The organism is Kitasatospora sp. MAP12-44 (assembly GCF_029892095.1).
Lineage (GTDB): Bacteria > Actinomycetota > Actinomycetes > Streptomycetales > Streptomycetaceae > Kitasatospora.
The window spans coordinates 2,460,087-2,517,327 of record NZ_JARZAE010000004.1 but is presented as its reverse complement, the minus strand read 5'-3'; the positions used below and the strand labels follow the sequence as shown (position 1 = coordinate 2,517,327).

Sequence of the window (57,241 nt, the reverse complement as noted above, 5' to 3'; positions counted from 1 at the left end):
CTGGCTGCCCGAGACGGCGCCGCCGAAGACGTAGACGAAGAGCACCGTGAAGATGATCGGCACCAGCACCGCGTCCAGCATCGACTCCGGGTCGGCCTTGATCCGCATCAGGTTGCGCCGGGTCAGCGCGCCGACGTGGCGCAGGTAGCCGGCCGGTCCGATCCGGCCGTCCGACATCAGGTAAGTAGCGCTGCTCATGCCTGCGGCTCCTTCGGTGCGCTGCTGCTCGTGCCGGTGATGGTGAGGAAGACCTCGTCCAGGCTGGGCACCAAGGTGTCGATGCCCGCGACGCCGAACCCGCGGGTGCCCAGCACCCCGATGACGGCGGTCAGTTGCTCCTCGCCGGTGATCGGCACCGCGAGCAGTCCGGCATCGGGCGAGACGCTCGCCCCGGTGATCCCCGACTCGGTCAAGCAGCGGGCCATCTCCGGGAGTTCGAGCGGGTCCACCGGACGAACCTGCAAAGTCTGGCCGCCCACCTGGGACTTGAGTCCGGCCACCGATCCGGCGGCTATCACCCGGCCCTTGTCGATCACGGTCAGGTCGTCGGCCAACTGCTCGGCCTCCTCCATGTACTGGGTGGTGAGCAGCACGGTCGAGCCCTCCGCGACCATCCGCTTCACCTCGTCCCAGACCTCGTTGCGGGTGCGCGGGTCCAGGCCGGTGGTCGGCTCGTCCAGGTAGAGCACCTTGGGGCGGCCGATCATGCTGGCCGCCAGGTCGAGTCGCCGGCGCATCCCGCCCGAGTAGGTCTTGGCCTCGCGCTTGGCGGCCGCGGTGAGCGAGAAGCGCTCCAGCAGCTCGGTGGCGCGAGCCTTGGCGTCCTTGCGGGAGAGATCGAGCAGCCGGCCGATCAGGTAGAGGTTCTCGTAGCCGGAGAGCAGCTCGTCGACCGAGGCGTACTGCCCGGTCAGGCCGATCGTGCGGCGCAGCTGGTTCGGCTGGCGCAGTACGTCGAAGCCGCCGACCACGGCGCTTCCGGCGTCCGGCCTGACGAGCGTGGAGAGCACCCGGATCAGCGTGGTCTTTCCGGCGCCGTTGGGCCCGAGCACGCCGCGCACGGTGCCCTGCTCGACCACGAGGTCGACGCCGTCCAGCGCCTTGGTCTCCCCGAAGTGCTTGACGATGCCGCGGGCCTCGACGGCGTGGTCGGAGTCCCGACGGACTTCCCTGGTGTGCCCCCGGTCGTTCGGGGCGGTGACGGTCTGTGTCATGCCCCCAGGCTGTCCGCCCCGGCTGTCAGCCCGCTGTCAGGGCTCTGTCGCCCCTGACAGCGGGCTGTCATCGCACTACTGTCATCGCACTACTGGCCGGGATATCAGTGGAAGCTGTGCTCCGCCGCGGGGAAGGTGCCGCTGGAGACGTCGGCGGCGAACGCGCGGGCCGCGGTGCCGAGGACCGACCGCAGGTCGGCGTACTGCTTGACGAACTTCGGGACGTGCCCGGACGTCATGCCGGCCATGTCCGTCCAGACCAGCACCTGCGCGTCGCAGTCGGGTCCTGCCCCGATGCCCACGGTCGGGATCGCCATCAACTCGGTGACCTGGGCGGCGAGTTCGGCGGGGACGGCCTCGAGTACCACGGCGAAGGCGCCGGCCTGCTGGACGGCCTTGGCGTCGCGCACCAGCTTGTGCGCCGCCTCGTCGCCGCGCCCCTGCACGGGATAGCCGCCCAGCGCGTGCACCGACTGCGGGGTCAGCCCGATGTGCGCCATCACCGGCACTCCGGCCTCCACCAGCAGCTCGATGACGTGGGCGCTGCGCTCGCCGCCCTCCAGCTTGACGGCGCCGGCCCCCGCCTCCTTCATCAGGCGGGCCGCGTTGCGCATCGCCTGGGCGGGGGGACTCCTGGTAGGAGCCGAACGGCATGTCGGCGACGATCAGGGCGCGCTTGGTACCGCGCACCACGGCCGCCGAGAGCATCGTCATCTCGTCCATCGTGACCGGCACGGTCGTCTCGTAGCCCAGGTGGCAGTTGCCCGCCGAGTCGCCGACCAGCAGCACCGGGATGCCGGCCTCGTCGAAGACCCCGGCGGTGAGCGCGTCGTAGGCAGTGAGCATCGACCAGCGCTCGCCGCGCTGCTTGGCGGCGGCCAGGTCCCGGACGGTGACGCGGCGGTTGGTGACCCCGCCGTACAGAGAGGTGCCTGCCGAGCCGGACTGCGGCGTCTGGCCTGCTGACGGCGTCTGGCCGGACGGCGGCGTCTGGCTCGCCGGCGGCGTTTGGGCAGGCGAAAGCGGAGAAGCGTTCATGGAACAGGCTCCTGAAGGGTTGTCGTCTCGTGGCGCCGTGCGGCGTCCCCGGATTCCCTCCATGCTTGCACGACCGACCTGCGGTGCAAAAGACCCCGGAGCGTGGCTCAATGGTTATCCGATACGGATCCGTCTCGTATCGAATACCCGCTACGCTGATGAAGAGCTTTACGAGACGCAGGCGTCTCGAAGCACGCCGACCACCTTCGTCCGGACGGGGACACACCGATGACCGCCGCAACAGCCACCGCGCCACCCCCATCACGGGTGCCGGAGGCCATCCACCGCCGCCGCTGGGCGATCCTGGGGACGCTGCTCCTCGCCCTGCTGGTGGTCGTGCTCGACAACTCGATCCTGAACGTCGCGATGAAGACCATCGCGACCCCGGCTCCGGTGGGCCTGGGCGCCACCCAGAGCAACCTCGAGTGGGCGATCAACTCCTACACCCTGGTCTTCGCGGGCCTGCTCTTCACCTCAGGCCTGCTCGGTGACCGGTTCGGCCGCAAGAAGGCGCTGCTCGCGGGCATGCTGGTGTTCGGCGTCGGCTCGCTGCTCTCCGCGATGGCGAGCAGCCCCGGCGAGCTGATCGGCTTCCGCGCGGTGATGGGCCTGGGCGGCGCCTTCGTGATGCCGGCCACGCTCGCCATCATCATGAACGTCTTCGAGCGGCACGAGCAGCCCAAGGCGATCGGCATATGGGCCGGCGCCGTGGGCCTGGCCATCGCGATCGGTCCGATCACCGGTGGCCTGCTGATCGAGCACTTCTGGTGGGGCTCGGTCTTCCTGATCAACGTGCCGATCGTCGCGGTCGCGCTGGTCCTGATGTTCCTGCTGGTCCCGGACTCCAAGGACCCCAACCCCGGCAAGCTGGACCCGATCGGCGTACTGCTCTCGATCATCGGCCTGGTGGCGCTGATCTACGGGATCATCAAGGGCGGCGAGCTGGCCGACTTCACCGCCGCCGGTGCGGTCGTCCCGGTGGTCATCGGCCTGCTCGCGCTGACCGCGTTCGTGCTCTACGAGAAGCGGGTCAGCCACCCGGCGCTGGACGTCACCTGGTTCCGCAACAGGGTGTTCTCCACCTCGGTGACCGTGGTCGGCCTGGTCTTCTTCGCGCTGATGGGCGTCTCGTTCTTCGGCGTCTTCTACACCCAGAGCGTGCGCGGCTACAGCCCGCTGGCCGCGGGTGCGCTGATGCTGCCGCTGGCCGTCGCCCAGCTGCTCTTCGCGCCCCGCGCCCGGCTGGTGGTGGACCGCCTCGGGGTCCGCGCCACCTGCGCCGGGGGCATGGCGCTGATCGCGATCGCCTTCCTCGGCTACCTGCTGCTGGGCACCACCACCCCGATCTGGGTGCTTGAGGTGATCGGCTTCATCATGGGCGCCGGCATGGCGCACGTGATGCCGCCGGTGACCGTCTCCATCATGGGCTCGCTGCCGCGCGAGAAGGCCGGTGCGGGCTCCGCGCTGAACAACACCTTCCGCCAGGTCGGCGGCTCGCTCGGGGTCGCGGTGCTCGGCGCGGTGCTCTCGACCGTCTACCGCAACGGCATCTCCGACCACCTGAGCACGCTGCCGGCGGGCCTGCGGGAGACGGCCGGTGAGTCGATCGAGGCCACCCTCGGCGTGGCGGGCGGGCTCGGCCCGCAGGGCCAGGCGCTGGTGCACCCGGCGTACGACTCCTTCATCCACGCCATGCACGTGGTGGCCGGGCTGTCCGCCGGGGTGACGCTGGTCGGCGCCCTGCTCGCCTGGTTCTTCCTGCCGGGCAAGGTGGCCGGCAGCCCCGCCGGTCCGCCCGCCGGGGTGGACGCAGCGCGTGCCGCCGAGCCCGTCCCGCAGGCCAAGGCCTGAGTGCTCGGATGGAGAATGGGCGCATGGACACCGATCGTCAGGCCCCTCCCGCCGCCCCCGTCGCGGCTCCGCCCTGCACGGCGGCGCCGCGGCGGGGGCGTCCGCGTTCGGAGGCTGCCGAGCAGGCCATCTTCGACGCGGTCGAGCGGCTGATGATGGACGGCACCGGGCTGGCGGACCTCACCATCGAGGGCATCGCGCAGGCCGCGGGCGTCGGCAAGGCGACCATCTACCGGCGCTGGCCCAACAAGGAGGCCCTGCTGGTCGACGCCGTGGTCCGGCTGGAGGACCCTGAGCCGGTGCTGAGCGGGCGCAGCGCCCGCGAGGACCTGATCGAGGTGCTGGAGTACATGCGGCGCCGGGGCCTGGCCAAGCGCTCGCACTGGGTGCTGATGCTGGTCTTCAACCAGCTGAACTCGCTGCCCGAGCTGAAGAAGGTCTACTACGAACGGGTGATCCGGCGCCGTCGCCAGGCGATCCGCGCCGTGACCCGGCGCGGCGTCGAGTCGGGTGAGTTCCGCGCCGATCTCGACCTGGACCTGCTGGCCGAGCTGCTGGTCGGGGGAATGCTGACACGCACCGTGCTGTGGGAGGACTCCCCGCTGGACGACCCCGGGCTCTCCGCCACCATGGTGGACGCGCTGCTGGCCGGCCTGGCCGGCCCGGCCCACGTTCCCGCCCCCGCTGCGGCTGGTGAAGCGGTGACGGGATCGGCACAATCGCGCCGGAACCCGGTCTGACCGGGCGCGCGTCTGTCCCGTCATAGGCTGGGCCGAGAATCGGATCAATTGCGCCGAAACATGGCACGGCCCGGACAGCACGCGAGCACCAAGGGGTCACAGAATGACGCAGCCGGGCGAGGCATGGGCGCAGACCGACGGCATCGAGGCGGCCGCTGAACCGGTCGCTGAGCCGGTCGCCGGGCCGGTCGCCGCGGCTGCGGCGTCCCGGTGGAGCTGGGGACCGGACCGCAGGGGCCGTTCCTGCTGGCGCCGCGGCCGGCTGCTCGCCGGCGCGGCCGTGCTGCTCGCCCTGCTGCTGGCCGGCCACGCGCAGCTGCCGAACTCGGTCGGCAACCTCGGCAGCCTGCTGGAGACCTTCCTGCCCTGGTTCGGCCTGCTGGTGCCGGTGCTGCTCGCGCTGGCGCTCTGGCGCCGCTCGGCGACCGCGCTGGTGGCGCTGCTGCTGCCGGTGGTGGTCTGGACGAACCTGTTCGGCGGCCTGCTGAGCGACAAGAGCACCGGCAAGGGCGACTTCACCGTGCTCACCCACAACGTCGAGGCGGGCAACACCGACCCGGGCGGCACGGTGAAGCTGGTGATCGGCTCCGGCGCGCAGATCGTCGCACTGGAGGAGCTGGCCGGTGACGCGCTGTCCACCTACGAGTCGGGCCTGGCCGCCGCGTACCCCTACCACGTGGTGGAGGGCACGGTCGGACTCTGGTCCAAGTACCCGATCGGCGGCACCCGGGTGGTGGACATCAAGATCGGCTGGACCAGGGCCTTCCGCGCCCAGGTCAGCACCCCGCAGGGGCCGCTGGCCGTGTACGTCGCGCACATGCCGTCCGTACGGGTGAAGTTCGACGCGGGCTTCACCGCCGACCAGCGGGACGTCAGCGCGCAGGCGCTCGGTGACGCGATCCAGGACGAGCCGCTGAAGAAGGTGCTGCTGCTCGGCGACATGAACGGGACCATGAACGACCGCAGCCTGGCCCCGCTCACCTCGCAGCTGCGCTCGGCCCAGGGCACCGCGGGCGCCGGGTTCGGCTTCAGCTGGCCGTCCTCGTTCCCGATGGCGCGGATCGACCAGATCATGAGCCGCGGGCTGGCCCCCACCGACTCCTGGGTGCTGCCGGCGGACGGCAGCGACCACCGGGCGATCGCTGCCGACTTCCGCTACTAGGACCGACCGCTCGTCGGCTACCCGCGCCGCCAGCCGTTGGTGATGGGCAGCCGGCGGTCGCGCCCGAAGCCCTTCTTGGAGATCTTCGGGCCCGGCGGGTACTGCCGGCGCTTGTACTCGGCGGTGTCCACCAGGCGCACCACCCGGTCCACCACCGCCGCCTCGAAGCCCAGCGCCACGATGGCGTCGCGGCCCTGGTCGCCCTCGATGTAGGCGTCCAGGATCGAGTCCAGCAGGTCGTAGTCGGGCAGCGAGTCGCTGTCCACCTGGTCCGGGCGCAGCTCGGCGCTCGGCGGCTTGAGGATGGTGTTCTCCGGGATCGGCGGCGTCTCGCCGCGCTCGGCGGCCACCTGGTTGCGCCACTTCGCGAGCTGGAAGATCAGTGACTTGTAGACGTCCTTGATCGGCCCGTAGGCGCCCACCGAGTCGCCGTACAGCGTCGAGTAGCCGACCGCCAGCTCGCTCTTGTTGCCGGGCGCCAGGACGATGTGGCCCTCCTGGTTGGAGATCGCCATCAGCAGCGTGCCGCGCAGCCGGGACTGCAGGTTCTCCTCGGCCAGGCCGGTCAGCCCGAGCGCGCCCATGTAGGCGTCGAACATCGGGGCGATCGGGACGGTGCGGAAGTTCAGCCCGGTGCGGCGGGCCAGCTCGGCGGCGTCGTCGCGGGAGTGCTGCGAGGAGTACTGGCTGGGCATCGACACGCAGTGCACGTTCTCGGCGCCGATCGCGTCCACCGCGATCGCGGCCACCAGTGCGGAGTCGATGCCGCCCGAGAGGCCGATCAGCACCGACTTGAAGCCGTTCTTGCGCACGTACGCGCGAGTGCCGGCCACCAGTGCGGCGTAGATCTCCGCCTCGTCGTCGATCCGTGGCGCGATGGCGGCGGACTCGGGGTGCTGGGGCTGCTCGCGCACCTCGCCGCCCAGTTCGGTGCGGACCAGGTGCAGGCCGTCGCTGAGCAGCAGTCCGTCGGTGTCGTCCGAGTCGGCGGCCGGCAGCTCCAGGTCCAGGACGAGCAGGCTCTCCTCGAACTGCGGAGCGCGCGCCAGCACCTGGCCCGCCGCGTCGACCACCAGCGAGTCGCCGTCGAAGACCAACTCGTCCTGCGCGCCGACCATGTTGAGGTAGGCGAGCGTGCAGCCGGCCTCGGCGGCCCGGCGCTGGACCAGGTCGAGCCGCTCGTCGTCCTTGTTGCGCTCGTACGGTGATCCGTTGATCACCAGCAGCAGCCCGGCACCGGCCTCCCGGGCGGCGGTGACCCGGCCGCCGTCCTGCCAGATGTCCTCGCAGATCGCCAGCGCGACGTCCACGCCGTGCAGGCGCAGCACCGGGAGCTGGTCGCCGGGGACGAAGTAGCGGTACTCGTCGAAGACGCCGTAGTTGGGCAGGTGGTGCTTGGCGAAGCGGGTGGCCACCTGGCCGCGGTGCAGTACGGCCGCGCAGTTCTGCGGCGAGCCGGCCGGGCGGCCGAGCTTGGGGGAGTCCCGGTCGGAGCGCCCCAGGTAGCCGACCAGCACCGGCAGCTCGCCGAGGCCCTCGGCGGCCAACTCGGCGGCCAGCGCCACCAGGGCGGCCCGCGAGCCTTCCACGAACGACTGGCGCAGGGCGAGGTCCTCGACCGGGTACCCGGTCAGGGCCATCTCGGGAAAGGCGACCAACTGCGCGCCGCGCTCGGCGGCGCGCCTGGTCCAGCGCACCACTTCCTCGCTGTTGCGCGCGATGTCGCCGACGGAGGGGTCGAACTGGCTCAGGGCGAGGCGGAGACTGGGCATGTCGTCAGTGTAATCGTCGTTCTGACGCTATGGGGGGTCGGGTGCCGGTCGGCTACCGGTCGGCTGCCTCCCGCGCCACCTGTTCACCCGCCCTGGGTGCCCCGGAGGGCGTCCGATCCGCGATGATGGGGCCAATAGTGCATACGCCCGAGCAGAGCGCCCCGGCGCGGCCCCAGGCGTAACACGAACGTAAAGAGCAGAGGTGAGACTGTCCCCATGGGCAAGCAGCAGGAGTTCGTGCTTCGTACGCTCGAAGAGCGTGACATCCGGTTCGTCCGGCTGTGGTTCACCGATGTGCTCGGCTTCCTCAAGTCGGTGGCGGTCGCCCCGGCCGAGTTGGAGCAGGCCTTCGAGGAGGGGATCGGCTTCGACGGCTCGGCGATCGAGGGTTTCGCCCGGGTCTACGAGTCCGACATGATCGCCAAGCCGGACCCGACCACCTTCCAGATACTGCCCTGGCGCTCGGAAACGCCCGGCACGGCCCGGATGTTCTGCGACATCATGATGCCGGACGGCTCGCCGTCGTACGCGGACCCGCGCTTCGTCCTCAAGCGCACCCTGGAGAAGGCCTCCGCCCTCGGGTTCACCTTCTACACCCACCCCGAGATCGAGTTCTTCCTGCTCAAGAACCTCCCGCACGACGGCACCCCGCCGGTGCCGGCCGACCAGTCCGGCTACTTCGACCACACCCCGCGCGGGGTGGGCCACGACTTCCGGCGCCAGGCGATCACCATGCTGGAGTCGATGGGCATCTCGGTCGAGTTCTCGCACCACGAGGGCGCCCCCGGCCAGCAGGAGATCGACCTCCGCTACGCCGACGCGCTCTCCACCGCCGACAACATCATGACCTTCCGGCTGGTCATGAAGGAGGTCGCGCTGGAGCAGGGCGTGCACGCCAGCTTCATGCCCAAGCCCTTCTCCGAGCACCCCGGTTCGGGTATGCACACCCACCTCTCGCTCTTCGAGGGCGACCGCAACGCCTTCCACGAGACCGGCGCCGAGTACCAGCTCTCCAAGGTCGGCCGCTCCTTCATCGCCGGCCTGCTGCGGCACGCCGCCGAGACCGCCGCCGTCACCAACCAGTGGGTCAACTCCTACAAGCGGATCTGGGGTGGCTCGCAGCGCACGGCCGGCGCCGGCGGCGAGGCCCCCTCGTACATCTGCTGGGGCCACAACAACCGCTCGGCCCTGATCCGGGTCCCGATGTACAAGCCCGGCAAGCAGGGCTCCACCCGCATCGAGGTCCGCTCCCTGGACACCGGCTGCAACCCCTACCTCGCCTACGCCGTCACCCTCGCCGCCGGCCTCAAGGGCATCGAGGAGGGCTACGAACTCCCGCCGGGCGCCGACGACGACGTCTGGGCCCTCTCCGACGCCGAACGCCGCGCGATGGGCATCCAGCCCATGCCGCAGAACCTCGGCGAGGCCATCGACCTGATGCAGCGCAGCGAACTCGTCGCCGAAACCCTCGGCGAGCACGTCTTCGACTTCTTCCTGCGCAACAAGCGCCAGGAGTGGGAGGAGTACCGCTCCGAGGTCACCCCCTTCGAACTCCGCAAGAACCTCCAGGTGCTGTAAGGCTCTGTTCGATGGACGGCCCCGGGCCGGCGACTCCATGTCGCCGGCCCGGGGCCGTCTCAGTCCGCCTCTGCCGGGTGAGTAGCTCGGCGGCCCGCGATGTACTCGTCGATGTCCTTGATGAACAGGCCGAGCAGGTCGCCCTCCCGGACGTTCTTCCCGGTGTGGCCGTAGTCCCGGCGAATCGCCAGCAGGGCCTTCTCGAGGACGAAGAGGCCCTCGTCCGGTGGGGTGGTGGTGAGGCTCCGCCTGAACCGGGACCAGCTGATCAGCACGTCGTCCGAGGCCGAGGTGATCAGATCGGGCGTCAGGTCGCGGAACAGGGCCTCGGCGGCGGCGGCCCGCTGGGTGTCCGTCGGACTGTGCAGAACGCCGAAGATGCCGGCGACGAGCCGTGCGTAGATGGGGATTTTGCTGGCCCGGAGCTCGGCTTCGAGGGTCTTGCGGCGCTCGAAGTAGCGCCCGATGACCAGGGTGGCGACGGAGACGATGACGGTCGACATGGCGGTCACCGCGGCGGCGGCCACCGTGGGGTCGACGGCGTGGAATAGCTGATGGCCGACGTCTCTTATCAGGAATACCGCCGCCGCCACGACGCCGAGCAGCAGCGTGGCCAGGACCGCGAGGGCGCCGGCGCCCCTCAGGAAGACTCGCATAGCGGGACTGTGGCAGAAGACCGTGCCGAGGGGAACAGGTGATCAGCCGGAGGTGACTGGCGATGATTGAGGACCCGACCGTCGGCGAACCCGGGGTGGTGACCAAGAGCAGTCCCCGATCGGTGGCCGACACCGTCGCCCGGCTCATCGAGTTGGTCGCAGCGAAGGGGATGAAGGTCTTCGCATCCCCGAGCTCGCCACCCGGCTGAGCGGGATCGACGATCTCACCGACGCCCTGGTGGCAGTCGACCCCTGAGGGTCGCCGACGACTCTTCCAGCCCCTCGGGCGAGTGTCGTTGCAGAAGTCGGCTTGGCCGACTTCCGGGGGGCTGGGAGTCTGGGGGGTTCCTGATGGATCGTCCACCTGGGGGTGGGCGGGCGGTGTGGCGAGGTGGTCGTACGGGGCTGAAGCGTCAACTTGTCGGGGCGAGTCCGCTGTTGACGATTCGAGCCCAAGGGGTAAGGCGCGATCCGGGCGTCTGGTGGTCTGTCACGGGGGGCGGCCGGTGGTTTCTGGGACCTGGCGCAGGTAGGCGGCGCCGCAGGAGTGGCAGAAGGGTTGGGCGGCCGGGGAGCCCCAGGTGTCCGGGGACTGGGATGCGGCGTCGGGAGCGATCTCGCGGCCGCACATGGCCCGGCTGCTGTAGTCCCTGACCATGTGCCAGTGCAGGACTCTGCCCTGTGGGTCTCCGGCCTCGTGTTCGGCGCGCATTTCGTACACGTCCATGAGTGTGATGCTCCGCGTGGCGCAGTGGATGGGCCACTCGGGTTAGCCCAGACGGCTGGCCCTCGGCTGGGGTTGGGCGGTCTGGGTGAATTTATAGGGCCGGGGGAGGCGCTGGCCCGCGTGCTGATCGTACGTATCTGATTCCACGCTCATGATCTGAGGTGATGTTCACTCAGTGTTGTAAAGGAGTAGCCGTGGGTCAGATCATGAGGGCGCCTGCTGGATTCTGCGAGGTGGGCCGATGAGAGGTATGCGCCGCTGGATCGTCCCGCTTGTCGCGCTCTGTGTTTCGAGCGGCGGCCTGGTGGCGGCCGCGCTGCCGGCCGGTGCCGAGGCGGGACCGTCGTCCGTCGAGGTGTCGGCTCCCGCGAGTCCGGCGCCCGTCCTGGCGGCGGGAGCGAGTGCGCCCGCTGCTTCCGAGCCCGCCGCGTCGCCGTCGGCGTCGGCCTCCGAGTCCGCCTCCGAGTCCGCCTCCGAGTCCGCCTCCGAGTCCGCGTCAGCGTCGCCGTCTGCGTCGGCCGCCGCTGCCATGCCCGTGGCGTCTTCGATGCCCTCGGCTTCCGCGTCGGCGTCGGTGTCGGCTTCCGCGTCGGCGTCGGTGTCGGCTTCCGCGTCGGCGTCGGTGTCGGCTTCCGCGTCGGCGTCGGCTTCGGCTTCGGCGTCGGTGGTTCCAGTCCCGGTTCCGGTGCCGGAGGAGGGGGTCAAGGGGGTCGAGGACATCTGCCACCTGCAGATCCGCAAGACCGCCGACCGGGACTCCTACCTCCCCGGGCAGAAGGTCACCTACACGATCACCCTCACCAATGACGGCAATGTGCCGATCCTGGGGGAGGTCGTCACGGATCACCTGGGTGGGGATCTCGCCGGCGCCGCGTACGACAACGACGCGACGGCCGGTAGCGGCGAGCTCTCCTTCCACTCGCCCGACCTGACCTGGGTGGGCGACCTGTACCCGGGTGACCGCGTCACCATCGTCTACAGCCTCACCGCCGCCAGCTCCGACGACAGCCCGACGCGACTGTACGACGCGGTGACCGCTCCGTACAGCAACTGCCTCACGGGCAAGGAGCACGGCTGCCACGTCGACCTCTGCACGCCGCCCCCGCCCCCGCCGTGCACTCCGACGCCCCCGCCCCCGCCGTGCACCCCGACCACCACTCCCACCACGAGCCCGACCACGGGCCCGACCACCACTCCCACCACCACCCCGACTACGGGCCCGACCACCGCGCCGAGCTACCCGAGTAGCCCGCCCGGCCACCACCGGCCCCCCGGTCACCATCACCACCGCCCGCCCGGGGAGCTCGCGAACACCGGTGCGAGCGTCGGTCCCGGCCTGATCGTCTTCGCGCTGGCGCTGCTGCTCGGCGGTAGCGGGATGCTCGTCCTGTCCCGCCGCTCCCGCAGACACTGACCTCTCGACGGCTGCGGGGCCTGACCATCCGGTCGGGCCCCGCAGCCGTTGCATCGCCCGTTCGGGTGAGGGGAAAGAGGTTGACGAACACGTACGCTACGAACCGCCGAATCGCCCAGGAGGGAGCTCTCATGACCGCCGCGGGCAGTCGTATCAGCAGGCCGGAGGTCCGGCTGGTCCGCCGCGGCTTCACGGACCCCGAGGCGGCCGTCGGTCTGCTCTCGGCCCCCGCCCTGACCGGGCTGGCCGACGACCCGGTGCTGCTCGACGCGCTCGGGGCGAGCGCCGACCCCGATCTCGCCCTGCTCGGCCTGGCCCGCCTGCTGGAGGCGCTGGAGGAGTCCGAGCGGCACACCCTGCGCGACACCCTGACCACCTCCAAGCCGTTGCGCGACCGGTTGCTGAGCGTGCTCGGCGCCTCCGCCGCACTCGGCGACCACCTGGCCCACCACCCGCGCGACTGGCACACCCTGGTCACCTTCGAGGTGTGCGACATGCACCCGGGCACCGTCGAGTTCCAGCACGAGCTGGCCGAGCGGGTGAGCGGCACGACGGAGGAGCCGGCCGACGCGCTGCGGGCCGCCTACCGCCGCTGCCTGCTGACCATCGCCGCCCGCGACCTGACCGCCACCACCGACCTCGCCAAGGCCTCCGCCGAGCTGGCCGACCTGGCCGCCGCCACCCTGCAGACCGCGCTGGCGATCGCCTCCGAGCAGGACACGGAGGCGGCCGAGGCCTGCCGGCTGGCGGTGATCGCGATGGGCAAGTGCGGCGGCCGCGAGCTCAACTACGTCTCCGACGTGGACGTCATCTTCGTCGCCGAGGCCCGCGAGGGCGTCGAGGAGCACCACGCGCTGCAGGCCGCCACCCGGCTCGCCGCGCGGATGATGCGGCTCTGCTCGGACACCACCAAGGAGGGCACGATCTGGCCGGTCGACGCCAACCTGCGCCCCGAGGGCCGCAACGGGCCGCTGGTCCGCACGCTGGCCAGCCACCTGGCGTACTACCAGCGCTGGGCCAAGACCTGGGAGTTCCAGGCGCTGCTCAAGGCCCGCCCGGTGGCGGGGGACGCGGCGCTGGGGGCGGCGTACGTCGAGGCGCTGGCGCCGATGGTCTGGCAGGCGGCCGAGCGGGAGAACTTCGTCGCGGACGTGCAGCGGATGCGCCGCCGGGTGATCGAGGCGATCCCGGCCACCGAGCTGGACCGCCAGCTCAAGCTCGGTCCGGGCGGCCTGCGGGACGTGGAGTTCTCCGTCCAGCTGCTCCAGCTGGTGCACGGCCGCACCGACCCGGCGCTGCACAGCCCCAACACGCTGGACGCGCTGGCGGCGCTGTCGGCCGGCGGCTACGTGGGCCGGGCCGACGCCGCCTCGCTGGACTCCGCCTACCGCTTCCTGCGCTCGCTGGAGCACCGGATCCAGCTCTTCCGGCTGCGCCGCACCCACCTGATGCCCACCGACCCGGCCGACCTGCGCCGACTGGCCCGCTCGATGTCCGCGATGATCAACGACGACACCCGGGCCGACCCGGTGGCCGCGCTGGAACGGGAGTGGAAGCGGCACGCCCTCGAGGTGCGCCGGCTGCACGAGAAGCTGTTCTACCGCCCGCTGCTGGACGCGGTGGCCGGGCTCTCGGCGGGGGAGGCGGTGACGCCGGGGACGGCGGCGATGAACCCGGCGGCGGCCAAGGCCCGGCTGGAGGCGCTCGGCTTCGCCGACCCGTCCGCGGCGCTGCGCCATCTGGGGGCGCTGGCCGCCGGGGTCAGCCGCAAGGCCGCCATCCAGCGCACGCTGCTGCCCGTACTGCTGGCCTGGTTCGCCGACTCCGCCGACCCGGACGCCGGGCTGCTGGGGTTCCGGCAGGTCTCCGACGCGCTCGGCCGCACCCCGTGGTACCTGCGGCTGCTGCGCGACGAGAGCGCCGCCGCCGAGCAGCTGGCCCGGATCCTGTCGGCCGGCCGGCTCGCCCCCGACCTGCTGCTGCGCGCTCCCGAGGCGGTCGCCATGCTCGGCGATCCGCAGGGCCTGGAGCCACGCGGGCGGGCGGCGCTCGAGCAGGAGATCCTGTCGGCGGTCGGGCGGGCGCCGAGCGCGGGGGCGGCGGTCGCGGCGGCCCGTTCGGTGCGGCGCCGCGAGCTGTTCCGGACGGCGGCGGCCGATGTGCTCGGCCGCTTCGGCGAGGAGCCGGGCGTCGCGCTGGAGGGCGCGGCCGGCGCGCTCACCGCGCTGAACGCGGCCACCCTGCAAGGCGCGCTGACCGCCTGCACGGCCGGCTGGGAGCAGGCGCACGGCGAGCCGCTGCCGACCCGGATCGCGGTGATCGCGATGGGGCGGTTCGGCGGCCACGAGCTGGGCTACGGCTCGGACGCGGACGTGCTCTTCGTCCACGAACCGCTCCCGGATGCCCAGCACGACGCGGCCGTCGCCGCCCGGGCGGTCTGCAACGAACTGCGCACCCTGCTCGCCGCGCCGTCCACCGAGCCGCCGCTGCTGGTCGACGCGGACCTGCGTCCGGAGGGGCGCCAGGGGCCGCTGGTGCGCACGCTGGGCTCGTACGAGGCGTACTACGGGCGCTGGTCGCACGTGTGGGAGAGCCAGGCGCTGCTGCGGGCCGAGGCGATCGCGGGCGACGCCGAGCTGGGGGACCGGTTCCGCGCGGTGATCGACCCGCTGCGCTACCCGGAGCAGGGGGTGCCGGAGCGGGACCTGATGGAGATCCGGCGGATCAAGGCGCGGATCGAGAGCGAGCGGCTGCCGCGCGGGGCCGATCCGACCACGCACACCAAGATCGGCCGCGGCGGCCTGGCCGACGTCGAGTGGACGGTGCAGCTGCTGCAGCTCCAGCACGGCCACGAGCTGCCGGGCCTGCGCACCACCCGGACCAGGCGGGCGCTGCTGGCGGCGCACGACGCCGGGCTGCTGGCGGTGGAGGACGCCGAGGTGCTGGACGCCGCCTGGGTGCTGGCCTCGCGGGTGCGCAGCGCGGTGATGCTGGTGCGCGGGCGGCCCGGCGACAGCTTCCCGGGGGAGGCGCGCGAGCTCGCCGGGGTGGCCCGCTACCTCGGGTACGGGGAGGGTCGCAGCGGCGAGCTCGTCGACGACTACCGGCGCATCACCCGCCGGGCGCGCAGCGTGGTGGAGCGGCTCTTCTACGGCTGAGCCCAGGCCGGCCGCGTTAGCGGCTGCCGGCGCCGATCGGGCTCGGGCGCTGCTCGGGCAGCGCGCGGCCGGTGTCCTGCCAGGAGGCCGGGATCTGCGGGAACTGGTAGGCCCAGCGGTGGTAGAACACCCGCGTGCACAGGAAGCCGATGCCCAGGCAGAGCGCGCCGCCGACGGCGTCCATCCAGAAGTGGTTGGCGGTCGAGATGATCACCAGCAGGGTGGCCGCCGGATAGACCAGGCCCAGGGCCCGGACCCAGGTCCGCTCGGCCAGGAAGAAGATCGTCAGGCCGCACCAGAGCGACCAGCCGATGTGCATCGAGGGCATCGCCGCGAACTGGTTGGAGACGCTGGCTCCGGCGCCCGAGGCCAGCGAGCCCCAGGTGTGGTGCACCTCGACGGTGTCCACGAAGTGGCCGGCGGTCATCAGCCGGGGTGGGGCCAGCGGGTAGAAGTAGAAGCCGACCAGCGCGATGCCGGTGGTGATGAAGAGCACCGTGCGGCTGGCCGCGTAGCGGCCGGGATGACGGCGGTAGAGCCAGACCAGGACGCCGATGGTCATGATGAAGTGCAGCGTCGCGTAGTAGTAGTTCATCCCCACGATCAGCCAGGTGATCGAGTTGACCCCGTGGTTGATCGAGCGCTCGACGTTGATGCCCAGGGACTGCTCGATGTGCCAGACCCAGGAGGCGTGCTGCTGCGCGATCGCCGCCTGCTCGGGCACCGCGTTGCGTACCAGCGAGTACAGCCAGTAGCTGATGCCGATCAGGGCGAGCTCGAAGAGCAGTCGGGGGCGTACCGGGCCTCTGCGCTGGGCGCCGATCCTGGTGCGAAGCGCGGTGGCACCCCGCAGGCCGGTGCTCCCGGTGGCTCCGTCGGCAACCTCGTCCATCGGGCGGGATGCTGCGACGGAACCGCCTGCGGATGCCTTGGCCGCGCGCTCGGCGCCTGGCTCATGGATCTCGGTCGGTTCCCCCATGGACGAGAAGTCTGCCAGACGTTCTGTGGCCGTCCGATCATCCTCTGGTCGTGGATTCGTCACCGGCTGTCCTCCCACAGTGCTAGAGGCCTGCCCCCAGACGGTGCGGGGGAGGAGGCACGGGGCGCGCGAGTGCGGCGCGTCGGAGAGACACACATGCGTTCCATTGTTACTCGTTCGCAATCTCCGCTGCGCGGCGGGGCCGCTGTAACGCCCTGCAAGCCTTTCGACATCTTGCTGAAACAAATTTCAGCCGCTAGCGTCCACGCCACTCGACGACGACGCCCCCAAGGGAGCCCGCTGTGGCCGCTGTTCAGCTTCGCCGTGCCCGGAGCACGACCACCCGAACGAGACCACGCCGAGCCGGGGTCTTACTCGCGGTCGCCTTGACCGCCGCCTCGCTCGGCTCGGCGCCGCTCGCCACCGCCGCCGCGGCCCCCGCACCGCCCTCCGACCAGCACCTGGCCGCCGCGGCCGACCGGCACGACCTGACCCGCGAGCAGTACTACTTCGTGCTGCCGGACCGCTTCGCCAACGGCGATCCCGGCAACGACACCGGCGGCATCACCGGCAGTCGGATGGTCAACGGCCTCGACCCCACCGACAAGGGCTTCTACCACGGTGGCGACCTGCAGGGCGTGATCGACAAGCTCGGCTACATCCAGAACCTCGGCACCACGGCGATCTGGCTGGCCCCGATCTTCAAGAACAAACCCGTCCAGGGCACCGGCGACGCCGCCTCGGCCGGCTACCACGGCTACTGGATCACCGACTTCACCCAGGTCGACCCGCACTTCGGCACCAACGCGCAGCTCAAGGAGCTGATAGCGAAGGCGCACGCCCGGGGGATCAAGGTCTTCTTCGACGTCATCACCAACCACACCGCCGACGTCATCGACTACGCCGAGCCCAGCCACGCCTACCGGACGACCGGCGCCTATCCGACGCTGGACCAGAACGGCGCGCCGGTCGACGAGACGGCGCTGGCCGACGCGGACGCGGCCACAGGGTCTACGGCGTACCCGAAGCTGACGGCGAACTCGTTTCCCTACACGCCCGTGGTCACCGACCCGAACGCCAAGTCACCGGCCTGGCTGAACGACCCGGCGCTCTACCACAACCGCGGCGACTCGACCTTCGCCGGCGAGTCCGCCACCGAGGGCGACTTCGCCGGCCTGGACGACCTGGACACCCAGAACCCCAAGGTGGTCCAGGGTTTCGAGAAGATCTACCAGGACTGGGTCAAGCAGACCGGGGTCGACGGCTTCCGGATCGACACCGTCAAGAACGTGAACATGGCCTTCTGGCAGCAGTGGGCACCGGCCCTGAAGGCGTACGCCGCCAAGCAGGGTGACAAGAACTTCTTCATGTTCGGCGAGGTCTACGACGCCGACCCCGCCGTCACCTCGCCCTACGTCACCAAGGGCAGGCTGCAGGCCACCCTGGACTTCCCGTTCCAGGACGCCGCCCGCCGCTATGTCTCGCAGGGCGGCTCGGCCAAGGCGCTGTCCGCCCTCTACGCGCAGGACTACCGCTACACCACGGCCGACACCAACGCCTACGAGCTGCCCACCTTCACCGGCAACCACGACATGGGCCGGATCGGCTCCTTCCTGCAGGCCGACAACCCCGGCGCGGACCCGGCCACGCTGCTCGCCAAGGACCAGCTCTCCAACCAGCTGCAGTTCCTCACTCGCGGCCAGCCGGTCGTCTACTACGGCGACGAGCAGGGCTTCACCGGTCCGGGCGGCGACAAGGACGCCCGGCAGGACATGTTCGCCTCGCAGGTCGCCTCCTACAACAGCGACGCGGTGATCGGCGGCACTCCCGGCTCGGCCGACCGCTACGGGCAGAGCGGCCCGCTCTACCAGGGCATCGCGAGCCTGGCCGCGCTGCGCAAGGCCAATCCGGCGCTGGCCGACGGCGCGCAGATCGAGCGCTACGCCGCCGACGGGCCGGGCGTCTACGCGTTCTCCCGGATCGACGCCAAGGAGAAGGTCGAGTACCTGGTCGCGGTCAACAACGCGACCACCGCGCAGACCGTCACGTTGGACACCTACTCCGCCGCGATGGGCTTCGACCAGCTCTACCCCGCCGCCGGTGGACGGCTGACCAGCGGCGCCGACCGCAAGGTGACGGTCACCGTCCCGCCGCTCTCCTCGGTGGTCTACCGCGCGGCGGGCAGGCTCGCCGCGTCCGCCGCCGCGCCGTCGATCAGCCTGAGCGCGCCGGCGGACGGCACCACCGGCACGGTCACGGTGGGCGCGAACGTCGGCGGGTCCGACTTCCACCGCGTCACCTTCGCCGCGCAGCTCGGCAACGGACCCTGGCAGACGCTGGGCGGCTCGGACACCGGCGCGGACAAGGTGACGCAGGACCTGAGCGCCGCCGCCCCGGGCACGGTGGTGCGCTACAAGGCCGTGGTCCAGGACTCCAGTGGCCACCTGCGCTCGACCACCGCGAGCTTCACCACCGGCACCCCGGCCCCGCAGCCCCCGCCGACCGCCACCGCGCACCCGTACGCCGTGGTGCACTACCAGCGCAAGGACGGCGACTACGACGGCTGGAACCTCTACGCCTGGGGCGACCTCGCCGACGGCGAGGGCACCAGCTGGCCCGCCGGGCACCCGTTCACCGGCCGCGACGCGTACGGCGCCTTCGCCTACGTCAAGCTGAACAGCGCCGCCTCGGACGTCGGCTTCATCGTGGAGAACAACGGCACCAAGGACGTCGCCGCCGACCGGCACATCGATGTCGGCGCGACCGGCGAGGTCTGGCTCAAGCAGGGCGACCCGACCGTCTACCAGCAGAACCCCGGGCCCAGCTCGACCGCGCCGGCCGGGACGGCGGTGATCCACTACCACCGGGCGGACGGCGACTACGACGGCTGGGGCCTGCACGACTGGACCGGCGCCGCCACCCCCACCGACTGGACCCACCCGTTGCAGCCGGCCCGCAAGGACGCCTTCGGGGAGGTCTTCGACGTCCCGCTCGCGCCCGGCGCGACCAGCCTCAGCTACATCCTGCACAACGGCGACACCAAGGATCAGCCGGCCGACCAGTCCCTCGATCTGGCCACCTACGGCAACGAGGTGTGGGTGCTCGGCGGCCAGCCGGGGTATCTGCTGCCGCAGGTCGCGAGCACCGGCTCGCAGCTCGACCTCTCGACGGCCAAGGCGCAGTGGATCGACGCCACCACGGTGGCGGTGCCGGCCGGCTACGGCGCGGGTGACGCGGCGCTGAACGGCGGTACCAGCGCGCAGCTGATCTACGATCCGGCCGGCGGGATCACCGTCGACAAGGGCGTGCTCAGCAAGCCGGGCTACTGGCTGCGGCTCAACCCGGTGGCCGGCGGCCTGACGGCGGACCAGCGCGCGAAGTACCCGAACCTGGCGGGCTATCGCGCCTTCAGCGTGGACCCGCGCGACACCGGCCGGGTGGCCACGGCGCTGCGCGGCCAGCTGCTCTTCACCGAGCACCTGCCCAGCGGCGCGGCGCTGGCCGCCACCGGGGTGCAGGTGCCGGGTGTGCTGGACGCGCTGTACGCGGGCGGGGCCGCCAAGGCCGCGCTCGGTCCGGTGTACAGCGACTGTAAGGTCACGCTCTCATTGTGGGCACCGACCGCCGCCGAGGTCTCCGTCCAGCTCTTCGACGCCGCCACGGGCGGGACGCCGAAGACCGTGCCGCTGCGCCGCGACGACGTGACCGGCGTCTGGTCGTTGACCGGTGACCGCAAGCAGCTGAACGGGAGGTACTACCTCTACCAGGTCAAGGTCTGGGCACCGAGCGTTCAGCAGCTGGTCACCAACCTGGTGACCGACCCCTACTCGGTCGCGCTCTCCGCCGACTCCCGGCGCAGCCTGGTCGCCGACCTGGCCGACCGCTCCACCAAGCCGGCCGGTTGGGACCAGAGCCGCAGCCCGCAGCCGATCCCGGTCGGCAAGCAGCAGATCCAGGAGCTGCACGTGCGCGACTTCTCGGCGGCGGACAGCACGGTGCCGACCGCCGAGCGCGGCACCTACCTGGCCTTCACCCAGTCCCAGTCGGCGGGGATGCAGCACCTGCGCGCACTGGCCAAGGCGGGCGTCACCACCATCCACCTGCTGCCGACCTTCGACATCGCCAGCATCCCGCCCACCGCCGACCAGAAGCTGCCGCCTTGCGACCTGGCCGCGCTGGCCGCCGACAGCGACCGGCAGCAGGCCTGCGTGGCGGCGGTGCAGGCTGACGACGCCTACAACTGGGGCTACGACCCGCTGCACTACACCGTGCCGCAGGGCTCGTACGCGACCGACCAAGGGGGCACCTCCCGCCCGAAGGGTGGGGGAGGGACGGCGCGCACGGTGCAGTTCCGGCAGATGGTGCAGGCGATCCACCAGGCCGGGCTGCGGGTGGTGCTCGACGTGGTCTACAACCACACCGCGGCGGCCGGGCAGGACGACCACTCGGTGCTGGACCGGATCGTCCCCGGCTACTACCAGCGGCTGAGCGACAACGGCGCGGTCACCACCGACAGTTGCTGCGCGGACACCGCGCCCGAGCACGCGATGATGGACAAGCTGGTCGTGGACTCGGTGCTGACGTGGGCCCGGCAGTACAAGGTGGACGGCTTCCGGTTCGACCTGATGGGCCTGGACCCGAAGGCCACCATGCTCGATGTGCAGTCCGCGCTGCGGACGTTGACGCCGCAGCGGGACGGCGTCGACGGCGCCTCGCTCTTCCTCTACGGCGAGGGCTGGAACTTCGGCGTGGTGGCGAACAACGCCCGCTTCGTGCAGGCCACCCAGCCGAACATGGCCGGCACCGGCATCGCCACCTTCGACGACCGGCTGCGCGACGCCGCCCGCGGCGGCACCTTCATGCTCTCCTCCGCCCAGCAGCAGGGCTTCGCCTCGGGCCTGTTCACCGACCCCAACGGCTCGGCCGCGAACGGGACCCCCGACCAGCAGAAGGCCGCGCTGCTGCACCAGATGGACCAGATCAAGGTGGGCCTGACCGGCGACCTGGCGGGCTACTCGTTCACCGACAGCACCGGAAAGACCGTCACCGGCGCGGGAGTCGACTACGGCGGCTCGCCCACCGGCTATGCGGATGAACCCGGTGACGCCGTCAACTACCTTGACGCGCACGACAACACCGACCTGTTCGACGCGCTCGCCTACAAGCTGCCGGTCACCACCTCGCCGGACGACCGGGCCCGGATGCAGGCGCTCGGACTCTCGCTCACCGCGCTCACCGAGGGCCCGGGCTTCGCCCAGGCGGGCAGCGACCTGCTCCGCTCCAAGTCGCTGGACAGCAACTCCTTCAACTCCGGCGACTGGTTCAACGCGATCCACTGGAGCTGCGCGGACGGCAACGGCTGGGGTCACGGCCTGCCAATGGCGGCCGACAACCAGTCGATGTGGCCGGTGGCCAGGACCCTGCTGGCGGACCCGCGACTGACCATGGGGTGCGGGCAGATCGACGCGGCGAGCGCCCAGTACCAGGCGTTCCTGATGATCAAGCACTCCTCGCCGCTGTTCGCGCTCTCCACGGCGGCGCAGGTGCAGCAGCGGTTGTCCTACCCGCTCTCGGGTACGCCCGGGGAGATCCCCGGGGTGATCACCCTGCACCTGGACGGGACCGGGCTGCCCGGCGCGGAGAAGGGTCTCACGGTGGTCTTCAATGCCACGCCGTCGCAGCAGACGCAGACCCTCACCGCGCTGCGCGGCAGCTCCCAGGCGCTGCACCCGGCGCAGGCGGGCGGCGGCGACCCGGTGGTGAAGCGGTCCGCCTTCGACCCGGCCTCCGGCACCTTCACCGTGCCGGCCCGGACGGTGGCGGTGTTCGTCCAGCACTGACCGGCCACGGCGGCCTGCTGCCCCCCCCCGGCAGCAGGCCGCCGTGCCCTGCTCACTGGGCCGGTTGCTGGGCGCGCGGGACGGCGGCGGCCAGGCGTTCGCCGGCCTCGGCGACCGACTGCGGGATCTGGAAGCCCAGCAGCGGGCTCTGCACGATCTGCTGGGCGGTGGCGAGGCTGATCGCGGGCGCCGCCCTGGTGGTCACCCGGGGGGTTCACCTTGGCGAAGGCGCTGACGGTCCCGTTGAAGGCGTCGATCCGGATCTCCTCGCCGCTCGGGCGTACCAGCTCGACGAAGGAGGAGCTGAACCCCGCGCCGTCCGGGTGCGTGACGGCCGTCAACTCCCGGCTGCCGTCCGCCAGGAGGCTCTCGGTGCAGCTGTCCGGGCCGGGGTTGTCGGGGTCGGAGCGCCAGAACGCGCAGCTGGTGACGTCGCTCGCGGCCGCCGCGTGCTGCACGCTCAGCTGGATGGTGGAGGCGCCGTGGCCGTCGTCGTAGTCGACCGAGAGGTCCACGCTGGTCTTGGGGGTGTCGTGGACGCTGCGGTGGTCGTCGTAGTTGTCGAGCGCGGCGCCGGGGGGCAGGTGGTCGACCAGCACCTTGAGCGCGCCGGCTTCGGTGAACGGCACCAGCGGGTCGGCGTTCACCGAGGTGGCGGGCGCGTTGGACACCGGCGGGGCTGACGCGGAGACCGAGTCGCCGCTGGACCTGTTCAGGCCGAGCAGCACGCCGGTGGTGGCGAGCGCGCCCACGGCGAGGGCGGCGCCGGCCGCCTGCAGCCTGCGCCGCAGCCGGCGGCGGCCGAGCCAGGTGCCGGTGGCCACCATCACGGCCACCGGCGGGGTCAGGTCCTGGACGCTCTCTTCGAGCAGTCTGCTGAGGTCGTGCTCCATCGTGCGGTCCCTGGGGGTCGTTGGGGCTCAGGACTGGAAGAGCAGTGCGCGGTCCTCGCCGAGGATCTCCCGAAGTCGGCTCAGCGAGCGGGAGTTGAGGCTCTTGACCGCGCTCGGCGTGGTGTCCAGCGCCTCGGCGACCGCCTCGATCGTGTAGTCCTCCAGGAAGCGCAGCACCACGGCGGCCCGGTTGCGGGGCGGTAGTTGGCGCAGCGCGGCCAGCAGGGTGAGCCGCAGGTCGCTCTCGGTGCCGCCGTCCGCCGCGTCCGCCGGGCCGTCGAAGACCTCGGCCACCGCGACCTCGCCGGAGCGCCGCAGCCGGCGGTGCGAGAGGTAGCAGCGCAGCAGGACCTTGCGGGCGTAGGCGTCCAGGCCCGGTTCGGCGCGACCGCGCTGGATCCGGCCCCAGACGGGGTAGAGCTTGGAGAAGGTGGTCTGCACCAGATCCTGCGCCTGGTGCCAGTCGCCGCACATCAGATACGCGACCTGGAAGAGTCGCCGCGCCCTGGTGGCCGCGAACTCATCGAAGCCGAGGACCTCGTGCATGGGGATCTCCTGGTGGGCGGTGGCGTGGCGTCACCGGTATCAGACGCCGCGAGCGCCGTGGTGGTCTCGCGCCGGTCGCTGCCAAACCGTTGCCATCGGGAGTCTTGACGCGATCTTGAGGCAGGCCTAGGTTCAGCGCTGAAAGTTTCCTGCAAGTTTCAGAAATCTTGCAGAAGGCGTCACTTGCCGTATCCGGCTGCCCCACCCAGCCATCCAGGAGACAACGTGGTCACCTCAGTTCTGCCGCGCCGAGGCCGCCGGGCCCGTCGCGTCGCCAGCGCACTCACCGCCTCGACCGCCCTCGCGTTCTCGCTGGTCTCCGGTGTCGCCGCCGCGCCCACCGCGCAGGCCGCCCCGCCCGGCACCAAGGATGTCACCGCCACCCTCTTCGAGTGGAAGTTCGACTCGGTCGCCCAGGCCTGCACCGACACGCTCGGCCCCAAGGGCTACGGCTATGTCGAGGTCTCCCCGGCCGAGGAGCACATCCAGGGCAGCCAGTGGTGGACCTCCTACCAGCCCGTCAGCTACCAGATCGCCGGCCGGCTCGGCGACCGCACCTCCTTCCAGCACATGGTCAGCACCTGCCACGCGGCCGGCGTGAAGGTGATCGCCGACGCCGTCATCAACCACATGACGGCCGGCTCCGGCACGGGCACCGGCGGGACGGTGTACAGCAAGTACAACTACCCGGGCCTCTACCAGGACCAGGACTTCCACACCTGCCGCCAGCCGATCACCGACTACCAGGACCGCACCAATGTCCAGGACTGCGAACTGGTCAACCTCGCGGACCTGGACACCGGCAGCGCGTACGTGCAGCAGACCATCGCCAACTACCTCGACGACCTGGCGAGCCTGGGCGTCGACGGCTTCCGGATCGACGCGGCCAAGCACATCGCCGCCACCGAACTGGCCGCCATCAAGGCCAGGATGACCAACCCCAACGCCTACTGGGTGCAGGAGGTGATCTACGGCGCCGGCGAGCCGATCCAGCCGTCCGAGTACACCGGCACCGGCGACGTGGACGAGTTCCGGGTCGGCACCGACCTCAAGCGGATCTTCACCACCGACAAGCTCGCCGACCTGAGCACCTGGGGTGCCTCCTGGGGCTACCTGCCGAGCAGCCAGGCACGCTCCTTCGTCGACAACTGGGACACCGAGCGCAACGGCTCCACGCTCAACTACACCTACGGCAGCACCTACACGCTCGCCAACGTCTTCCTGCTGGCCGAGACCTACGGCTCGCCCAACATCTACTCGGGCTACTCCTTCACCAGCACCGACGACGGCCCGCCCAACGGCGGCACGGTCAACGCCTGCTACCAGGACGGCTGGAACTGCACGCACGCCTGGCCGCAGATCGCCAACATGGTGGGCTTCCGCAACGCGGTGGCGGGCACCGCGGTGACCGACTGGTGGTCCAACGGCAACAACGCGATCGCCTTCGGGCGCGGCGACAAGGGCTATGTCGCGCTCAACCACGAGACGGGCCCGGTCACCCAGACCTTCCAGACCTCGCTGCCGGCCGGCAGCTACTGCGACGTCGAGCACGGTGACCCGGCCGGTGGCGGCTGCACCGGACCGAGCTACACGGTGGCCTCCGACGGCACCTTCACCGCGACGGTCGGCGCGGGGGACGCGATCGCGCTCTACGTCGGTGCGCCGGGCGGCGGTTCGCTCTCCACCGGCGCGTCGTTCGCGGTGAACGCGACCACCGTGCCCGGCCAGAACATCTACGTGTCGGGCGACAACGCGGCCCTCGGCGCCTGGAACACCAGCCAGGCAGTGGCGCTCTCCTCGACGTCGTACCCGGTGTGGAAGCTGGACGTGCCGCTGCCGGCCGGAACGTCCTTCCAGTACAAGTACCTCCGCAAGGACGCCAGCGGCGCGGTGACCTGGGAGTCCGGTGCCAACCGCACCGCCACCGTGCCGGCCGGCGGCGAGGTGTCGCTCAACGACACCTGGCGGCCGTAGCGTTCAGCCCCGCCCGACGTACGGCATCGTGGTGGCCAGCACCGTGACGGACTGGATGTTGGCCTCCAGCGGGAGTTCGGCCATGTGGCGTACCGTCCGGGCGACATCGGCGACGTCCATGGTCGGCTCCGGGGTGATCCGGCCGTCGGCCTGCCGCACGCCCGTGCTCATCGCGGCGGTCATGTCGGTGGCGGCGTTGCCGATGTCGATCTGGCCGCAGGCGATCCGGTACGGGCGGCCGTCCAGCGAGAGCGACTTGGTCAGGCCGCTGACGGCGTGCTTGGTGGCGGTGTAGGCGATGCTCTGCGGGCGCGGCACGTGGGCGGAGATCGAGCCGTTGTTGATGATCCGGCCGCCCTGCGGGCGCTGGCCCTTCATCTGGCGGAAGGCGGCCTGCGCGCAGAGGAAGGCGCCGGTGAGGTTGAGGTCGACCACCGCCCGCCAGTCCTGGTAGCTCAGGTCCTCCAGCGGGACGGGCGCTCCGAAGGTGCCGGCGTTGTTGAAGAGCAGGTCGATCCGGCCGTAGCGTTCGGCGACCTCGGCGAACAGGGCGTCCACGGCGGCCGGGTCGGTGACGTCGGTCGGGATCACGGCGGCTGCGGTGCCGATGCGGGCGGCCGTCTCGTGCAGCGGTTCGGCGCGGCGGCCGGCCAGGGCCAACTGCCAGCCACCGGCGGCGAGTTCGATTGCCACGGCGCGACCGACGCCGGTGCCGGCCCCGGTGACGACGGCGATCTGCTGCGGCATGTGGTGCTCCTCGTGGTGCGGCGGTCCCCTGATGATCCCCGACCGGGGGGCCCGCGTCATTGGTAGGAGCGCCCCAAAGAGCGGCGGCGTGCGGCGCGGGGGACTGGAGGGTGCCACCGGGGTCTCGGCCGGGAATTCTGTCTAAATTTCTGAAACTAAGTCGCGATTCGCGCTACAGTGCCGGAGAGGAGGAAGCCATCGTGGACGTCCGCAACGACCAGCCCCAGGGTCTGATCACCCCAGGCCAGCGCGCCGAGTACATGCGCCAGGGCAACGCCTCCGCCGTGCTGCGCGCGGTCCTCGCCTATGGTCCGGTCTCCCGCGCCGAGATCGCCCGGCACACCGGCCTCTCCGCGCCCAGCGTCACCAAGCTCACCAGCACGCTGATCGACGTCGGCCTGCTCGGCCAGCTCGCCCCGATGGAGCCCACCCAGGGCCGCCCCCGGGTGCCGCTGCGCGTCGACCCCGACCGTACGGTCGCGCTCGGCCTGCACATCGGCGTGCTGCGCAGCACCTTCGGCCTGGTCGGCCTGGACGGCCGGGTGCTCGCCGAGCGCGAGCTCGCGCACGCCGAGCTGGCCGACACCTCCCCGCAGGCGATCGCTGACCAGGCGGTCCGCGGCGTGCGGGCCCTGCTCGACAACCGCCTCGGCGAGCGCCGGCTGGTCGGCACCGGCGTCAGCATCGGCGGCTGGGTGGACGGCGCGCGCGGCCGGGTGGTCGAGCACGGCCCGCTGGGCTGGCACGACGTCGACCTGCTCGACCTGCTCGGCGCGCGGCTGCCCGGGCCGGTGGTGCTGGAGCAGACCGTACGGGCCATCGCGCGGGCCGAGCTCTGGTTCGGCGCCGGGCGTGAGGTCGACGACTTCGTGCTGGTCTTCATCGGCAATGTGCAGGGTGCGGCGATCGTGGTGGACCGCACCGTGCACCGCGGCCCGGGCGCGGCGGCCGGCGGCATCGAGCACCTGCTCGCCACCGACGACCCCGAGGTGCGCTGTCCGCGCTGCGGCACCGGCTGTCTGAGCGAGGCCGCCGGTGACATCGCGCTGGCGGCGCAGGCCCGCGCGGCCGGCGTGCTCGGCGTGCTCGGCTCGGGTGAGGGCAGCGGCGGGGGCGGGGGTGGAGCGGCGGGCTCCGGGCTGGACCTGGAGCGGCTGGTGGCCGCCGCGCGGCCGGCCGGCTCGGGCACCGGGGACGTCCGGGCGCAGGAGCTGCTGCGCCGGCGGGCCCGGCGGGCCGGGCGGGCCGTCGCCACCATCGTCGATCTGCTGAATCCGAGCCGGGTGGTGCTGGCCGGCGGCATCCTGGTCGCCGAGGAGTACCTGGACGACCTGCGGGCCGAGGTCGCGCTGCGCAGCCACCGCGGGTCGGCGGTGGCCGGGGACATCGTGCCCGCGGTCTTCGGCGCGCGCACCCTGGTGCGCTCCTCCGCGGTGCCCATGCTGGAGCGGGTCATCACCGAGCCGTTCGCCGCGCTGGGGATGCTGTGACGGGCCGGCCGGGGGTGACGGGCGTGCTGGGTGTGCCGGGCGTCACCGTTGTGCAGCGGGCCGAGCTGTACCGCTGCGCCGTCAGCCGCCGCACCGACTGGCTGCTGCTGCGGCTGACGGACTCCGACGGGGTCAGCGGCTGGGGCGAGTGCTCGGACGCCGGGCCGATCGGCGGGGTGCTAAAGCAGCTCGACGCGTGGGGTGAAAGCCCTTCGGACGTCAGCGAGTTCACCCGCGCCACGGTGCTCGGTGGGCTGCGCCAGGCGCAGGCCGACCAGGCCGCGCGACGGGCCGGGCAGCCGCTCTGGCGGTGGCTGGGCGCCGACTCGGCGCGCGAGGTGGAGCTCTACGCCACCCTTGACCGCTCGCCGCACGGCCGGGCGCCCGCCGAGGTCGCGGCCGCCGCCGAGGCCGCCGTGCTGGCGGGCTTCCGCACTGTCAAGCTGGCCCCCTTCGACACCGTCGGCGGCGACCGGCTGGCCCACCTGGGGCTGGCCAGGGTGCAGGCGGTGCGGGCGGCGGTCGGCGACGGCTCCGAGCTGCTGGTGGACTGCCACCAGCGCCTGCCACTGGCCGAACTCTCCCAGCTGCTGGACGCGTTCGCCAAGCTGCGGATCGGCTGGCTGCAGGGCGGCATCGGCATCGACCGCCCGGGTGAGCTGGCCGAGCTGCGGGCCCGTACCGAAATCCCGCTCGCGGGCGGCCAGTTCGCCGCCCATCCGGAGCAACTCGCCGCTGTGGCGGGCCTGCTGGGCATCGTGCTGGCGGACGTCAAGCACACCGGCGGCCCGGCCGGCGTCCTGGCGCTGGCCGCCGCCGCGGGGCCGGCCCGGGTCTCGCTGCACAACCCGGCCGGACCGGTGGCCACCCTGCACAGCGCCCACCTGGCGGCGCGGTTGCCCGCCGAGCCGCTGGAGTACGCCTTCGGCGAGGTGCCCTGGCGCGGCGAACTGCTGGGCGGCGCCGAGCAGTTCGACTGCGGTCGGCTGATCCTGCCGACCGGACCCGGCCTCGGCGCCGAGCCGGACCTGCGGCACCCCTCGGTGGTCCCGCTCTGGAGCGGGAGCATCGCGCTCGCCGGCCCCGGTCGCCCCGCCGCGTAAATCCTGCGCTGTGACCTGCGTCCCACCCATTTTCCGAGAAAGTCCGAATTTCGGAAAAATACCCGCCGAATGACCCCCGCCGATCGGCTGGGACTTTGCCAAACACCGACCAAATGTTGGTTGGTGGGCTGCCTGGTCGCAACCGTTGGAGGATCCGGCCGCGTCATAGGATCAGCAAAACATCGCGCGCCGCTCCGCCCAGGCGGCGCCGCCCGGATCCGCCATGGTTCGAGCGCCATCCACCAGCCGGAAAGTCCCGCCGTGCACCCGCAGTCCATCCGTCCACGTGCCCTCCTGACTGTCACCGCCGCCCTGGCGCTGGCTGCCACGCTCTCCGCCTGCGGCGGGAACGGGGGGAAGCCGAGCACGGAGAGCAAGCCCACCGGCGCGGCCGGCTCGAGCGCGCCGAGCAGCCCGGCCGCGTCGGCCGGCTCCAGCCCGTCGATCTCGCCCAACTCGCAGGTGCAGATGCCGACCGGGCCCGCCACCGCGCTCACCAAGGCCCGGGACACCGCGGCCGGCCCGATCATGATGACCACGCTGGACGGCAAGAAGTCCGGGGTCAGCGGCAAGGTCTGGGTCTGGCTGCCGCCGGAGTACAACGACCCCAAGTACGCCACCTACGGCTTCCCGGTGCTCACCCTCTACGCGGGCGGTCAGAGCAACGGCTACAACACCTGGACCGACAACCAGCTGCCGATCGAGGAGGCCGACGCCGAGCTGTCCAAGCAGGGCAAGGCCCACCCGTTCATCATGATCATGCCGGTGCAGAACCTGATCTCCGACGAGAGCAGGGCGCTGGACTGCAGCGACATCCCCGGGCAGCCGAAGATGGGCACCTGGATGTCGCAGGACGTCCCCGACTTCGTGCGCGCCAACTTCCGCACCCTCAAGAGCCGCGACGGCTGGGGCCTGATGGGCGCCTCGACCGGCGCCATGTGCAGCGCCAAGCTGGCGCTGGAGCACCCGGACCAGTTCAAGGCCGCGGTGCCGATCGACGGCTACTTCAAGCCGGACTCGCTGGACTGGAAGGGCCACGAGGCCGAGCAACTGGCCGGCAGCCCCGACGTCCTGGTCAGCCAGGGCAAGGCCGACGTGCGGATGCTGGCGACCGCGGGCGGCGCCAACGCCGAGGAGGTCAAGCTGGTCAAGGCCTGGGTCGCCAAGGCGGCGCCGCCGCTGAAGATCGACTACTACGAGCAGCCCGGCGGAAAGCACCTCACCTCGGACTTCAAGAAGATGATTCCGAATACCCTGCAGTGGCTGACACAGAACCTCTCGGCCCCGCAGGCGGGCTGACCCGCCGCTGTCCGGCAGAGCTGTATTCCGCCCTGCCTCGATGCTGTTTCGATCCCGCTTCCACCTGGGCATATGTGCTCTGACCTGCACGGCAATCCAGCATTGATTCGCTGCTGATGGACTGTGGACACCTTGGGCAACGGCGCCGCTCATTCCCGGTCTCACCACCGGGGTGAGCGGCGCCTTCCCGCACCCACGCCAGTCGCGAAGAGAGCGCCATGCAGACGCACCTGCTTTCCGTCCCCGCCCCGCGCGGCTCCGCCGAGCCGGCCGGGGCCGTGCGCCCGACGCCGCTTCGGTTCGCGGGCCTGCGCCTCGTCCATGCCGCCCTGCGTCGGGACCTCGCCCGGCTGCCCACCGCCCTGCGCCTGCTCCAGCACGGCGACGACACCAGTGCCATGGCCCTGCGCGGCCACTGGGAGTTCCTCACCGCCATGCTCACCTGCCACCACGAGCAGCAGGACAACCGGGTCTGGCCGCTGCTGCGCCGCTTCGCGCCCGAACTGCGGCTGCTGGTCAACTGGTTGGAGGACGACCACCACAACCTGGACCACTCCTTCACCCGCGCCACCACGCTGATGCGGGTGGCCACCGGGGACCCGTCCAGCGCCTGGCCGGTGGCGTACGCGCTGGAGGAGCTGGCGGCGCGCCTGGAGACGCATCTGCGGGTGGAGGAGGACCAGGTCCTGCCGGCGATGGAGGAGTTGTTCTCGCCGCACTCCCGGGTCGGCACGCTGGCCGAGCTGCTCGACCTGCTCCGCGCGGCGGAGGGCCCGGCGGCCCCGGACGCGCTGGCCTGGCTGCTCGACGGGGTCGACCCGGCGCAGGTCGAGGTGCTGATCGGCGAGTGCGACGACCTGACGGCCCGTCAGTGGCCGCACTGGCAGGCCGTGTACGCGCGCTGCACGGCCCAACTGTGGGGGGCTTCGCAGGCCGGCGAGTGATCTCACCCGCGCAGTTCGGCGCGGTGGCCGCGCGGAGCCGAGGCCCGGCGCCCGACGTCCGGCTCGTCCTGCTAGCGTCGGTCGGATGTCGTCTCTCCTCGAACCGCCGCTGTTCACCCGCCTCAAGGGCGCCTCGCGGATCCTGGTCGCCGGCGCCGGCGGCGGCTTCGACGTCTACGCGGGCCTGCCGCTGGCCCTGGCACTTCGGGCCGCCGGCAAGGAGGTGCACCTGGCCAACCTCTCCTTCAGCCACCTGTACGGCCTGCCGCTGGACGCCTGGCTGGACCAGGACATCGCCGAGATCCGTCCGGACATCGCCTCCGCCGAGCGCTACTTCCCCGAGCGCACGCTCGCCCGCTGGCTGCGCCTGCACGGCCTGCCGGACACGGTCTGGGCGTTCGCCTCGGTCGGCGTCCAACCGCTGCGGGCCGCCTACCGCGCGCTGATCGCGCATCTGGGCATCGACGCCGTCGTCCTGGTGGACGGCGGTACCGACATCCTGATGCGCGGCGACGAGATGGGCCTGGGCACGCCGGAGGAGGACATGGCGAGCCTGGCCGCGGTGGCGGGCCTGGACGGGCTGACCGAGCGCCTGGTGGTCTGCCTCGGCTTCGGCGTCGACGCCTACCACGGGGTCAGCCACGCGCTGGTGCTGGAGAACCTGGCCGCCCTCGCGGCCACCGGCGACTACCTCGGCGCCCTGTCGATCCCGCGCGACAGCCGGGAGGGCCGGCTCTATCTCGACGCCGTCGCGCACGCCCAGTCGGCCACCCCGGAGCACCCGAGCATCGTCCAGGGCTCGGTGGCGGCGGCGTTGCGCGGCGAGTTCGGCGACGTCCGGTTCACCGAGCGCACCCGGCACAGCGAGCTCTTCATCAACCCGCTGATGGCGCTCTACTTCACGGTCACCGTCACCGGCCTGGCCGCGCAGAACCGCTACCTCGACCGGCTGGAGCGGACCGTGCTGATGCGCCAGATCAGCACCGTCATCGCCGAGTTCCGCGACGAGCTGGCGACCCAGCGCCCGCCGCGCGCCTTCCCGCACTGACCTCCACTGACCGTCCTGTGCTGGTCAGCCCTTCTTCGCGGCGGCCACGATCTTGACCGTGGTGTGCAGGAAGCGCGAGGTGCCCTGCCCCCGGTAGGTCTTGCCGAAGGCGTCGCCGGGGTTGCCGGTCGGGCGGCCGTTGATGATGTGCCCGACCACGAAGGCAGCGCCGGCGGTGGCGCCGATCACCTCCAGATCGCCCCTCGGAGTGACCCGGGGGAGTTCCAGGTCGGCCGGCAGCGGCTCGGAGAGGAAGACCACGCAGAACCTGTTGTCCGCGGTGAGCTCGATGCCCTGGAACGGGTCGCCGGCCAGCAGCTCCTCCACCTCCGGGACCGTTCGCAGCATGACCGGGACCGGGTAGCCGAGCGCCTGCTCCAAGTGCTGCTCGATCCGATGGGTCAGCGCGGCGCGGTCGACGCCCGCGTCCGCCGTGAAGAAGACGTTCCCGCTCTGGATGTACGTCCGGACGTCCGCCAGGCCGAGTTCGCCGAAGAGCTCGCGCAGCCGTTCCATCTTGACGGTGCGTCCGCCGACGTTCACGGCGCGCAGGAAAGCGATGAAGGTCTCTGCCATCCCCCTATCTTCGCAGGGAATCCCGGCCTTCAGGCCGGGCGGGAATGCGATCCTTGGCCCGGAGCCGCGAAGCGGCGAAGTTCGCTGCGAAGACTGGCGCGCAGCGTCAGGCCGGCTGCTTCTGCTTCTCGATGTACTCCTTCACGATGCTTAGCGGCGCGCCGCCGCAGGACCCCGCGAAGTACGAGGGTGCCCAGAACACCGAGCCCGTCCCGATGCGGTTGATCCGTCCGGTGTACTCGGCCCGCAGGTAGCGGGAGCTGACGCCCTTGAGACTGTTGACCAGCTTGGACAGGGCGACCTTCGGCGGGTAGTGCACCAGCAGGTGGACGTGATCGCCCTCGCCGTTGAATTCCCGCAGCTCCGCACCGAAGCTCTCGCATACGTCCCGCATGATCGCCTCGCAGCGCGTCAGCATCTCGTCGTTGAAGACCTCACGCCGGCACTTGGTGACGAACACCAAGTGTGCGTGCAGGTGATAGACGACATGGTTTCCCCGGCGGATATCAGGATCTGGTTCCCAGCGTGGTGACATCCGCCAAGTTTGACAGCTGTTAAGGTGACCTGCGACCAGAAAGGGGGGTGGACCCGTTGGACACGCAGATCCGTGCGTACAAGTTCCTCATGCGACCCACCGCCCGTCAGGTCCAGGCCCTCGCCGCGATGCTGGTCGACCACTGCTCGCTCTACAACGGGGCCTTGGAGGAACGGCGCGACGCCTACCGTCACGCCTCGAAAACGACGGTCAAGTACGGCCAGCAGTCGGCGCAGCTCAAAGACATTCGGGCGTTCGACCCGCAGCGCCAGGGCCGGTGGTCGTTCTCCAGCCAGCAGGCGACGCTTCGGCGTCTGGACAAGGCGTTCGCCGCGTTCTTCCGTCGGGTCAAGTCCGGCGAGAAACCCGGATACCCGCGCTTCCGGGGCGTGAACTGGTTCGACACGGTGGACTTCCCCAGGGACGGGGACGGCTGCCGGTGGGACTCGATGCCCGGTCACCCTCCCAGGGTCCGGTTCCGAGGTGTCGGGCACGTCAAGGTCAACCAGCACCGTCAGGTGGTCGGCAGGGTCAAGACCGTCTCGGTGAAGCGCGAGGGCAAGCGCTGGTACGTGGTGCTGACCGCCGAGCAGTCCAAGCCCGAACCGTTGGAACCCACCGGTTCGGTGGTCGGCATCGACCTGGGCATCGCCAATTTCCTCGCCGACTCCAACGGCGGCTTCGTTTCCAACCCGCGCTTCGGCCGGGAGAACGCCGAGGCCCTCGCGCAGGCTCAGCGGCACCTGGCCACCTTCCCCCGTGCTTGCCGGGACAAGCGCTCCAAGAAGCACCGCCGGGCCGTCGAGAAGGTCGCCGACCTGCACGGCAAGGTCCGCCGCCAACGGCTCGACCACGCGCACAAGACCGCCCTCACCCTGGTGCGCCGGCACGATCTGATCGCGCACGAGAAGCTGAGCATCAGCAACATGGTGCGGACGCCGAAGCCGAAGCCGGACCCCGCGCGGCCGGGCGGCTTCCTGCCCAATGGTGCCGCCCCGAAGGCCGGGCTGAACAAGTCGATCACAGATGCGGGTTGGGGGGTGTTCCTCGCGATCCTCACCAGCAAGGCTGCAAGCGCCGGCCGGACGATTATCGCGGTGGACCCCCGCAACACCTCCCGGACGTGCCCACAACCCGCGTGTGGCCACGTCTCCGGGGAGAACCGAACCACTCAGGCAAAGTTCCACTGCGTACGGTGTGGCCACACGGACCACGCGGACACGGTGGGTGCCATCAACGTTCTACGGGCCGGGCTGGTCCACTGCGACGCCAACCCGGCGTAACAGGAAGCCCCGTCCCTTTAGGGCGGGGAGGAGTCACGGCTCCCAGTGTGCTGCACGGGTCGGACATCGGCCCGGCTCGGCCGGGTCCGGCCGGTCCGGCCGGGCCTGCGGCGGGCTCCCGGGCGGTTGTCAGTGCCCGGTGCCAGAGTGGGAGCCATGGCTACTTGGCAGGATTTCGAGAACGAGGCCCCCGATCTCGCCCCCGCCGTGCTCGCACGACTGGCGGCCCACCGCCACCACGTGCTGGCCACGCTGCGCAGGGACGGTTCGCCGCGGGTCAGCGGCACCGAGGTGCAACTGATGGGCGCCGATCTGACGCTGGGCTCGATGAGCGGCGCGCTGAAGGCGCTCGACCTGCGCCGCGACCCGCGCTTCGCGCTGCACGCCAACCCGGGCGACGGGACGATGGCGGGCGGCGACGCCAAACTGGCCGGCCTGGCGGTGGAGATCGTCGACGAGCTCGCCCGCGCCGGGTACGAGGCGGAGCTGCCGGAGCCGCCGACCGGCCCGTACCACGCCTTCCGCCTGGGGCTGACCGAGGTCGTGCTGACCTCCATCGCGCGGGGCGGCGACCACTTGGTCATCCAGAGCTGGCGGCCCGGCGAGGAGGTCCGTACGGAGGAGCGCTACTGACAGCTACGCGGGGGGCAGCACCGAGCGCACCGCCTCCGGCGTGCGCGCGATGATCGCGTGCCCGTCGTCCGCGCTGATGATCGGGCGCTGCACCAGGATCGGGTGCGCGGCCAGCGCGGCGATCCAGCGCTCGCGGTCCTCCGCCTCCCGGCCCCACTCCCGCATGCCCAGCTCCTTGGCCACCGGCTCGTCCAGGCGGGTGATGTCCCAGGGGTCCAGGGCCAGCCGGCCGAGCACCTCCTCCAGTTCGGCCGCGTTCGGCGGGTCCTCCAGGTAGCGCCGCACGGTGTACTTCATCCCGGCGGCCTCCAGGGTGTTCAGGGCAGCGCGGCACTTGCCGCAACGAGGGTTGATCCAGATCTCCATACAGCCACCCTACGCACCCCGCGGAAACCGGAACCGGGAACTCCGCTGGGCCCGGTGGTGGTTCCCTCTGTATTCGGACGGCATTCGAACGGCGCATCCGCGGAGGCCCAGGTATGGACGGCACCCACCTCATCGACGAACTGCTCACCCCCGCAGGCTCGGCGAACCCCTACCCGCTCTACGTCCGACTGCGCGAACTCGGCACCCTCACCTCGGCCTGGGAGGACAGCACGCTGCTGGCGGTCCGCCACCGGACGGTCCATCAGCTGCTGCGCGACCCGGGCTTCGGGGTGGCGGACAGCGAGATCCGCGAGGAACTCGACCCCGAGCAAGTCCAGCACAGCTCCCGGAGGATGCTCGCCCGGTCCATCCTGGAGGTCAACGCGCCGCACCACGCCCGGATGCGCTCGCTGATCTCCTCGGTGTTCACCGCCCGCCGGGTGGCGGCGCTGGAGCCGGCCGTGGTCGCCACCATCCGCCGGCTGCTCGACGAGACGGCCGAACTCGGCTCCGGCGGCAGCACGCTGGACTTCATGGACACCTTCGCCTTCCGCCTGCCGGTCAGCGTGATCTGCGAGCTGCTCGGCGTCCCCGAGCAGGACCGCTACCTCTTCCGCGCGCTCGCCGCCGACCTCACGATCGCGCTGGAGATGATCGCCGACGCGGACGAACTGCTGACCGCCGACGCCGCCACCGACCAGCTCGCCGCGTACTTCACCGAACTGGCCGCGCAGCGCCGCGCGCACCCGAAGGACGACCTGGTCAGCGCCCTGGTCCAGGTGGCTGACGCGGCCGACTCCCGGCTCACCGACGAGGAGCTGCTGGCCAACCTGATCCTGCTGCTGGTGGCCGGCTTCGAGACCACCACCAACCTGCTGGGCAACGGACTCGCGCTGGCCTTCCAGCACCCGTGGACCGCGAACGGCCTGCGCACCGGCAGGGTCACCCCGGCCGGCTTCACCGATGAGGTGCTGCGCTACGACTCACCCGTGCAGCTCACCTCGCGTCTGCCGATGACGGACGGCCTGAGCGTCGAGGGCCGGCCCGTCCCGCTGGGCACGGGCGTCTTCCTGCTGCTCGGCGCGGCCAACCGCGACCCCGAGCGCTACCCGGACCCGGAGGTCTTCGACCCGACCCGCACCGAGAGCCAGCCGCTCTCCTTCGGTGGCGGCCCGCACTTCTGCCTGGGTGCCCAGCTGGCCCGGCTGGAGGCTAACCTCGCGCTGCCCGCGCTGCTCGGCCGGTTCCCCGCGATAGCCCCGGCGGGCGAGGCCGTCCGCCGGGAGCGGCTGGTGCTGCGCGGCTACCAGTCGTTCCCGATCACCGTCGGCTGACCCGCGCAAGCGGGACGAAGGTCCCGACCGCGCGGGCCGAACGCCCCCCGTCCGGTGGTCGGCTCCTACCGGAGGATGGAAGCTCGCCCCCACCACCCGCCTGGCCGGCCGCCGAGGAGGTCCGCTGTGTCCGCACCCGTCCAGTCGCGCCGTCCCGCGGCCGCCCCGCACCGCGAGGCGCCCGCGCCCACCCGCCGGGTCTCCCTCCCGGCCGCCGACGGCAGGCTCGACCCGCGCTGGATCCGCTGGCTGCCGGCCCTGCTGCTGCTCATCGACCTGGTCATCGAGGTGGTGTTCCCGCAGGCCACCGCGGCCGGCTTCCTGCTCACCACGCTCCCGGTGCTGGTCGCCTTCGGCTTCGGCCCGGTGGCCACCATGCTCTCCACGGTGGGCGCGCTGGGCCTGCAACTGCTCCTCGCGGCCCGGGTCCACCACCTCGTGGAGCACCACCACCTCTGGGTCTACGTCTCCACGCTGCTGGCCGGACTGGCCGGCGTGGCCCTCGCCCGCCAGCGCACCCGGCAGGACGGCTACCTGGTGCGCGCCCGTACGGTCAGCGAGGCCCTGCAGCGCACCGTGCTGCACCCGGTGCCCGAGCAGGTCGGCGGGCTGCGCACGGCCGGCCTCTACCGGGCCGCCGAGGCCGAGGTGGCGATCGGCGGCGACCTGTACGAGCTCTGCGACACCCGCTTCGGCACCCGGGTGCTGCTCGGGGACGTCCGCGGCAAGGGACTGGAGGCCGTCCGCACGGTGGCCGACGTGCTGGGCGCGTTCCGCGCCACCGCCCACGAGACCGCCGACCTGGTCGAGCTCGCCGAGCTGCTGGACCGCCAGGTCCGCCGGGAGGCGGCCGAGTGCGGCGACGAGGAGCTCTTCGTCACGGCCGTGCTCGTCCAGCACCAGCCCGGCTCCGACCACGCCGAGCTGGTCAGCCGGGGCCACCTGGACCCCGTGCTGCTGGCCGGCGGCACCGTGCAGAGCGTGCACTGCCCGCAGGAGCTCCCGCTCGGCCTCGGCCACCTGCGCGCCCAGGGCCCGCTCCCGGCCACCACCGTCCCACTCGCCCCCGGGCACACGCTGCTGCTGCACACCGACGGCGTCACCGAGGCCCGCGACCAGGCCGGCCGGTTCTACCCCCTCACCGACCGCCTCGCCGCCCGCTTCCAGGGCCGCACCACCGTCGCCCCCGACCAGCTGGTCGCCTTCCTCGACGAGGACGTCCGCGCCCACGGCGGCCAAGCCACCGACGACCTGGCCGTCCTCGCCCTCTCCCCGCTCCCGGCGCTCTCGTAGGCCCGAGGTTCTCCGCCCGATCCTCCGCTCTGTACGTGGGCATGCGAAAGGCCGTCGTTCGCGTCTCCCACGGCGGAAGGCGTAAACGACGGCCGGCCTCATGAGCGGCGGAGCAGCCAGTGCGGGCCGATGGTCCACCCGAGCAGGCGGCGCGAGGTGCCGTCCTCGGCGGTCCCGTCGTCCTCGAATTCTCCGCCGGAGGCGACCAGCGCCAGCCCGGCCATGGCCGGGGCCAGCCGGGTGGGGTGGTCCGCCATGAGCTTGTCGAGCACCGCCGTGCGAGCCTGAGGTGTGCAGAGCGACAGGTGGAAGATCATCTGCCGCCAGGCGAAGGCCGCGTTCTTGATCGTGGCCAGCGGCTGCGGGAGCCGCTCGGCCCGGGCCACCAGTCGGCTGGTGGTCGCGAAGGCGCCGAGGGCGAGTGCGTCCCAGCCTTCGGCGGGGGTGGCGCCGACGGTTCCGACCAGGGTGGCCAGGTTGTGGGTGGTGAGGATCTGGGCCTGCTCGATCACTGTGCCGTTGCCGGCCACCGACCAGGAGGAAGCTCTGCGGCCCGCACGCTGCCCGCACAGGGCGGAGAAGCCGGATGAGGTGACGGCGCGTCGGCTACGCTCCGGCTCGTCGTCCGGCATGGCGCGAACGGCCGTGTAGTCGACGCTGTAGTACCGCTCGTAGAGCGTCCCTTCGAGCAGGTCGGCGGCGATCTTGGCGGCTGCGAGGTACTTCGGAGTGAAGCCGCCCATGAAGATGTCGGCTGCCAGCTCCTCCACAAACGGCGCGCCGAGGTCGGCCCGGCGGGCCAGTGCCGCCAGCTCGCTCACCAGTGGGTTCGGCAGGATGGTGCCGGGGAAGGCGTTGACCGCGAGGCCGCCCAGCCTCCGCAGCAGGGCGAGTTCGCTCTCGCCCGCATGCCCGCCGGTGTTCCGGTGCGGCTCGGTGGCCCGCACCCAGGGGAGTTCCTCGGCCTGCACCTGGTGCGCGTAGTCGAGCAGCATGAGCGAGCGTCGCCCGGTGAAAGCCCGGTGGTGGGCCGCCGCGAGGGCGCCGAGCGCCCGGTCCTGGTAGGCGTCCGTCTCCACCGCCGAGGCCAACTGCGGTGCCAGCTCGGCCAGTACCTCGGCCGAGGGCACCAGGCCGAGGCTGACCAGGGTCTCGACCGGAGCGCTGGTGGCAGCCAGCACCGGCTTGCGCAGCTCGGCCGGGAACGCCGTGCCGACCGGGATCGCGCCGTTCTGTGCCTCGGCCGGGCCTGTCTGCGCGAGGACACTCGCGGGATCGGCCAGCCCGTCGTGCTGGGGCAGTTGGGCGAGCCGGGCCAGCAGCAGCCGGGCCAGCGCGTGGTGGGAGGGCAGGGCGGCCTGCCCGGCCTGGGTCCGGCGCAGCGCGGTGTGCCGCTCGGAGCCGGGCAGGCCACGCCGACGCACCATCGACTCGGCCGCGAGCCGCAGCAGCCCGGCCATTCGAGGGGTCAATTCCTCTCCGGCTACGGTCAGTTCGAGGGCGGCCCGGAGGAGGCCGAGGTTCTGTCGCGGGCTGCGGTGCTTGCCGCAGAGCGGGTTCGCGGCGGCCAACAGCCGGTAGCGCAGCAGCAGTTCGGCCCCGCGCTGGTGCCACCTGGGGTCAGGGTCGTGGTGCAGCACCCGGCCGTCCGGCCCGGCGGTCTCCAGCCAGTGGGCGAGCAGTTCGTCGGAGAACGGCAGCCAGACCGTCAGCGCTTCGCGCTGGGTCTCCACGGCGTGGTTCGGGCCGCGTCGCTCCAGGGCGGTGACGGTGTCCGCGACAGTCTTCCGGTGGACGGCGGCGGCCTCGGGCGCCGGGCCGTCGCCGGTCGGCGGGGTGAACCGCAGGCGGGCGGCGAACGGCGCCAGCACGGTGACCAGTTCGAGGGCGGCGTGCTGCTCGCCGGCGCGCACCAGCCAGGCCACCGTGAGCAGGGCGGCCTCCTCCGGCACCGTCACCCGGTAGCGCCCGCTGTCCAGCAGTTCCCAGAGCCGGGCCAGTCCGGCCTCGGTGAGCGAGTGGGCGAACAGCTCAGCCCGGTCCGCCGGGATGCCCGCCGCCCGGCAGGCCTCGGCCTCGTACGTCTGGAGGGGGCCCTCGGCGCGCGCACGGCCGCTGGCGAAGCCGCCGTGCAGCACCTCGGGGGTGACCCACGCGGGCAGGTCGGCGACCGGGGTCCGCGTGCCGATCCGCAGGCTGCCGTCCTTCATCCCGGCCAGTGCCGCGCGCCACCGGTCGAGGCGGTCCTCGGCGCGCGAGCGGGTCGCGGCGTCGGGGTGGGAGAGTGCGGTGACGAATGCCCGCGCGAGCTGCCCGTGGGCGTAGCCGGGGGCAACGGTGACGGTCGGGTGCTGCTGGTCAGCGTTCTTGTCCATGGCCGACATGGCGGGTCCCGCCCCCGCGCCCTCCAGATCCCGAGTCTGGCGCTCTGGCTAACTGAGCTACACGTCGCTGACCGCCACCCTACGGAGGGGGCCATGGACGGGCAACGCGATTTTCCGGTCCTAGCTGCACCGCATTTCCGCAGGTCAGCGGTCTCTACAGGTCGAAGTAAAGACCGAACATGCCTCTGAACTGCAGAAATGGCGGGCTCGCAGAAGATCATTTCACAACCAGTGCACCTGACCGACCGGTCCTCGCGCACGGCACCTCAGCAGCTGAGAAGAAGATCGGCGATCCCGGCTCATCCGGCCCGGAGGATGTCTTGATGCGGCTGTTCGACATCACCGAGCGGACCGCCACGCGCTATGTCAGCGCTGCCCACCCCGAGCGCACCTCGAAGCTGCCCTGGTAGCGGCCTGCTCGGCGAACAAGCTGCACGCCGAGTCCGAATCAGGTCCTCGGAGTCGGTCGGGTGGCTTCGGTGGCGTTCCAGCTGGCGAGGAGATTGAGGGCGTCGGCGTCGCCACTGCCGAGTGCGACGCCACACACGATGAGGGACAGACCCGGTTGCGGCGCCTGGCCCGGGCCAGAACCGCGGTGATCTGGGGGCGGGTCAGCTTCGCCGCCGTCGCGGGCGTGGGTGCTTTGATCAGCAGTTCCAGCGCGTCCGTGCTGGTCAGCGCCAGCTCGGCGTAGGCGCCAAGGGCGGCGGGGAAGTACTCGCGCAGCGTGGACCGCAGCCGCTGGAAGGTGCGGGTCCGTTCCCAGATCAGGGTCTGGTGGGCGCGGGCGACGACCTTGACGGCCTGGGCCTGGTCGCTGTCGCCGGCCACCGGCCGCAGCTGGGCCCGGTCGATGCGGACCATGTCGGCCAGCGCGTGGGCGTCCCCCTTGTCGCTCTTGGCGCCGGAGCTGGCGTAGCGCTCCTTGAACCGGGCGGCCTGGCGCGGGTTGATCGCGTACACCTGGTAGCCCGAGGCGATCAGGGCCTGCACCCACGAGCCGCGGTCGGTCTCGATACCGACCACCACCCGGGCCGCGTCCAGGTCCTCACCGCCGTGGCGCGCGACGAGCTCGTGCAGCCTCGCGATGCCCTCCACGCCCTCTGGCAACCGCGCGGCGGCAAGCCTGCGGCCGCTCTCGTCCTGGATCTCGACGTCGTGGTGATCTTCCGCCCAGTCATCGCCGATCAGCAGCAACATGCCCTCCCGGTCACGTAGTTCACTTCGTTCAGCAGCCTGCGGAAGGCGCGGCGCGCGGCCTAATGGATCCAGTGCTCACGCCTCATGCGGCGGGCACGCCACCCCATCAGCGGTCTGGCCTCCCGGCCGACCAGCAGGGGCACGGTCTGACCTCAGAAGTCACGTGCTTCAGGCGAACGAAGTGCTCACCTGCTGGCGGCTACGGCACCGAGTCTCCTACTCGGTAGCTCCCATTAGGCGTTGGTGTCGTCGAATGCCAGATTGCCGCCCAGCTCGCGGGAGGCACGAGCCTGAGCGAGCAGTTCCTGAGCCTTGGCCTCGACACCCTCGATGGCGTCGGCGCCGGCTACGAACCGCAGCGGCGGGGTGTCCTGGTCGGCGAGGGCCAGCAGGGCCTGGGCGAGCTTGACGGGGTCGCCGCCCTGCTGGCCGTTCATGCTCTTCCAGGCCGCGATGGTCGCGGTGGTGCGCTCGGCGTAGTCGTCGATGGTCGGCTCGGGCCAGGTGGTGGAGGCGTCCACCAGCAGCTCGGTCCGGAAGAAGCCGGGCTCCACGACCGTGGTGCGGATGCCGTACGGCTCCACGTCGTAGCGCAGGGACTCCATCCAGCCCTCCACGGCGAACTTGGAAGCGGCGTAGGCGACGCAGAACTCCTGGCCGATCAGTCCGGCGGAGGACGAGAGCGCGATGATGTGACCGGCGCGCTGCTTGCGCAGGATCGGTAGGACCGCGCGGGTGACGTTCATGGGGCCGAAGAGGTTCGTCTCGAACTGCTGGCGCATCTGCTCGGGGGTGATCTCTTCGAAGTAGCCGGCGAAGAAGTTCCCGGCGTTGTTGACCAGGACGTCGATGCGGCCGAAGCGCTCGACCGCGGCCTGTGCGGCCGCCTGCGCGTCCTGCGGGCTGGTGATGTCCAGTTTGGTGACCAGCAGGTTGTCCTGCGGACCGCCCAGGGTCCTCTCGACCTCCTCGGGGCGGCGGCCGGTGGCGACGACCCGGTGGCCGGCCTTGAGAGCCTGGAGGGCGATGTCCGTGCCCAGACCGCGTCCGGCACCGGTGATGAAAATGACCTTGCTCATGAGGGGCTCCCTGCCAGGCACCGTGTCCGGCACCCGATGTGGTGTGGTGAAGATGTGCGGTGTCGCCGACGGCGTTGACCGCAGTTCGTGCCCAGGCCTGGTCGGTAGGCATGATCCACAGTTCGCCGACGGAGGCATGGCGGGGACGGGTGACCATGTAGGCGACGCCGTCGGCGATGTCCTCGGGGGCGAGGACCTCGATCTGCTCGTAGAAGCTGTTGATCGCCTCGCGAACGTCGGCCTTGTGGTCGTTGTGCGAGCCCAGTTGGTGCGCCGTCGGTGATGCTCGCCTCCACCGCCAGCGCGGTCCCGCCCGCATTCTCGATCTCGGTGGCGAGATCGGCAAGGCGGTCCTTGCGGCGGGCCACGAGAGCGACGGCTGCGCCGTGCTCGGCCAGTCGGCGGGCGGTGGCGGCGCCGATACCGCTGCTCGCGCCGGGGCTGCGCCGCGAGGAGGTCGCCCAGCTCGCCGGGGTCAGCGTGGACGTCCTGGCCGCCAACCGGCTCGGCTCCGCGCTCTTCGCCGACGAGCTGGACTGCCGCCACGCAAAACGCTCGGCCGGGGAACCCCAGCCGAGCGCGTGTAGGACTACTCGCGGTCTGATCAACCACACGTGATCCAACGACCTCGAATCCGCCCGTCAGGTGGCAATCGGGGCGACGGTGCACAGCTGACGGCTACTCATTGTCACGTAAGCGCGGGTTGCGCTGTGGCGGTTCAGGTCACTGAGAGGTCTTGTGCTGAGTTCGATCTCCGCGCACTCTCATTTCACACCGCGAGCATCCGGACCGTAGAGGGCGGTACTCAGGGGGACGTTTCCGCAGGTCAGCGAGGTGCTGACCTGCGGAAACGATGAGAGATCGAACTGCGTTTCCGCAGGTCAGAGCACCTACTACAGGTCGAAGTACTGATCGAACATGCCTCTGACCTGCGGAAACATGAGTCTCAGGGAAGATCATTTCACAACCAGTGCACACGCGGCGCCCTTGACGATGAGACGCAGCGAGAAGCGCTGAACGGTGTCGAGCAGGACGCCAGAGCCGTCCAGGTCGGTTGCTACGCAGCGCCACCGACCGGCGGTGCGAGGACAGTGCTGGCTGATGAGGGTCAGGTGAGACCACCCGTTCAGTTCGGAAGTATCCACTCCAAGGGGTAAGGCCCAGACGCCATAGAGTCGCTATATGGGCGTAGCCGGTGATGGCTTGACTGGAAGGACGTCACCGCACGCCGCTACGACCGCGAAACCGGCCACGGCCGTCGGGAGACCCCGGCAACGGCGGAGTACTGGTAATTCTTCGACCGCGCGGCATTCTGTGGTCGCGCGTGGCGACACTAACTACTGCTCCACGGTAGACCTGAGTTTCCCGCCACCGGTTGCCGACCGGTGGCGGGCCAGACGTGAAGTGCGAGGGCGGGCACCGCCGTCTTGGTCGCTCTCCACGCAGCGCCTCCATCCGGGGTGAGCACTGCAAGGCCCGGGGGTTGGTGGCCAACGAGGGTTGGCGGCCGGTCTTTTTGCGCAGAGTCACTGGAGTAGGACCCTGGGTGCAAGCCGGGCCGGGGTCGTGATGCAAAGGCCAGTCGAGGAGTGCTGATGACCGAACAGAGCCCTGCACGGTTCCCGATCACCGAGCCGTTCACCCAGTCGGAACCGTCCAACCCGAACTGGAAGCTGGCGGGCAAGGCGCGGCTGGAGGGGGGTTTGGAGCTGAACCGTCCGGGGGCGGCGGGTTATGTGGGGATGGCGTTGCTGGACCAGCCCTTTCCTTCCGCCCAGGGGGTGGTCATCGACTTCGACTACGCCACCGAAGCCTCCACCGGTGCGAACGACTCCTTCGGCCTGGGACTGTGTGTGTTCCTCATCGATGGGCGGCAGACGACGCAGGCCGCAGACAGTTGGTACGGCCTGGGCTACGCCTACCAGCACAAGGACGACCACCATGATCCCGAACGGGCGGGCGTCACTGCGGGGTATGTCGGCGTCGCCTTGGACAGCATGGCCATTTTCCAGTACTACATGGTCGGAGACGGCGGCGATCAGGACGACCCGGAGCTGCCGAACCGGATCGCGGTGCGCGGCTCGGGGAACCTGCTGAGCGGATTCGAGCTGCTGGGCGTCGGGCCCGAGGTGCCCGGCGGGTTCGAAGCTTCGTGGCAAGACGGCGCGCATGTCCAGATGTGTATCAACGGCACCGTCCTGACCGTGCGTCACACCCGCGGATCCGACCCCGGCGGCACGCTGGCGACCTTCGCGTTGGAGGGGCCCGCGATGACGGCGATGCCCGAAACGTTCAAGCTCGGCCTGTCCGCGACGGTCCACTACCAGGCCACAGGGACCTACCGGATCCGTGACCTGAGCGTGGCGCCGCCGGTGACCGTCCCGCTGGAGATGGACGGCCCGCGCACCGCCCACGCGGGCCAGCAGGTCTCCTACACCATCCAGGTAACCAACCTGGGCCCCGGCGACGCGCCCGAGGTACGGGTGGAGGGCGAGATCCCCGCTCCGATGCGAAACGGTGCCGAACAGGTGCACTGCCGGGGCGAGAACGGTGCCCAGTGTGGCACCGGCTCGGTCACCGGCGGCCTGCACCAGCCGCTGAAACTGCCCGCCGGCAGCAAAGCCACGATCACCGTCACCGGCACTGTCAGCCGCACCTTCGAGGGCACCCTGTCCCCGACCGCGTGGGTCACCGCCCCCGGAAACCTCTCCACCCAGCGCCGCGCCCAGGTCGATATCCAGGTCGAAGCCTCACCGGTCACCGCCGACTACCAGATCACCGGGCAGTGGGACCAGACCTGGCCCGAAGACGCCAAGGGATGGCTGGTCAGCTACGAACTGACCCTGGCCGCACGCGACCAGCGGGTGGTGCGCTGGCAGATCAGCTTCGACGTCCCCGCAGGCACCCGTCTCAACCCCGCCCAGACCCAGTGGTACCAGGTGATCAGCAACGGGCAGGACGGGACCGTGGTCCTGGCCTGCCCCGACGACACCCACACCATCGAACCCGGCGCCCCCCTGGCCGTGAGCGTGCAACTGCTCTACCCCACCCAGACCGCGGCCGGCGACGGCACCCTGCGCGGCCTGCACGCCATCGAAACCACCCGCCCCTGACCAGCCCCGACACCCCCTGGCACCCCTGGTCTGAGCAGCTCAGGACCAGCAATACGCTAGCCCATCGGGTCTCGCGACTGACGATCTTCCGAGGACCGTCATCGAGGTCCTGCCAGGAATGCGCCAGCGACGATTGGGCCCAGGAACGGGCTTCCGGGGCCCGCGGCGTGATCCCGTGGACGCTGGAGCCCGGTCCTGCCGGCCGTGGTGCCGGGCCGCCCGGGGACTGCGGGCAGTCACCGGGCGGCGAGCGCCTACCTCGTCAGGGTGATCGGAGTGCAGGCGGGGCCGGCGCAGCCAACGATCTGGTTCTGGTCGATGGGCAGTGCCCGGCTGGCGCGGACTGCGGGGAACTGCGCGGTGGCGGGCCTGGCGGCGTACTCGGCGAGGACGGCCCCCGTGGCGTCCACGACGGTGATGACGGAGGGCACGACCGAGCCGCCGGTGACGACGAGCTGCGGGACGCGGCCGGTGTAGCGGACGCTGAACGTGCCCACGTCCTCCGCCCGGACCTCGGCGACAGGTACCTCCTGCAGGGTCTCGACGGGCGTGATGTCGGTGACCGGGATGGCGCCCGGGGTGATCCCGGTACCGCCGTCACCGCCCCCGTCGCCGGTCAGCGCCCCCAGGTCGGTCGCGCCGGAATCCTGCGCGGTGACGGCGCCCGAGCGGGCCGCCTGGATGACGTCGTCGATCTTGTAGTTAGGGACCGTGATGTCGAGTTCGTCTCGGTCGGCGCTCATACGCTCACTCCTCACACACCAGCGGCACGGTTGCCACTCTCGGCGATCTTTCCATGACACTCCGCCAGCTCGGAGCTATTCCCAAGAACGGATGCCGCCCCGACCCGGCCCCCTTGCCATCGGCGGTGGAATGCTCTGCGACCGGCCTGCATCCCGTCCGCCGGTGGCGCGGACTTACCACACTGGCAGGTAGCGCTCGTTCCGTGGCTGCGGAATTGAGCACCAGTGCGAGACAGGAACGGCGGGCAGTCCCGACGCGACCCCGGGGGTGGCCGGCCGCCCGGCGATGGTGCCGGACGGCCGGTGAGGGGATCCCATCGCTGATGTGCCCCCGATCGGGAGCGGCAGGTCAGGAGTTGTCGACCTTGATGGAGGAAGCGACGTCGTTGAACTCGTCACCGACATAGGCCGCGTCGCTGGTGAACGCCTTGCTGGCGCCCTGGAGGCCGGTGTCGGCATAGAGGGTGACCGTCCAGCCGCTGGGCACCTTGACCGAGCTGATGGAGTCGTTGCCGACAGCGCCCGGCTTGGTGAGGTCGTAGGTACCCGCCTGGAGCGTCATGCTGGCGCCCGAGAAGTTGCGGTCGGCGTAGATGGCGGGCTGGCCGGCAGGCTTCGGTGCCGGCGTGGGGTCGTCCCCATGGCTGGGGTAGGAGTTGTAGTGGTACTGCTGGCTGTAGCCGAAGTCGTCGTCCGACATGGCGCGGGGTCCTCTCACATAGGGATGTCCGATCGGTGGACGGCTCATCGCCCGAGCGCATCGCGGCCACCGGCACGCTGCTCAACGACATGCCGACGCGAAGGCAACCACGAGCACGAATCCGTCCTGGCAGGACACCAACAAGCGAATCATCATCTACGGGCGGAAACCTGGAGTTGATCAAAGCCAAGATCTCCGCCACCGGGCTCCCCTACAATCCACCCCGCCACTTCTCCACTCGCCCACCAGGTCACGGCACTGGCAACAGAGCAGATCACTGGAAGCGTGACGTCATCACTGGCGATCGGCTGAGACGGCCCGGGCTCCGTGCCGGACGTCGTGGATCGGCACCCGATCTTCGGCCCCGGGGCGGCCCCGCCCTTGAGGATGACGGCGAAGGATCGCGCCCTCGGGGTGCTTGCCGCCGTGGTGGCGGCGGGCGGGTGCACCGGGGCGGCTACGGGGCGTCTTGCGGCGTATCGATCCAGTCGGTGGCGAGACGTTCGGCCGTGAGGCGGGCTTCCACCTCCGCGGTGTCGGTACCGGCGGCCATCGCCTTCAGCACCACCACAGGCGCGCCTTCGGTCAGCGACGGCACGACCAGCACGTCAAGACCCCTCGCCCCCCTGGATGCCCCCACGGTGATCGATATCGAGGAAGCACGACACGTCTGCGGATATTGACCCGCCGCCAATTCGCATTTCGTTTCATCGTCCCTGCTCGCCACTGGTCTGACATGATCAGACCATGACTGACATACCATCAGGCACCTTGGCCCTCGTGCGCGATGCGATGCTGCGGTGGGCCCGAGAGGCGGGCCTGGTGGCGGAGCCCGGCGAGGAGCGGCGTCTTGCCGCGATGCGGCTTCAGGTGCTGGTCGGTGGTGCTCTCCCGCAGGGCGATGTGGCGGATGTGGCACTGGCAGCACAGTGGGCGGCGTTCATCTGCTGGGTGGATGACCAGATCGACCGGCGCGGGCTGGGGTCGGTGCCGGGCGAGTTGGAGCAATTCACCGCGCCGCTGCGCCAGGTGCTCGCGCCCGGCGAGGGCGCGTCGGGGGTGGCGGCTGCGCACGCGGTGGTCCTGGCGCGCTTGTGGGAGCGTACGGCTGCGGGGATGTCAGCCCCTTGGCGGGCCCGGTTCACGACGGACTATCTGGACTTCCTGGACGCCTGCGAACTGGAGGTGGCGCTGCGCCGCTCCGGCGCCCGGTTGCCGCTGACGGCCTACCTCGCGCTGCGGCGTCGCACGATCACGCTGCTGCCGATGCTGGACGTCCTGGAACACGCCGGTCACGCCGAGTTCGTCGAGGACTCGCGGGTGGACGCTCAACTGCGGGACCTGCGCTGGGCCGTGGCCGATGTCGTGGGCTGGGCAAATGACCTGGCCTCGGCGGTGGACGACGAGGTCGCCGGCCAGGACAACCTGGTGGCGGTGCTGGCCCGCCAAGACGGCTGCACGACGGACGCGGCCCGGACACGGGTGGCGGCCATGATCGAGGAGCGCCGCGCGGGCTTCATCACCGCTGCGGCCGGCCTTCGCACGGCGCCGCTCCTGCCTGCCGACCGGCAGGAGGACCTGCGCCGCTACGTCGATCTGGTGGAGAGGTTCATGGCCGCCACCCTGCACTGGCTGACCGTCACCGGGCGGTTCCACCCTTACCCCGAGACGATGCGCCACCCTCCGTCCACCAGCCGGGGGCCGGCCCCCGCAAGCGCCGGACGGCCCGCCGACGAGCTGAACTGAACGGAGCCCGATGAGACTCGCCGCGACCACCCTCGCGCTGCCCCGCTGGCACAGCACCGACTTCCCCGACGACCTGGCGCCGGCCACCGCCCGGCTGCGCCTATATCTGGAGAGCCGGATCGACCCGGACGGCGCGGTGCGCGAACCGTGCCACAGCCGCGTCCTCGAATCCGCGCTGCTGCTCGTCCTGCTGGACCGCACCCGGCTGGAGCCGGCCGCCCGCGACCGCCTGGCCCGCTACCTGGCCGCACATCGCCAATCCCCGACGCCGTTGGACCGGTTGCTCGCACGCGCCTGCCTCGACGGCCCCAGCGACGTGGCCGGCCAACTGGACGTGGACGACTTCCTCAGCCACGCGCCGGACTTCACCGGCCCCCGCAAGCGCGCCCTGCTGCACGCCGTCCTCGTCCTGGTCGGCGCCGTCCCCGCCACCGACCTTCCCACCCCCGACGCGTTCTGCCTGCACGGCCTGCACACCTGGGCGCGCGTCCAGGTCACCGCCGTCAAGACCATCCTCGCCCATGCCCACGCAAGGCCCGACCTGCTCGACGCGCACGACATGGACCTGCTGCGCTCCACCCAGCAACCAGGGACCGTGTGGGAGGGCCACCTCCTCGTCCACCTGTCGGTCCTGCACGCCCTGGCAACCCAGCCGGGCCACCAGCAGCTGATAGCCGACGGGATACACACCGCGCTGCAGCACCAGCGCCCCGACGGCGGAATTCCGTTCATCTGCGACGAGGACACCTGGGTCACCGCCAACGCTGGAGTGGCCCTGCACACCGCAGGCGCCCCCGCACCGGTCCTGGACAGGATCGCCCAGCGCCTGCTGCACCTCCAGCAGCCCGGTGGCGGCTGGTCCTACACCGAGGGCGCCCAACTCACCGACGCGGACGACATTTCAGCCTCCATCGAGGTCCTCCACCTCACCGGCCCCCACGTCCACCGGCAGCCGATCAGCCGTGCCATGGACGCCCTCCTCGCCCTGCGAGGGCCCGACGGCGGCTTCCCCACCTACCAGGCCGGAGCACCCTCCGAAGCCTGTATAACCGCCGGTGTCGCCAACGCCCTCTGCTCCCAGGCCGACCGGCAGCACACCGCCATCGACGAAGCCCTGACCTTCCTCGCCTCCCAACAGCACCCGGACGGCTCGTTCCCGCCCGACTGGAGCAAAAGCCGCCTGCACACGGTCTTCCGCGCCACCCTCGCCGCCACCCGCCACCCCAGCCACCGCACACCGAACAGCGCGGCCCAGCGCATCACCAGCCGGGCAGCCCACCTGGTCACGAACTCCCAAAACACCGACGGCGGCTGGGGCCAGCAGCACGGCGACACCAGCGACGCCACGAGCACCGCCTACGCCCTCATCACGCTCGCAGCACACAGCACCGACCCCGCTCCCGCAGCCCGCGGCGCCGCCTACATCCTCACCCAGCAACGCCCCGACGGATCCATCACCAGCATCCCGGACTCCATCGGACCGCGCGGCTTCGCCTTCACCGTCCCCGTCCTCGCCGACATCTTCTCCCTCCTCGCCCTGGGGCACCTCGCCCGTCGCCTGGCCCCGGCGCCACCGCAGCAGATATCGGTGCCGGCCCGCCGTCACCGGGACTTCCCGGTGAACCTTGAGTGATCGCGTTCGCCGCCACCGGCCACTCCTCGCGGGCAGGGCCCACGGACAACCCCAGGGCCTGCCCCGGGGGAAGACCATCGGGACCGTACCCACGCCGACCGAGAACGCCGCCTGCCTGATGGAAGCGGCAGCCGGGGCCGGCACTGAAGCGCACCACAGCCGGGCCCCTTGGCGGGACACCGGAAACCGTTCAACAACCGGAATGGAGTCGTCGTGGACAGCGATCACAGGAGCAAGGCATACCCGTCGAGTGAATCGGTCGGGGGCTTCTACGAGCAGATGGGGCCGTTCTTCGCCTCGCTTTTCGGAGAGGACATTCACTTCGGGATCTGGGAGCAGGACGACACCTCGTCGATGACCGCTGCACAGAGCCGCCTGACGGACCGTCTGATCTCGCTCCTTCGGCTGAAGGACGAGGACTACCTGCTCGACGTGGGCTGCGGCACCGGACACCCGGCGATGCGACTGGCCGAACAGACCCGCGCCCGGATCCTTGGGGTGAACGTCAGCCCCTCACAGGTCGACACCGCCGCAGCGAAGTCCCGGGCCGCGGGCCTGTCGTCCCGCCTTGAGTTCGTCCACGCCGACGCCATGGAACTGCCCTACGAATCCGGGACGTTCGACGCCGCGTGGGCGGTCGAGATGCTGTTCCACGTGCCCGACCGCCTCCAGGTGCTGCGGGAAATCCACCGCACGCTCAAGCCCGGAGGCCGGGTGGTCCTCACCGACTTCGTCGAACGCGAGCAGTTGACCGGCCACGAGTGGGACCTTCTCACCCAGGGATTCGCGTTCTCCTCGCTCCTGCGCCCCCAGGACTACGGCGACGTGGTCGCCCGCGCCGGCTTCGAGGCCGTCCATGTCCACGACGTCACCGCCGAGACCAGGAAGAACATGGAGTGGATCCAGTCCCGGTACGAAGACGCCAAGGAACTCCTGGCCAGCCACTACGGACCGGACTACACCGCCCAGATGGACCAGCTCCTTCCGACCGGCTTGTCCATCTACACGGAGAAACTGGGCTACGTGATCGTCGAAGCCCACCGCCCCACCCTCTAGGCCGTGTTTCAAAAGTTTCTGTCAGTCACCGACGAAGATGATGTAGCGGTGCGGTTTGTGCTCGAGCTCGTCCGCCAGGGCTAGCACTTCGGCCGCTGCCTCGGCTTCGGCTACCGGGGCGTTGTCCAGCAGAGCTTTCAGCTCGGGGACGAGGAGACGCATCTGCGACTTGTTGAACCAAGTGTCGTCGTACGGGTCAACGTAGCCGAGCATCGGCAACGCCAGGGCTTCGGCTCGGCGACAGAGAGCGTTGATCGCTGGGTGGGTGCAGGTCGCCAGGGTCTCTCCGGTGAAGGTGCGCACGCTCACGCTGATCGGCATGCCGCTCACCGTAGTGCCGGCCGGTCCCGGGAGCGACACCATTCCTGGCCTGCTCAGCGGACTATCAGAGCCACTCGTTGATGACAGCGATGGTGACCGTCGCTTCGTAGCGGACCGCCAGCTTGTCGTACCTCGTCGCCACGGCTCGATGGCGCTTGAGGCGGTTGATCCCGCACTCGACCGCGTGACGCTCACGGTAGTCAGCCTTGTCGAACTTCGGCGGTCGGCCGCCGCGGCGGCCGAGCTTCTTGCGGTTGCGGATCTGGTCGGACTTCTCGGGAATCGTGCAGCGGATCCCGCGTCTGCGCAGGTAGTCGCGGTTGGCTCGGGACCCGTAGGCCCTGTCTGCCCGCACCCGGACTGGTCGGCGGCGCGGTCTGCCGACGCCTACGCGGGGTACCCGGATGCGCTCCAGAACCGGCTGGAACTCGGGGCTGTCGTGCCGCTGGCCGGCGGTGACCAGGAAGGACAGCGGCTTCTGTCCTTGCTCGACCGCCAGGTGCACCTTCGTGGTCAGTCCACCGCGTGAGCGTCCGAGCCCGTGGTCGGCTGGCTCGTCTGCGACTCCGCCCGGATTGTCCCGCTGCAGATCCCCCTTTTGCGGGCGCCTGCTGCATGCTGATGCGCTCGTGCGATGGTGGAGTCCACGCTCACGTCCCAGGTGATCAGGCCCTTCGCATCGGCCTGGGCCTGCAGTTGGGTGAGGATCTGGCTCCAGGTGCCGTCGCGCTGCCAGCGCCGGAAGAGACCATAAACGGTCTCCCACTCGCCGTAGCGGGCGGGAACGTCGCGCCAGGGTGCGCCGGTCCGCGTGCGCCAGCGTATGCCGTTGATCAGCTGCTGTTTGGACCAGACCGGAGGCCGTCCCGGCTTCTTGCCCACCGGCAAGAGCGGCTCCAGCCTGGCCCATTGCTCACTCGTCAGATCTCCACGTCCCACGAGTGGATCATGGCAGACCTTGATCCACTTATGAAACAGGCCCTAGTGGCATCGCCGACCAAGGCCCCACCGGAGTAATTCGGAAGATGGGCCCGCTTACGGATCTCGGACCTCGCGGAATCAAAGCGGGCCGGACGTGGGCACAGGCTCGTAGAGAACTCCCATGACCAGAGAAGGTTCCAGCTCCCGGAAGACACGTGCCCGCCGGCTGGCGCGAGCACGGAACCTCTCGTACGCAGCAGCCCTTCGGCTGCGCGACGAACGTCGCACGGAGAACAAAGTGGCAGATCGACAGCTCGAAAAGGCGCAAGCCCAGGACCACGCTGTTCGAACCCTCATGGACAGCGCCGAGCAGCGTGTCGAAGCGGCGGAGCTCGCGGTCCTCGGCGGAAAGGACCAGGCGCGCTGTCAGGCGGTGGTGGGAGTCACCGGCCACCACGAGTGGGGTGCAAGCCACGTCGCCCACCAGATCGGGGCCGCATGGGCGACAACTGGGCTGAGCGTCCTACTTCTTGACAACAGCATGGCCAATGACTTTCGCCGGCCGCCGACTGCTGATAGAGAGCCTGTCTCAGAGGAAAGCGCATGGCAAACACTCTGGGCCGACGAGGAGAAGGGAGGATGCCTCTCTCACCTTTCGTCTGACAACGTCCGCGAACGCTCCGCTCCCTTTCAAGAGCCACCGCGGGACAGCCGAGTTCATGACACCCTGCACCGGGCCAAGGGGACGTTCGACTACATCCTCGCCTACGACGAAGACCAGTTCGGTTTCCTCGGGCTACGAGCACTCGTGGACACATTCGTTGTCATCGCCCACGCGAGCAACCTGCCAACCGCCGATTCAGATATCCCCAGGCGCCAAGGCGTTCAGCGGCGAGTCGAGCTCTGGCTGGACACTGAGTTCTGCGCCTGGCAGCCAAAGGCCAAGGTCTCATCTAAGCTGCGCAACGCGGACGACGGGGAGCTTCGAGGGGCCTTCACGGCTCACATCCAGGAACAGATCGCCGCTCTCTGGGGGCCCGTGGGTACCGAGGCCCTGAGGCTCTGGGTACCTCCTACGGAACGAGGGAACGCTGTTCAGGCGCCCCGGCGTCATCCTCTGAGTCCGACGGAGTCCGCTGCCGTCCTTCGGGACCGGCACCTTCGGCCCTTCACCGGTCAGAACCTCCCGATCGCTGGCCTGGTGGCCACAGTGCTCTCCTTCTCGCCGCCGGTGTCGGCGGACTACGAAGAAGCAGTGCGCAAGGAGATGCAACGCTCCGGCATCCCGATTCTCGGAGCTGTCCGCTCCCACGTAACCAGGGCAGCGCCGGGCATCCACCGGCCTTACTTGGCGGTCCTGGATGACTCGGGTAGCCAGGAGGCGCGTGACTGCCTTGCCGCTGCCGGCGCACTTGCTGCTGTGCTGATCGGGCCTTGAGAGGGTATCGACGCAGTTGCAACTCGGACCGTCACTTTGGTGCCTGACGGCCCGTTGAGCACGGTGAGTTGGAACTGATTCCTCCAGGGCGGCGACGAGCCAACGGCACCAGCGTCCAGCTCGCAGGCCAGTCACGCTCCTGCCTCAGGCGCTGCAGGAACCTCAACAGGATGACCGGGAGGAACTGCCTTGTCCCCGCTGCCTCACTACGCCACCCAGTCCGAGAGCTATAAGCCCAAGCCGCTCAGGTACATGAACGAGAATGGCAATTACATTCTTTCTGAGGTCGAAGATGGAGTTCTGCGTGACCTCGCATACACGATCCGCGAGGAGCGAATTCTGTGCGCCCTGGACAAGAAAGGAATCCGCTCCCGAATCGAGCTCAAAGCGGCGCGGGCTGCCATTGATCACGCCATGGACAAAGCTATCTACTACGGCCTCGATACGGACTACACCCTACGGAGCTCCTTGCTGGGCCGGCTAAAGGCATTGCGCGCTGCGGACGCGCTTATGGGACGCACATGGGAGCTTCCTGAGCTCGCCCAACAACTGACGGACGACCTGCACGCCCATCACCAGGCAGCCGTGGTGTCTCGGGCCATCAGATCCGTGAGCCGGCCGAAAGCCAGCACGCCAGCTCTCCCGCCTCAGACGGGAAGCGCACCGAGGGCCATCGAAGGACCGCCCCAAGGGCACTGAGAATGGCGGCAGTTGCTCATGCTCCCTTGGGCTGGCTGGCAGAAGCATGGGTGTAGTTCGTGATCTCGACTGCTCGGGTGGAGCGGCAGGTGCCGGATGGCGGCCAGTCTGAAGACCGAGGCGAGTGCCACAGTCTCTGCGCGTAACGATCCGGCTGGTGGGCTGAGGAATTGTTGGGGCCCGGTCCGCCGGTCCGCCGGCCCGCCCGGCCCACCCGGCCTACTGCGGAAGTCTGCTCTTATCCTCCCGGGGGCTGGCCCGTACGGGGCTCCAGGGCGCGCCGTGGGCGTGACGGTTCGTCTTCGAATCTATCCTGGTGCTGGCAACAAAAAGGGAAGGAAGATGCGTGAGCTGCTATCTCTGCGCCTACATGAGCTCCAAGCAACCCCAGACCCACCAGCCGCTGCAGACGGGCTCGCCCATCAACTCCACGGACGACCTCGGTACATGCACAAAGTGCAACGTATGGGCCTGCTCGGAGCACAGCCAGCGCCCCGCTACCTTCCTTTGCGCGATGTGTCTGTCCGCCACTGCAATTCAGCAAGCAGCCTGCGGAACCGCGGCCGGAAGCGCCGCAGCCGCACAGGCACACCTCGTCGGTGACCAGCTCGATGCCAACTCCCCACTGTTGAGGGAGACGCACGAAGCGCTGGCCGCAGTGGTGGCGGACGGTCAGCAGGCAGGCGGGGAGGAGGACCTACGGTCTCTCGTCGCCCTGAACAAAGGTGAGCCCAACCTGGTGACGAACCTCGGCGACTGGATCGTTAGAGAGTACAGCGTGCACGCAGCGCCGGCCGTCCGGGGGCATGAGCCTCAATGGAGCCCAGGCGGCTATGTATCCGTCCAGGTGGTCGGCGGTGCCGTCCGGGAAGCATTCAGCGGTCATCCAATGTTTGATCCAAGCGATGAGGCTGTGACGACCGTTGCCGGCGCCATGATCCTGGCCTACAGCATTGCGGACGACACGGTGGCCGCACAGGTCAGCGCCGGGCGGGAAGTGCCATCCCTGCCACGGCCATGGCAGGTGACTCGTCCGGTGCTCCTTGACCCGGTGATCTGGATGGTCGGATCGGCCTACCCACGTGGGTGACACCACAAAGCCGACGCTCACCGCGACACCGCATTCCGCACCAGCACTGCAGCCCGCGCCTGGCCTAAGCCCAGGCGACATCTACATCCGCAAGGACGGACACCCCTGCCTTACAGTCGGTCAGAAGGTTCGACTACAGGAGGCCAGAGGCGCTTGGAGGGAACTGCGAGCCAAGCCAGACGCAGGAACCGAGGTCACGACGGACGGAACCTACCTCAGTCCCACGGACTGTGACGCACTCGGCGGGCCAGGAGGAGCCTCGGCGACCGTACGGCGCTACCGCCCCATTCATGATCCTCTCAGCAAGATGGTCTCGTGGGACGGACTGGTCACTCTAGCCCCACCCCTGCTAGCCCTGCTCACCGCAGTAGCCACCCTGATCTTTGTACCGCTCAGCCAGGCCCCGCCGACCGTCATCGCCGACAAGTCCCAGGTGCTCCTTGCCTGGACGAGCGAGCCCGTCAGCCAGCTCGACGCTGCGGAGCCCAACGATTTTGACCCACTCATCGCGCGCATCCACCAGGACCTCGACCGCCGTGCCGTACAGGTTGGCTGGTGCTTGCAGAAGATCCAGGGCCACCAGGCACCCCCAGCAACGGTTCCCGGGATCACCTGTGCCTCTGCGACGGTGCCATGGTGGCGGACGCCACAGTTCGCCACGCTCGTCACCGTCGGCATCGCACTCGTGACCGCCATGGTGAGCCTCTTGGCCCTGCGGTCTCGGTACGGTTTCCAGAAACGCCCTGAAGGCACATGACCATGGCGGCGTCTCGCCACAGAGAGGGGCAGAGCTCGGCGGGAGGGGTCCAGGGGTCGCCGCGGTGGCCGCTTCGCCGGCGCCGGGCGGCAGCGGTGCGCCGCCGCCCGGACGGATCCGGTGCCAGGTCGGCCAGCCCGCCGGCGAACGGCCCCGTTCGGTCGTCCA

The 57,241-nt window shown here is 70.6% G+C and carries 48 protein-coding genes, 1 tRNA gene and 2 pseudogenes (1 of these 51 running past the window's edge); 28 read left to right on the top strand and 23 right to left on the bottom strand.

Annotation, left to right across the window (positions count from 1 at the left end):
- From P3T34_RS11825 to panB, 3 genes and pseudogenes are all read right to left on the bottom strand, one after another.
- Positions 1–198, bottom strand: partial view of an ABC transporter permease gene (locus P3T34_RS11825; protein WP_280665989.1) — the 5' end (the start) only. Its footprint begins 603 nt before the window's first position; the window shows 198 of its 801 coding nt (coding positions 1–198); its start codon is at positions 196–198; the stop codon falls past the left edge of the window.
- Complete coding sequence (locus P3T34_RS11820) at positions 195–1,214, bottom strand: ATP-binding cassette domain-containing protein (protein WP_280665988.1); 1,020 nt, start codon at positions 1,212–1,214, stop codon at positions 195–197. The genes P3T34_RS11825 and P3T34_RS11820 overlap by 4 nt, the downstream gene beginning before the upstream one ends.
- A 104-nt stretch (positions 1,215–1,318) precedes the next feature.
- Positions 1,319–2,252 (bottom strand): annotated as a pseudogene (gene panB / locus P3T34_RS11815) (3-methyl-2-oxobutanoate hydroxymethyltransferase).
- 228 nt (positions 2,253–2,480) lie between these two features.
- On the opposite strand from panB, the gene P3T34_RS11810 reads away from it, so the two are divergent.
- From P3T34_RS11810 to P3T34_RS11800, 3 genes are all read left to right on the top strand, one after another.
- Positions 2,481–4,103 (top strand): DHA2 family efflux MFS transporter permease subunit, encoded by a 1,623-nt coding sequence (locus tag P3T34_RS11810; protein ID WP_280665987.1) that lies wholly within the window; start codon positions 2,481–2,483, stop codon positions 4,101–4,103.
- A gap of 23 nt (positions 4,104–4,126) precedes the next feature.
- A complete protein-coding gene (locus P3T34_RS11805) occupies positions 4,127–4,843 on the top strand; it encodes a helix-turn-helix domain-containing protein (RefSeq protein WP_280665986.1) in 717 nt (238 codons plus the stop codon).
- A gap of 103 nt (positions 4,844–4,946) precedes the next feature.
- Entirely contained in the window at positions 4,947–6,005 is a 1,059-nt protein-coding gene (locus P3T34_RS11800) for an endonuclease/exonuclease/phosphatase family protein (protein ID WP_280665985.1), read from the top strand.
- Between the two features lie 17 nt (positions 6,006–6,022).
- On the opposite strand, the gene P3T34_RS11795 is transcribed toward P3T34_RS11800, so the two are convergent.
- Positions 6,023–7,777 carry an NAD+ synthase gene (locus P3T34_RS11795; protein WP_280665984.1) on the bottom strand — a complete coding sequence of 585 codons (1,755 nt, stop codon included), beginning with the start codon at positions 7,775–7,777 and terminating at the stop codon, positions 6,023–6,025.
- A gap of 216 nt (positions 7,778–7,993) precedes the next feature.
- Between P3T34_RS11795 and glnA the strand changes: the two genes are divergently transcribed.
- The gene (gene glnA, locus P3T34_RS11790; protein WP_280665983.1) at positions 7,994–9,355 is read left to right on the top strand and encodes a type I glutamate--ammonia ligase; all 1,362 of its coding nucleotides are present in this window, start codon (positions 7,994–7,996) and stop codon (positions 9,353–9,355) included.
- 59 nt (positions 9,356–9,414) lie between these two features.
- Here glnA and P3T34_RS11785 read toward each other — a convergent pair whose 3' ends face one another.
- The gene (locus P3T34_RS11785; protein WP_280665982.1) at positions 9,415–10,011 is read right to left on the bottom strand and encodes a hypothetical protein; all 597 of its coding nucleotides are present in this window, start codon (positions 10,009–10,011) and stop codon (positions 9,415–9,417) included.
- A 62-nt stretch (positions 10,012–10,073) separates the two neighbouring features.
- On the opposite strand from P3T34_RS11785, the gene P3T34_RS11780 reads away from it, so the two are divergent.
- Positions 10,074–10,220: a hypothetical protein gene (locus P3T34_RS11780; RefSeq protein ID WP_280665981.1), complete on the top strand. Its 147-nt coding sequence runs from the start codon at positions 10,074–10,076 to the stop codon at positions 10,218–10,220.
- Between the two features lie 281 nt (positions 10,221–10,501).
- Here P3T34_RS11780 and P3T34_RS11775 read toward each other — a convergent pair whose 3' ends face one another.
- The gene (locus tag P3T34_RS11775; protein ID WP_280665980.1) at positions 10,502–10,738 is read right to left on the bottom strand and encodes a hypothetical protein; all 237 of its coding nucleotides are present in this window, start codon (positions 10,736–10,738) and stop codon (positions 10,502–10,504) included.
- 204 nt (positions 10,739–10,942) lie between these two features.
- The gene (locus P3T34_RS11770) at positions 10,943–11,458 is read right to left on the bottom strand and encodes a hypothetical protein (protein WP_280665979.1); all 516 of its coding nucleotides are present in this window, start codon (positions 11,456–11,458) and stop codon (positions 10,943–10,945) included.
- Here P3T34_RS11770 and P3T34_RS11765 point away from each other — a divergent pair.
- The gene (locus P3T34_RS11765) at positions 11,424–12,152 is read left to right on the top strand and encodes an LPXTG cell wall anchor domain-containing protein (protein WP_280665978.1); all 729 of its coding nucleotides are present in this window, start codon (positions 11,424–11,426) and stop codon (positions 12,150–12,152) included. The two genes, P3T34_RS11770 and P3T34_RS11765, sit on opposite strands and share 35 nt — an antisense overlap.
- Positions 12,153–12,283: 131 nt before the next feature.
- Positions 12,284–15,310 (top strand): bifunctional [glutamine synthetase] adenylyltransferase/[glutamine synthetase]-adenylyl-L-tyrosine phosphorylase, encoded by a 3,027-nt coding sequence (locus P3T34_RS11760; protein WP_280665977.1) that lies wholly within the window; start codon positions 12,284–12,286, stop codon positions 15,308–15,310.
- Between the two features lie 16 nt (positions 15,311–15,326).
- Here the strand turns inward: P3T34_RS11760 and P3T34_RS11755 are convergent, their stop codons facing one another.
- The gene (locus P3T34_RS11755) at positions 15,327–16,289 is read right to left on the bottom strand and encodes a phosphatase PAP2 family protein (RefSeq protein WP_280665976.1); all 963 of its coding nucleotides are present in this window, start codon (positions 16,287–16,289) and stop codon (positions 15,327–15,329) included.
- A gap of 386 nt (positions 16,290–16,675) precedes the next feature.
- Between P3T34_RS11755 and pulA the strand changes: the two genes are divergently transcribed.
- Positions 16,676–22,129: a pullulanase-type alpha-1,6-glucosidase gene (gene pulA, locus P3T34_RS11750; RefSeq protein ID WP_280665975.1), complete on the top strand. Its 5,454-nt coding sequence runs from the start codon at positions 16,676–16,678 to the stop codon at positions 22,127–22,129.
- Between the two features lie 920 nt (positions 22,130–23,049).
- On the opposite strand, the gene P3T34_RS11745 is transcribed toward pulA, so the two are convergent.
- Positions 23,050–23,568, bottom strand: coding sequence for a SigE family RNA polymerase sigma factor (locus P3T34_RS11745; protein WP_280665974.1), 519 nt, complete (start codon positions 23,566–23,568; stop codon positions 23,050–23,052).
- A gap of 312 nt (positions 23,569–23,880) precedes the next feature.
- Here P3T34_RS11745 and P3T34_RS11740 point away from each other — a divergent pair, with 312 nt between their 5' ends.
- Complete coding sequence (locus tag P3T34_RS11740; protein WP_280671991.1) at positions 23,881–25,542, top strand: carbohydrate-binding module family 20 domain-containing protein; 1,662 nt, start codon at positions 23,881–23,883, stop codon at positions 25,540–25,542.
- Positions 25,543–25,545: 3 nt separating this feature from the next.
- Here P3T34_RS11740 and P3T34_RS11735 read toward each other — a convergent pair whose 3' ends face one another.
- On the bottom strand, positions 25,546–26,289 hold the full coding sequence (locus tag P3T34_RS11735; RefSeq protein ID WP_280665973.1) for an SDR family oxidoreductase: 744 nt from the start codon (positions 26,287–26,289) through the stop codon (positions 25,546–25,548).
- Between the two features lie 200 nt (positions 26,290–26,489).
- On the opposite strand from P3T34_RS11735, the gene P3T34_RS11730 reads away from it, so the two are divergent.
- From P3T34_RS11730 to P3T34_RS11710, 5 genes are all read left to right on the top strand, one after another.
- Complete coding sequence (locus tag P3T34_RS11730) at positions 26,490–27,779, top strand: ROK family transcriptional regulator (RefSeq protein WP_280665972.1); 1,290 nt, start codon at positions 26,490–26,492, stop codon at positions 27,777–27,779.
- Positions 27,780–27,802: 23 nt separating this feature from the next.
- Positions 27,803–28,882: an enolase C-terminal domain-like protein gene (locus tag P3T34_RS11725; RefSeq protein ID WP_280665971.1), complete on the top strand. Its 1,080-nt coding sequence runs from the start codon at positions 27,803–27,805 to the stop codon at positions 28,880–28,882.
- Between the two features lie 261 nt (positions 28,883–29,143).
- On the top strand, positions 29,144–30,181 hold the full coding sequence (locus tag P3T34_RS11720) for an alpha/beta hydrolase-fold protein (protein ID WP_280665970.1): 1,038 nt from the start codon (positions 29,144–29,146) through the stop codon (positions 30,179–30,181).
- Between the two features lie 218 nt (positions 30,182–30,399).
- A complete protein-coding gene (locus P3T34_RS11715; protein ID WP_280665969.1) occupies positions 30,400–31,125 on the top strand; it encodes a hemerythrin domain-containing protein in 726 nt (241 codons plus the stop codon).
- Positions 31,126–31,210: 85 nt separating this feature from the next.
- Positions 31,211–32,173 carry a DUF1152 domain-containing protein gene (locus P3T34_RS11710; protein ID WP_280665968.1) on the top strand — a complete coding sequence of 321 codons (963 nt, stop codon included), beginning with the start codon at positions 31,211–31,213 and terminating at the stop codon, positions 32,171–32,173.
- Between the two features lie 24 nt (positions 32,174–32,197).
- Here P3T34_RS11710 and P3T34_RS11705 read toward each other — a convergent pair whose 3' ends face one another.
- Together P3T34_RS11705 and tnpA are read right to left on the bottom strand one after the other, a co-directional pair.
- On the bottom strand, positions 32,198–32,749 hold the full coding sequence (locus tag P3T34_RS11705; protein ID WP_280665967.1) for a DUF1697 domain-containing protein: 552 nt from the start codon (positions 32,747–32,749) through the stop codon (positions 32,198–32,200).
- A gap of 106 nt (positions 32,750–32,855) precedes the next feature.
- Positions 32,856–33,284 carry an IS200/IS605 family transposase gene (gene tnpA / locus P3T34_RS11700; RefSeq protein ID WP_280665966.1) on the bottom strand — a complete coding sequence of 143 codons (429 nt, stop codon included), beginning with the start codon at positions 33,282–33,284 and terminating at the stop codon, positions 32,856–32,858.
- Positions 33,285–33,373: 89 nt separating this feature from the next.
- Here tnpA and P3T34_RS11695 point away from each other — a divergent pair, with 89 nt between their 5' ends.
- Both P3T34_RS11695 and P3T34_RS11690 read left to right on the top strand, forming a co-directional pair.
- On the top strand, positions 33,374–34,567 hold the full coding sequence (locus P3T34_RS11695; RefSeq protein WP_280665965.1) for a transposase: 1,194 nt from the start codon (positions 33,374–33,376) through the stop codon (positions 34,565–34,567).
- A gap of 156 nt (positions 34,568–34,723) precedes the next feature.
- Positions 34,724–35,200: a pyridoxamine 5'-phosphate oxidase family protein gene (locus P3T34_RS11690; RefSeq protein ID WP_280665964.1), complete on the top strand. Its 477-nt coding sequence runs from the start codon at positions 34,724–34,726 to the stop codon at positions 35,198–35,200.
- Between the two features lie 3 nt (positions 35,201–35,203).
- On the opposite strand, the gene P3T34_RS11685 is transcribed toward P3T34_RS11690, so the two are convergent.
- A complete protein-coding gene (locus tag P3T34_RS11685) occupies positions 35,204–35,566 on the bottom strand; it encodes an ArsC/Spx/MgsR family protein (RefSeq protein ID WP_280665963.1) in 363 nt (120 codons plus the stop codon).
- A 113-nt stretch (positions 35,567–35,679) separates the two neighbouring features.
- On the opposite strand from P3T34_RS11685, the gene P3T34_RS11680 reads away from it, so the two are divergent.
- Positions 35,680–36,900 carry a cytochrome P450 gene (locus P3T34_RS11680; RefSeq protein WP_280665962.1) on the top strand — a complete coding sequence of 407 codons (1,221 nt, stop codon included), beginning with the start codon at positions 35,680–35,682 and terminating at the stop codon, positions 36,898–36,900.
- A gap of 126 nt (positions 36,901–37,026) precedes the next feature.
- The gene (locus tag P3T34_RS11675; protein ID WP_280665961.1) at positions 37,027–38,193 is read left to right on the top strand and encodes a PP2C family protein-serine/threonine phosphatase; all 1,167 of its coding nucleotides are present in this window, start codon (positions 37,027–37,029) and stop codon (positions 38,191–38,193) included.
- Positions 38,194–38,291: 98 nt separating this feature from the next.
- Here P3T34_RS11675 and P3T34_RS11670 read toward each other — a convergent pair whose 3' ends face one another.
- The 4 genes from P3T34_RS11670 to P3T34_RS11655 all read right to left on the bottom strand — a co-directional run bounded on the left by P3T34_RS11670 (position 38,292) and on the right by P3T34_RS11655 (position 42,856).
- Complete coding sequence (locus tag P3T34_RS11670; RefSeq protein WP_280665960.1) at positions 38,292–40,568, bottom strand: hypothetical protein; 2,277 nt, start codon at positions 40,566–40,568, stop codon at positions 38,292–38,294.
- Positions 40,568–40,644: transfer RNA gene (locus tag P3T34_RS11665), tRNA-Pro, on the bottom strand. The genes P3T34_RS11670 and P3T34_RS11665 overlap by 1 nt, the downstream gene beginning before the upstream one ends.
- A 299-nt stretch (positions 40,645–40,943) precedes the next feature.
- A complete protein-coding gene (locus tag P3T34_RS11660; protein WP_280665959.1) occupies positions 40,944–41,777 on the bottom strand; it encodes an IS110 family transposase in 834 nt (277 codons plus the stop codon).
- Between the two features lie 233 nt (positions 41,778–42,010).
- Positions 42,011–42,856 carry an SDR family oxidoreductase gene (locus P3T34_RS11655; protein ID WP_280665958.1) on the bottom strand — a complete coding sequence of 282 codons (846 nt, stop codon included), beginning with the start codon at positions 42,854–42,856 and terminating at the stop codon, positions 42,011–42,013.
- Here P3T34_RS11655 and P3T34_RS11650 point away from each other — a divergent pair.
- On the top strand, positions 42,843–43,139 hold the full coding sequence (locus tag P3T34_RS11650; protein ID WP_280672674.1) for a hypothetical protein: 297 nt from the start codon (positions 42,843–42,845) through the stop codon (positions 43,137–43,139). The two genes, P3T34_RS11655 and P3T34_RS11650, sit on opposite strands and share 14 nt — an antisense overlap.
- On the opposite strand, the pseudogene P3T34_RS11645 reads toward P3T34_RS11650, so the two are convergent.
- Positions 43,126–43,335 (bottom strand): annotated as a pseudogene (locus P3T34_RS11645) (SDR family NAD(P)-dependent oxidoreductase); the annotation flags it as partial. The gene P3T34_RS11650 and the pseudogene P3T34_RS11645 sit on opposite strands and share 14 nt — an antisense overlap.
- On the opposite strand from P3T34_RS11645, the gene P3T34_RS11640 reads away from it, so the two are divergent.
- Entirely contained in the window at positions 43,265–43,474 is a 210-nt protein-coding gene (locus P3T34_RS11640; protein ID WP_280672673.1) for a hypothetical protein, read from the top strand. The pseudogene P3T34_RS11645 and the gene P3T34_RS11640 sit on opposite strands and share 71 nt — an antisense overlap.
- Before the next feature lie 977 nt (positions 43,475–44,451).
- On the top strand, positions 44,452–45,969 hold the full coding sequence (locus tag P3T34_RS11635) for a hypothetical protein (protein WP_280665957.1): 1,518 nt from the start codon (positions 44,452–44,454) through the stop codon (positions 45,967–45,969).
- 254 nt (positions 45,970–46,223) lie between these two features.
- Here P3T34_RS11635 and P3T34_RS11630 read toward each other — a convergent pair whose 3' ends face one another.
- From P3T34_RS11630 to P3T34_RS11620, 3 genes are all read right to left on the bottom strand, one after another.
- On the bottom strand, positions 46,224–46,712 hold the full coding sequence (locus P3T34_RS11630; protein WP_280665956.1) for a hypothetical protein: 489 nt from the start codon (positions 46,710–46,712) through the stop codon (positions 46,224–46,226).
- 349 nt (positions 46,713–47,061) lie between these two features.
- Positions 47,062–47,412, bottom strand: a complete 351-nt coding sequence (locus tag P3T34_RS11625) for a peptidase inhibitor family I36 protein (protein WP_280665955.1) — start codon at positions 47,410–47,412, stop codon at positions 47,062–47,064.
- Between the two features lie 457 nt (positions 47,413–47,869).
- Entirely contained in the window at positions 47,870–48,019 is a 150-nt protein-coding gene (locus P3T34_RS11620; protein ID WP_280665954.1) for a hypothetical protein, read from the bottom strand.
- A gap of 140 nt (positions 48,020–48,159) precedes the next feature.
- On the opposite strand from P3T34_RS11620, the gene P3T34_RS11615 reads away from it, so the two are divergent.
- The 3 genes from P3T34_RS11615 to P3T34_RS11605 all read left to right on the top strand — a co-directional run bounded on the left by P3T34_RS11615 (position 48,160) and on the right by P3T34_RS11605 (position 51,847).
- Positions 48,160–49,158, top strand: coding sequence for a terpene synthase family protein (locus tag P3T34_RS11615; protein ID WP_280665953.1), 999 nt, complete (start codon positions 48,160–48,162; stop codon positions 49,156–49,158).
- Positions 49,159–49,168: 10 nt separating this feature from the next.
- Positions 49,169–50,791: a terpene cyclase/mutase family protein gene (locus P3T34_RS11610; protein WP_280665952.1), complete on the top strand. Its 1,623-nt coding sequence runs from the start codon at positions 49,169–49,171 to the stop codon at positions 50,789–50,791.
- Between the two features lie 213 nt (positions 50,792–51,004).
- Positions 51,005–51,847, top strand: coding sequence for a class I SAM-dependent methyltransferase (locus P3T34_RS11605; RefSeq protein WP_280665951.1), 843 nt, complete (start codon positions 51,005–51,007; stop codon positions 51,845–51,847).
- A 21-nt stretch (positions 51,848–51,868) separates the two neighbouring features.
- Here P3T34_RS11605 and P3T34_RS11600 read toward each other — a convergent pair whose 3' ends face one another.
- Positions 51,869–52,168, bottom strand: coding sequence for a hypothetical protein (locus tag P3T34_RS11600; protein WP_280665950.1), 300 nt, complete (start codon positions 52,166–52,168; stop codon positions 51,869–51,871).
- Between the two features lie 64 nt (positions 52,169–52,232).
- Positions 52,233–53,107 (bottom strand): IS5 family transposase gene (locus tag P3T34_RS11595; RefSeq protein ID WP_280665949.1). Its coding sequence is split into 2 segments (ribosomal slippage): positions 52,233–52,760 and positions 52,763–53,107, totalling 873 coding nucleotides; the frame shifts between segments, so codons are not numbered across the junction.
- A 280-nt stretch (positions 53,108–53,387) separates the two neighbouring features.
- Between P3T34_RS11595 and P3T34_RS11590 the strand changes: the two genes are divergently transcribed.
- From P3T34_RS11590 to P3T34_RS11575, 4 genes are all read left to right on the top strand, one after another.
- The gene (locus P3T34_RS11590; RefSeq protein WP_280665948.1) at positions 53,388–54,527 is read left to right on the top strand and encodes a hypothetical protein; all 1,140 of its coding nucleotides are present in this window, start codon (positions 53,388–53,390) and stop codon (positions 54,525–54,527) included.
- Positions 54,528–54,779: 252 nt separating this feature from the next.
- On the top strand, positions 54,780–55,226 hold the full coding sequence (locus P3T34_RS11585; protein WP_280665947.1) for a hypothetical protein: 447 nt from the start codon (positions 54,780–54,782) through the stop codon (positions 55,224–55,226).
- Between the two features lie 346 nt (positions 55,227–55,572).
- Positions 55,573–56,316 carry a hypothetical protein gene (locus P3T34_RS11580; protein WP_280665946.1) on the top strand — a complete coding sequence of 248 codons (744 nt, stop codon included), beginning with the start codon at positions 55,573–55,575 and terminating at the stop codon, positions 56,314–56,316.
- 307 nt (positions 56,317–56,623) lie between these two features.
- Positions 56,624–57,073, top strand: coding sequence for a hypothetical protein (locus tag P3T34_RS11575; protein ID WP_280665945.1), 450 nt, complete (start codon positions 56,624–56,626; stop codon positions 57,071–57,073).
- The last annotated feature ends 168 nt before the right edge of the window (positions 57,074–57,241 follow it).

Coding starts and splice junctions, on each gene's coding strand:
- P3T34_RS11820 (WP_280665988.1), bottom strand. CDS start 1,214: ATGACACAGACCGTCACCGCCCCGAACGACCGGGGGCACACCAGGGAA.
- P3T34_RS11810 (WP_280665987.1), top strand. CDS start 2,481: ATGACCGCCGCAACAGCCACCGCGCCACCCCCATCACGGGTGCCGGAG.
- P3T34_RS11805 (WP_280665986.1), top strand. CDS start 4,127: ATGGACACCGATCGTCAGGCCCCTCCCGCCGCCCCCGTCGCGGCTCCG.
- P3T34_RS11800 (WP_280665985.1), top strand. CDS start 4,947: ATGACGCAGCCGGGCGAGGCATGGGCGCAGACCGACGGCATCGAGGCG.
- P3T34_RS11795 (WP_280665984.1), bottom strand. CDS start 7,777: ATGCCCAGTCTCCGCCTCGCCCTGAGCCAGTTCGACCCCTCCGTCGGC.
- glnA (WP_280665983.1), top strand. CDS start 7,994: ATGGGCAAGCAGCAGGAGTTCGTGCTTCGTACGCTCGAAGAGCGTGAC.
- P3T34_RS11785 (WP_280665982.1), bottom strand. CDS start 10,011: ATGCGAGTCTTCCTGAGGGGCGCCGGCGCCCTCGCGGTCCTGGCCACG.
- P3T34_RS11780 (WP_280665981.1), top strand. CDS start 10,074: ATGATTGAGGACCCGACCGTCGGCGAACCCGGGGTGGTGACCAAGAGC.
- P3T34_RS11775 (WP_280665980.1), bottom strand. CDS start 10,738: ATGGACGTGTACGAAATGCGCGCCGAACACGAGGCCGGAGACCCACAG.
- P3T34_RS11770 (WP_280665979.1), bottom strand. CDS start 11,458: ATGTCCTCGACCCCCTTGACCCCCTCCTCCGGCACCGGAACCGGGACT.
- P3T34_RS11760 (WP_280665977.1), top strand. CDS start 12,284: ATGACCGCCGCGGGCAGTCGTATCAGCAGGCCGGAGGTCCGGCTGGTC.
- P3T34_RS11755 (WP_280665976.1), bottom strand. CDS start 16,289: ATGGGGGAACCGACCGAGATCCATGAGCCAGGCGCCGAGCGCGCGGCC.
- P3T34_RS11745 (WP_280665974.1), bottom strand. CDS start 23,568: ATGCACGAGGTCCTCGGCTTCGATGAGTTCGCGGCCACCAGGGCGCGG.
- P3T34_RS11735 (WP_280665973.1), bottom strand. CDS start 26,289: ATGCCGCAGCAGATCGCCGTCGTCACCGGGGCCGGCACCGGCGTCGGT.
- P3T34_RS11715 (WP_280665969.1), top strand. CDS start 30,400: ATGCAGACGCACCTGCTTTCCGTCCCCGCCCCGCGCGGCTCCGCCGAG.
- P3T34_RS11710 (WP_280665968.1), top strand. CDS start 31,211: ATGTCGTCTCTCCTCGAACCGCCGCTGTTCACCCGCCTCAAGGGCGCC.
- P3T34_RS11705 (WP_280665967.1), bottom strand. CDS start 32,749: ATGGCAGAGACCTTCATCGCTTTCCTGCGCGCCGTGAACGTCGGCGGA.
- tnpA (WP_280665966.1), bottom strand. CDS start 33,284: ATGTCACCACGCTGGGAACCAGATCCTGATATCCGCCGGGGAAACCAT.
- P3T34_RS11695 (WP_280665965.1), top strand. CDS start 33,374: ATGCGACCCACCGCCCGTCAGGTCCAGGCCCTCGCCGCGATGCTGGTC.
- P3T34_RS11690 (WP_280665964.1), top strand. CDS start 34,724: ATGGCTACTTGGCAGGATTTCGAGAACGAGGCCCCCGATCTCGCCCCC.
- P3T34_RS11685 (WP_280665963.1), bottom strand. CDS start 35,566: ATGGAGATCTGGATCAACCCTCGTTGCGGCAAGTGCCGCGCTGCCCTG.
- P3T34_RS11680 (WP_280665962.1), top strand. CDS start 35,680: ATGGACGGCACCCACCTCATCGACGAACTGCTCACCCCCGCAGGCTCG.
- P3T34_RS11670 (WP_280665960.1), bottom strand. CDS start 40,568: ATGGACAAGAACGCTGACCAGCAGCACCCGACCGTCACCGTTGCCCCC.
- P3T34_RS11660 (WP_280665959.1), bottom strand. CDS start 41,777: ATGTTGCTGCTGATCGGCGATGACTGGGCGGAAGATCACCACGACGTC.
- P3T34_RS11650 (WP_280672674.1), top strand. CDS start 42,843: ATGACCTTGCTCATGAGGGGCTCCCTGCCAGGCACCGTGTCCGGCACC.
- P3T34_RS11655 (WP_280665958.1), bottom strand. CDS start 42,856: ATGAGCAAGGTCATTTTCATCACCGGTGCCGGACGCGGTCTGGGCACG.
- P3T34_RS11635 (WP_280665957.1), top strand. CDS start 44,452: ATGACCGAACAGAGCCCTGCACGGTTCCCGATCACCGAGCCGTTCACC.
- P3T34_RS11630 (WP_280665956.1), bottom strand. CDS start 46,712: ATGAGCGCCGACCGAGACGAACTCGACATCACGGTCCCTAACTACAAG.
- P3T34_RS11625 (WP_280665955.1), bottom strand. CDS start 47,412: ATGTCGGACGACGACTTCGGCTACAGCCAGCAGTACCACTACAACTCC.
- P3T34_RS11615 (WP_280665953.1), top strand. CDS start 48,160: ATGACTGACATACCATCAGGCACCTTGGCCCTCGTGCGCGATGCGATG.
- P3T34_RS11610 (WP_280665952.1), top strand. CDS start 49,169: ATGAGACTCGCCGCGACCACCCTCGCGCTGCCCCGCTGGCACAGCACC.
- P3T34_RS11600 (WP_280665950.1), bottom strand. CDS start 52,168: ATGCCGATCAGCGTGAGCGTGCGCACCTTCACCGGAGAGACCCTGGCG.
- P3T34_RS11585 (WP_280665947.1), top strand. CDS start 54,780: ATGAACGAGAATGGCAATTACATTCTTTCTGAGGTCGAAGATGGAGTT.
- P3T34_RS11575 (WP_280665945.1), top strand. CDS start 56,624: ATGGTCTCGTGGGACGGACTGGTCACTCTAGCCCCACCCCTGCTAGCC.